At 43.5% G+C, this 57,671-nt stretch carries 53 protein-coding genes and 2 tRNA genes; 21 read left to right on the top strand and 34 right to left on the bottom strand.

Features of this window, described 5'->3' with window-relative positions; all coding sequences use genetic code 11:
* The first annotated feature begins 21 nt into the window (after positions 1–21).
* A complete protein-coding gene (locus IQ209_RS08885) occupies positions 22–855 on the top strand; it encodes a hypothetical protein (RefSeq protein WP_193850962.1) in 834 nt (277 codons plus the stop codon).
* Between the two features lie 54 nt (positions 856–909).
* Here the strand turns inward: IQ209_RS08885 and IQ209_RS08880 are convergent, their stop codons facing one another.
* Positions 910–1,755 carry a DMT family transporter gene (locus IQ209_RS08880; RefSeq protein ID WP_193850961.1) on the bottom strand — a complete coding sequence of 282 codons (846 nt, stop codon included), beginning with the start codon at positions 1,753–1,755 and terminating at the stop codon, positions 910–912.
* A gap of 206 nt (positions 1,756–1,961) precedes the next feature.
* Between IQ209_RS08880 and nhaA the strand changes: the two genes are divergently transcribed.
* On the top strand, positions 1,962–3,131 hold the full coding sequence (gene nhaA, locus IQ209_RS08875; protein WP_193850960.1) for a Na+/H+ antiporter NhaA: 1,170 nt from the start codon (positions 1,962–1,964) through the stop codon (positions 3,129–3,131).
* Between the two features lie 227 nt (positions 3,132–3,358).
* On the top strand, positions 3,359–4,279 hold the full coding sequence (nhaR, locus tag IQ209_RS08870) for a transcriptional activator NhaR (RefSeq protein ID WP_193850959.1): 921 nt from the start codon (positions 3,359–3,361) through the stop codon (positions 4,277–4,279).
* A gap of 81 nt (positions 4,280–4,360) precedes the next feature.
* Here nhaR and rpsT read toward each other — a convergent pair whose 3' ends face one another.
* Entirely contained in the window at positions 4,361–4,621 is a 261-nt protein-coding gene (rpsT, locus tag IQ209_RS08865) for a 30S ribosomal protein S20 (protein WP_038240544.1), read from the bottom strand.
* 348 nt (positions 4,622–4,969) lie between these two features.
* On the opposite strand from rpsT, the gene ribF reads away from it, so the two are divergent.
* From ribF to ispH, 5 genes are all read left to right on the top strand, one after another.
* Positions 4,970–5,914: a bifunctional riboflavin kinase/FAD synthetase gene (gene ribF / locus IQ209_RS08860; protein WP_193850958.1), complete on the top strand. Its 945-nt coding sequence runs from the start codon at positions 4,970–4,972 to the stop codon at positions 5,912–5,914.
* A gap of 26 nt (positions 5,915–5,940) precedes the next feature.
* The gene (gene ileS / locus IQ209_RS08855) at positions 5,941–8,754 is read left to right on the top strand and encodes an isoleucine--tRNA ligase (RefSeq protein WP_193850957.1); all 2,814 of its coding nucleotides are present in this window, start codon (positions 5,941–5,943) and stop codon (positions 8,752–8,754) included.
* On the top strand, positions 8,754–9,266 hold the full coding sequence (gene lspA, locus IQ209_RS08850; protein WP_193850956.1) for a signal peptidase II: 513 nt from the start codon (positions 8,754–8,756) through the stop codon (positions 9,264–9,266). Before ileS ends, lspA begins: the two co-directional genes overlap by 1 nt.
* Before the next feature lie 116 nt (positions 9,267–9,382).
* Positions 9,383–9,853, top strand: coding sequence for an FKBP-type peptidyl-prolyl cis-trans isomerase (gene fkpB / locus IQ209_RS08845; protein ID WP_193850954.1), 471 nt, complete (start codon positions 9,383–9,385; stop codon positions 9,851–9,853).
* Positions 9,834–10,787 carry a 4-hydroxy-3-methylbut-2-enyl diphosphate reductase gene (gene ispH, locus IQ209_RS08840; protein ID WP_193850952.1) on the top strand — a complete coding sequence of 318 codons (954 nt, stop codon included), beginning with the start codon at positions 9,834–9,836 and terminating at the stop codon, positions 10,785–10,787. The genes fkpB and ispH overlap by 20 nt, the downstream gene beginning before the upstream one ends.
* 118 nt (positions 10,788–10,905) lie before the next feature.
* Here ispH and IQ209_RS08835 read toward each other — a convergent pair whose 3' ends face one another.
* The 3 genes from IQ209_RS08835 to IQ209_RS08825 form a co-directional block, all read right to left on the bottom strand.
* Positions 10,906–11,568 (bottom strand): GNAT family N-acetyltransferase, encoded by a 663-nt coding sequence (locus tag IQ209_RS08835; RefSeq protein WP_228005793.1) that lies wholly within the window; start codon positions 11,566–11,568, stop codon positions 10,906–10,908.
* 232 nt (positions 11,569–11,800) lie between these two features.
* Positions 11,801–12,256, bottom strand: a complete 456-nt coding sequence (locus IQ209_RS08830; RefSeq protein WP_228005792.1) for a hypothetical protein — start codon at positions 12,254–12,256, stop codon at positions 11,801–11,803.
* Between the two features lie 28 nt (positions 12,257–12,284).
* On the bottom strand, positions 12,285–12,965 hold the full coding sequence (locus tag IQ209_RS08825; RefSeq protein ID WP_193850946.1) for a GNAT family N-acetyltransferase: 681 nt from the start codon (positions 12,963–12,965) through the stop codon (positions 12,285–12,287).
* A 556-nt stretch (positions 12,966–13,521) separates the two neighbouring features.
* On the opposite strand from IQ209_RS08825, the gene dapB reads away from it, so the two are divergent.
* The 3 genes from dapB to carB all read left to right on the top strand — a co-directional run bounded on the left by dapB (position 13,522) and on the right by carB (position 19,184).
* A complete protein-coding gene (gene dapB, locus IQ209_RS08820) occupies positions 13,522–14,343 on the top strand; it encodes a 4-hydroxy-tetrahydrodipicolinate reductase (protein ID WP_193850944.1) in 822 nt (273 codons plus the stop codon).
* A 438-nt stretch (positions 14,344–14,781) separates the two neighbouring features.
* Entirely contained in the window at positions 14,782–15,942 is a 1,161-nt protein-coding gene (gene carA, locus IQ209_RS08815) for a glutamine-hydrolyzing carbamoyl-phosphate synthase small subunit (RefSeq protein WP_193850942.1), read from the top strand.
* Between the two features lie 17 nt (positions 15,943–15,959).
* Positions 15,960–19,184 (top strand): carbamoyl-phosphate synthase large subunit, encoded by a 3,225-nt coding sequence (gene carB / locus IQ209_RS08810; RefSeq protein ID WP_193850940.1) that lies wholly within the window; start codon positions 15,960–15,962, stop codon positions 19,182–19,184.
* 87 nt (positions 19,185–19,271) lie between these two features.
* Here carB and IQ209_RS08805 read toward each other — a convergent pair whose 3' ends face one another.
* The 17 genes from IQ209_RS08805 to IQ209_RS08725 form a co-directional block, all read right to left on the bottom strand.
* Positions 19,272–19,535: a helix-turn-helix transcriptional regulator gene (locus IQ209_RS08805; protein ID WP_339378864.1), complete on the bottom strand. Its 264-nt coding sequence runs from the start codon at positions 19,533–19,535 to the stop codon at positions 19,272–19,274.
* A 30-nt stretch (positions 19,536–19,565) separates the two neighbouring features.
* Positions 19,566–20,405, bottom strand: coding sequence for a pilus assembly protein (locus IQ209_RS08800; protein ID WP_193850936.1), 840 nt, complete (start codon positions 20,403–20,405; stop codon positions 19,566–19,568).
* Between the two features lie 64 nt (positions 20,406–20,469).
* Positions 20,470–21,033, bottom strand: a complete 564-nt coding sequence (locus tag IQ209_RS08795) for a fimbrial protein (protein ID WP_193850934.1) — start codon at positions 21,031–21,033, stop codon at positions 20,470–20,472.
* Between the two features lie 118 nt (positions 21,034–21,151).
* A complete protein-coding gene (locus IQ209_RS08790; protein WP_193850932.1) occupies positions 21,152–21,910 on the bottom strand; it encodes a fimbria/pilus periplasmic chaperone in 759 nt (252 codons plus the stop codon).
* A gap of 130 nt (positions 21,911–22,040) precedes the next feature.
* A complete protein-coding gene (locus tag IQ209_RS08785; RefSeq protein ID WP_228005799.1) occupies positions 22,041–24,701 on the bottom strand; it encodes an outer membrane usher protein in 2,661 nt (886 codons plus the stop codon).
* 430 nt (positions 24,702–25,131) lie between these two features.
* Positions 25,132–25,680, bottom strand: a complete 549-nt coding sequence (locus IQ209_RS08780) for a fimbrial protein (protein ID WP_193850929.1) — start codon at positions 25,678–25,680, stop codon at positions 25,132–25,134.
* 723 nt (positions 25,681–26,403) lie between these two features.
* Positions 26,404–27,120, bottom strand: a complete 717-nt coding sequence (gene deoD / locus IQ209_RS08775; RefSeq protein WP_193850927.1) for a purine-nucleoside phosphorylase — start codon at positions 27,118–27,120, stop codon at positions 26,404–26,406.
* A 73-nt stretch (positions 27,121–27,193) separates the two neighbouring features.
* Positions 27,194–28,417, bottom strand: coding sequence for a phosphopentomutase (gene deoB, locus IQ209_RS08770; RefSeq protein ID WP_193850924.1), 1,224 nt, complete (start codon positions 28,415–28,417; stop codon positions 27,194–27,196).
* Positions 28,418–28,494: 77 nt separating this feature from the next.
* Positions 28,495–29,865 carry a thymidine phosphorylase gene (gene deoA, locus IQ209_RS08765; protein WP_193850922.1) on the bottom strand — a complete coding sequence of 457 codons (1,371 nt, stop codon included), beginning with the start codon at positions 29,863–29,865 and terminating at the stop codon, positions 28,495–28,497.
* 84 nt (positions 29,866–29,949) lie between these two features.
* Complete coding sequence (gene deoC / locus IQ209_RS08760; RefSeq protein ID WP_193850919.1) at positions 29,950–30,729, bottom strand: deoxyribose-phosphate aldolase; 780 nt, start codon at positions 30,727–30,729, stop codon at positions 29,950–29,952.
* A 108-nt stretch (positions 30,730–30,837) separates the two neighbouring features.
* The gene (locus tag IQ209_RS08755) at positions 30,838–32,103 is read right to left on the bottom strand and encodes a NupC/NupG family nucleoside CNT transporter (RefSeq protein WP_193850997.1); all 1,266 of its coding nucleotides are present in this window, start codon (positions 32,101–32,103) and stop codon (positions 30,838–30,840) included.
* 296 nt (positions 32,104–32,399) lie between these two features.
* The gene (locus tag IQ209_RS08750; RefSeq protein WP_193850916.1) at positions 32,400–33,170 is read right to left on the bottom strand and encodes a TatD family hydrolase; all 771 of its coding nucleotides are present in this window, start codon (positions 33,168–33,170) and stop codon (positions 32,400–32,402) included.
* Positions 33,171–34,277: a DUF6363 domain-containing protein gene (locus IQ209_RS08745; protein WP_193850913.1), complete on the bottom strand. Its 1,107-nt coding sequence runs from the start codon at positions 34,275–34,277 to the stop codon at positions 33,171–33,173. It abuts the gene before it with no gap.
* A 251-nt stretch (positions 34,278–34,528) separates the two neighbouring features.
* Complete coding sequence (locus IQ209_RS08740) at positions 34,529–34,933, bottom strand: BON domain-containing protein (RefSeq protein ID WP_193850911.1); 405 nt, start codon at positions 34,931–34,933, stop codon at positions 34,529–34,531.
* 198 nt (positions 34,934–35,131) lie between these two features.
* A complete protein-coding gene (gene prfC / locus IQ209_RS08735) occupies positions 35,132–36,721 on the bottom strand; it encodes a peptide chain release factor 3 (protein ID WP_193850908.1) in 1,590 nt (529 codons plus the stop codon).
* Between the two features lie 133 nt (positions 36,722–36,854).
* Positions 36,855–37,331, bottom strand: a complete 477-nt coding sequence (rimI, locus tag IQ209_RS08730; RefSeq protein WP_193850906.1) for a ribosomal protein S18-alanine N-acetyltransferase — start codon at positions 37,329–37,331, stop codon at positions 36,855–36,857.
* Entirely contained in the window at positions 37,300–37,710 is a 411-nt protein-coding gene (locus IQ209_RS08725; protein WP_099133173.1) for a DNA polymerase III subunit psi, read from the bottom strand. The genes rimI and IQ209_RS08725 overlap by 32 nt, the downstream gene beginning before the upstream one ends.
* A gap of 136 nt (positions 37,711–37,846) precedes the next feature.
* Between IQ209_RS08725 and rsmC the strand changes: the two genes are divergently transcribed.
* The 3 genes from rsmC to IQ209_RS08710 all read left to right on the top strand — a co-directional run bounded on the left by rsmC (position 37,847) and on the right by IQ209_RS08710 (position 39,296).
* Positions 37,847–38,860 carry a 16S rRNA (guanine(1207)-N(2))-methyltransferase RsmC gene (gene rsmC / locus IQ209_RS08720; RefSeq protein WP_193850904.1) on the top strand — a complete coding sequence of 338 codons (1,014 nt, stop codon included), beginning with the start codon at positions 37,847–37,849 and terminating at the stop codon, positions 38,858–38,860.
* 216 nt (positions 38,861–39,076) lie between these two features.
* Positions 39,077–39,163, top strand: a tRNA-Leu gene (locus IQ209_RS08715).
* A 46-nt stretch (positions 39,164–39,209) separates the two neighbouring features.
* Positions 39,210–39,296: transfer RNA gene (locus IQ209_RS08710), tRNA-Leu, on the top strand.
* 33 nt (positions 39,297–39,329) lie between these two features.
* Here IQ209_RS08710 and IQ209_RS08705 read toward each other — a convergent pair.
* The 4 genes from IQ209_RS08705 to IQ209_RS08690 all read right to left on the bottom strand — a co-directional run bounded on the left by IQ209_RS08705 (position 39,330) and on the right by IQ209_RS08690 (position 43,083).
* On the bottom strand, positions 39,330–39,608 hold the full coding sequence (locus IQ209_RS08705; RefSeq protein WP_193850901.1) for a DUF1435 family protein: 279 nt from the start codon (positions 39,606–39,608) through the stop codon (positions 39,330–39,332).
* A 236-nt stretch (positions 39,609–39,844) separates the two neighbouring features.
* On the bottom strand, positions 39,845–41,338 hold the full coding sequence (locus tag IQ209_RS08700) for an aldehyde dehydrogenase family protein (protein WP_193850899.1): 1,494 nt from the start codon (positions 41,336–41,338) through the stop codon (positions 39,845–39,847).
* A gap of 15 nt (positions 41,339–41,353) precedes the next feature.
* Positions 41,354–41,734 (bottom strand): cupin domain-containing protein, encoded by a 381-nt coding sequence (locus tag IQ209_RS08695; protein ID WP_193850897.1) that lies wholly within the window; start codon positions 41,732–41,734, stop codon positions 41,354–41,356.
* Positions 41,735–41,781: 47 nt separating this feature from the next.
* A complete protein-coding gene (locus tag IQ209_RS08690) occupies positions 41,782–43,083 on the bottom strand; it encodes an FAD-binding oxidoreductase (protein ID WP_193850894.1) in 1,302 nt (433 codons plus the stop codon).
* A 441-nt stretch (positions 43,084–43,524) separates the two neighbouring features.
* On the opposite strand from IQ209_RS08690, the gene IQ209_RS08685 reads away from it, so the two are divergent.
* The gene (locus tag IQ209_RS08685; protein WP_193850892.1) at positions 43,525–44,475 is read left to right on the top strand and encodes a nucleoside hydrolase; all 951 of its coding nucleotides are present in this window, start codon (positions 43,525–43,527) and stop codon (positions 44,473–44,475) included.
* A gap of 74 nt (positions 44,476–44,549) precedes the next feature.
* Here IQ209_RS08685 and IQ209_RS08680 read toward each other — a convergent pair whose 3' ends face one another.
* Both IQ209_RS08680 and IQ209_RS08675 read right to left on the bottom strand, forming a co-directional pair.
* Entirely contained in the window at positions 44,550–45,332 is a 783-nt protein-coding gene (locus tag IQ209_RS08680; protein WP_193850996.1) for a sulfite exporter TauE/SafE family protein, read from the bottom strand.
* 268 nt (positions 45,333–45,600) lie between these two features.
* Positions 45,601–45,840: a helix-turn-helix domain-containing protein gene (locus tag IQ209_RS08675; RefSeq protein WP_193850890.1), complete on the bottom strand. Its 240-nt coding sequence runs from the start codon at positions 45,838–45,840 to the stop codon at positions 45,601–45,603.
* Between the two features lie 149 nt (positions 45,841–45,989).
* Between IQ209_RS08675 and IQ209_RS08670 the strand changes: the two genes are divergently transcribed.
* Positions 45,990–46,202 carry a helix-turn-helix transcriptional regulator gene (locus IQ209_RS08670; protein WP_193850888.1) on the top strand — a complete coding sequence of 71 codons (213 nt, stop codon included), beginning with the start codon at positions 45,990–45,992 and terminating at the stop codon, positions 46,200–46,202.
* A gap of 39 nt (positions 46,203–46,241) precedes the next feature.
* Here the strand turns inward: IQ209_RS08670 and sugE are convergent, their stop codons facing one another.
* On the bottom strand, positions 46,242–46,556 hold the full coding sequence (gene sugE, locus IQ209_RS08665; RefSeq protein ID WP_193850886.1) for a quaternary ammonium compound efflux SMR transporter SugE: 315 nt from the start codon (positions 46,554–46,556) through the stop codon (positions 46,242–46,244).
* Positions 46,557–46,760: 204 nt separating this feature from the next.
* Entirely contained in the window at positions 46,761–47,327 is a 567-nt protein-coding gene (gene efp / locus IQ209_RS08660) for an elongation factor P (protein ID WP_099133149.1), read from the bottom strand.
* Between the two features lie 40 nt (positions 47,328–47,367).
* Between efp and epmB the strand changes: the two genes are divergently transcribed.
* Positions 47,368–48,396 (top strand): EF-P beta-lysylation protein EpmB, encoded by a 1,029-nt coding sequence (epmB, locus tag IQ209_RS08655; protein ID WP_193850883.1) that lies wholly within the window; start codon positions 47,368–47,370, stop codon positions 48,394–48,396.
* 169 nt (positions 48,397–48,565) lie between these two features.
* On the opposite strand, the gene IQ209_RS08650 is transcribed toward epmB, so the two are convergent.
* The 4 genes from IQ209_RS08650 to IQ209_RS08635 form a co-directional block, all read right to left on the bottom strand.
* Positions 48,566–48,907 carry a DUF4156 domain-containing protein gene (locus IQ209_RS08650; RefSeq protein WP_193850881.1) on the bottom strand — a complete coding sequence of 114 codons (342 nt, stop codon included), beginning with the start codon at positions 48,905–48,907 and terminating at the stop codon, positions 48,566–48,568.
* Positions 48,908–49,017: 110 nt separating this feature from the next.
* Positions 49,018–50,664 (bottom strand): chaperonin GroEL, encoded by a 1,647-nt coding sequence (groL, locus tag IQ209_RS08645; RefSeq protein WP_193850879.1) that lies wholly within the window; start codon positions 50,662–50,664, stop codon positions 49,018–49,020.
* 58 nt (positions 50,665–50,722) lie between these two features.
* The gene (locus IQ209_RS08640; protein WP_193850876.1) at positions 50,723–51,016 is read right to left on the bottom strand and encodes a co-chaperone GroES; all 294 of its coding nucleotides are present in this window, start codon (positions 51,014–51,016) and stop codon (positions 50,723–50,725) included.
* 175 nt (positions 51,017–51,191) lie between these two features.
* On the bottom strand, positions 51,192–51,734 hold the full coding sequence (locus IQ209_RS08635; protein WP_193850874.1) for an FxsA family protein: 543 nt from the start codon (positions 51,732–51,734) through the stop codon (positions 51,192–51,194).
* Between the two features lie 379 nt (positions 51,735–52,113).
* On the opposite strand from IQ209_RS08635, the gene aspA reads away from it, so the two are divergent.
* The 4 genes from aspA to IQ209_RS08615 all read left to right on the top strand — a co-directional run bounded on the left by aspA (position 52,114) and on the right by IQ209_RS08615 (position 57,482).
* Positions 52,114–53,538 (top strand): aspartate ammonia-lyase, encoded by a 1,425-nt coding sequence (gene aspA, locus IQ209_RS08630; RefSeq protein WP_193850871.1) that lies wholly within the window; start codon positions 52,114–52,116, stop codon positions 53,536–53,538.
* Positions 53,539–53,678: 140 nt separating this feature from the next.
* Positions 53,679–54,980 carry an anaerobic C4-dicarboxylate transporter gene (locus IQ209_RS08625; RefSeq protein WP_193850869.1) on the top strand — a complete coding sequence of 434 codons (1,302 nt, stop codon included), beginning with the start codon at positions 53,679–53,681 and terminating at the stop codon, positions 54,978–54,980.
* A gap of 135 nt (positions 54,981–55,115) precedes the next feature.
* Complete coding sequence (locus IQ209_RS08620; protein ID WP_193850867.1) at positions 55,116–56,891, top strand: protein-disulfide reductase DsbD; 1,776 nt, start codon at positions 55,116–55,118, stop codon at positions 56,889–56,891.
* An 18-nt stretch (positions 56,892–56,909) separates the two neighbouring features.
* Complete coding sequence (locus IQ209_RS08615) at positions 56,910–57,482, top strand: transcriptional regulator (protein WP_193850865.1); 573 nt, start codon at positions 56,910–56,912, stop codon at positions 57,480–57,482.
* Positions 57,483–57,671: the final 189 nt, after the last annotated feature.

The following is a 57,671-nucleotide window of genomic DNA, read 5'->3' as shown; positions in this document are numbered from 1 at the left end:
AATAACAATGAGGATATCAAAATGATTCATTTTATATTAAAGCAAGCCATCGAATATTCTCACAGTGTTTTTCGGGGGAAAACTACAAATATCTCTTATTTTAATGTTGAGTTCCAATCAGAAGATCGGAAAAACAGATATTCTAGAGAAAATATTCTTCAAAGAGAGCAAGAGCTCATGGAATTGCAAAATAAATTATATAAGTTTGGGAAGCCAGAAGAAAAATATGATTGTATAATGAAAGAAAAAGAACTTAAGAAATCATTGGTCGGAAATTGCAATGAATTATCTATTACTGCACTTATGTATTTAGCAAGAAACAGGGCGAAAGATATATATTATTTATATAAAGATTCTTTTACTACAGATACATCAGGAGAAATACAACCTATTTACATTGAGGTTATTTCTCCCATCCCTATATCACGCTATAATCACTGTTTTATCATGTTTTATTACCCTCCACATGCTTCTGATTATCAATCTCAAAATAAAGAAATAAACCAATTGTACAAAACGTATAATAAGCTTCCGAGTGAAGCATGGATATGCGATCCATGGGCAAATATAGTTTGTTTATCTCAAAATTATAATGCCAATTGGCAAAATAAAATGATTAGCTGGGCAATCGATGGAAAATATTTGGCTTTAGGAAATACCCCTCTCTCCTCAGTATATAAAAATCAATCACAATATCTATTATGGGAATTACAGGGAAATCCGGGTTATCCTTTATATGAAAATACATTTAATATGATGCGTAATACTGCAATGCAGGTGAACCATCAGGCTATTATTAAACCTGATGGTTCGGTTGTAATCAATCATGCAATATTTGAATACGCCAACCAATGAAATTACTCAAAACGAATTGGAGTCTCCAAGTTCCTATTTATACTTGGAGATCCATTACCCTAATTTAGTACTAATAATCCCAATAATAATCACAACACAAGCCAATAATCGCATTTTGCTAAACGGTTCCCGCAAGATAAAAACCGACAATAACATAGCAAACAGCACACTGGTTTCACGCAATGCAGCAACCAGCACGATGGGAGCATGACTCATTGCCCAAATAACAATGCCATAACTCAATAATTGCATCAGCCCTCCCATCAAACCCTGCTTCCAGTATTGACGAATATTTTTTCCAGCCGTATTCCAATACTTGAAATACATAATCACACCCATTACCCAACCATTAATAGCAAATAGCCACAAAATATAGGTTAAGGCATTATCGTTGGTACGAGAGCCGACACCATCAGACAAGGTATAACAGGCAGTAAATGCTGATGTAATAACTGCTGCAACCAATGTCTTGCGATCTAAGCGAAAAGATTTTTTCCCTTGTGGAAATGCAATCAAAATGATCCCTGCAATAATTAACCCTACTCCCAGTATAGCTAAGGGGGGTAACGCCTCCCGCAAAATTAACCAACTCAATAAGGCAGTAATGAGTGGTGCACACCCTCTGGCAATCGGATATACCTGACTTAAATCTCCCGTGGCATAAGAGCGGCTTAAAAACAGGCAATAACCGGTATGCAGAATGGCGGATAATATCAACCATGGTAGAGATGACAATGCCGGCAACCCTACCCAGAATAATCCTGATGTTGAAATCAACCCGGCAAAAAAGACGATAATTGAAATACCCAAAAATCGATCAGCGCTAATCTTTACTAACGCATTCCAACTAGCATGCAATAGGGCTGCGCAGAGAACAAACAAGAAAAGTAAAGTCGTCATGAAATATTTTGTTCAATTATTGACATAATAGGTGATAAAAACATCATCTACTATCTAATGCAATTTATCAATATTGAAAAGTATGTTACTTTCATAAAGTTATAATTCGTATTTATCGATTTACTTAGCACAAATAATCTGCTTTTTCCGATGTCATGACTGACATAACATTAGCGCTTTGATCAATCTCTATAGGTTATCTATTCATGACTGCAATCATTCGCCAATTCTTGAAGTTAGAGGCAGCAGGAGGAATTATCCTCATCATAGCGGCCATTATTGCGCTGGTTATGGCGAATACGCCATTGCAGGGTATTTATCATCAATTTCTCAATCTTCCTGTTGCAGTGCGATTCGCAGCGCTGGAAATCAACAAGCCATTATTACTATGGATAAATGATGGATTAATGGCAGTTTTTTTTCTCATTGTCGGACTGGAAGTGAAACGGGAACTCATGGAAGGCTCACTTGCGGGTCGTGATAAAGCCATTTTCCCAGCCATTGCGGCGCTTGGAGGGATGCTGGCACCGGCATTTATCTATATGCTGTTTAATGGCAGTGACGAGATCACCCAACAAGGTTGGGCAATTCCCTGCGCAACAGATATCGCTTTTGCATTAGGGGTCATGGCGTTGCTGGGGAAACGGGTTCCCACCGCATTAAAAGTCTTTTTGCTTGCGCTGGCGATTATTGATGATTTAGGGGTCATCATCATTATCGCTTTGTTCTATACCAAAACAGTGTCCCTGGCTGCATTAGGCTTGGCTACCGCCATGATTGGGCTATTGGTTTGGATGAATTGGAAAGGAATGACTAAAACATCCGCTTATCTGATGGTTGGTGCTGTTTTATGGGTGTGTATCTTGAAATCAGGTGTTCATGCCACACTGGCTGGTGTTATTGTCGGGTTCCTGATCCCCCTTCGAGATAAAAAAGGTGAGTCACCTTCTGAAACTTTGGAACATGAACTGCATTCATGGGTTGCTTATTTAATTCTGCCACTGTTTGCTTTTGCCAATGCCGGTGTTTCATTACAGGGCGTCACATTAGATGGCTTAACCAGTATATTGCCTATCGGCATTGCCCTTGGCCTGTTTATTGGCAAGCCATTGGGTATTTTCCTGTTTAGCTGGATTTCGGTAAAATTGGGAATTGCTAAATTGCCGGAAAAAATTGGCATGAGGCAAATCTTCGCTGTTTCCGTACTGTGTGGGATCGGTTTTACCATGTCTATTTTTATTTCTGGTTTGGCATTTGAAGGTCTCGATGATGCCTTCAGTACTTACTCCCGCTTAGGCATATTGATGAGTTCTACCATCGCGGCAGTTGCTGGTTATGGACTGCTAACCATATTGTTACCGAAGAAAAAAACGTAGTCAAAAACCGATGAATAGACTAATTTAAGCACAGATATAGAAAGAATTTCCGAGGTAACTCATTCTCTTAATATTCGCGGCAAAACGTTTATAACTGCGATGCCGCTAATATTTTCATCGTCATAGAAAATAACAATAGAAAAATAGGAAAACGCCATAATCTGGCGACCTGAAATGTATGGTCACGACTGTTATACAGATGTGAGGCGATACACAAGGATAAATATATGCGGGTTTCACATTTAAATTTTAACCACCTCTATTATTTTTGGCATGTTTGCAAGGAAGGCTCGGTTGTAGGGGCGGCAGAAGCGCTATACCTGACACCACAAACCATTACAGGGCAGATAAAAGCGTTGGAAGAGCGTCTGGGTGGGAAGTTATTCAAGCGCCAGGGAAGAGGATTAGTGCCCTCAGAACTAGGGCAATTAATTTTTCGCTATGCGGATAAGATGTTTACACTCAGCCAGGAGATGATGGACATCGTGACTTACAGCCGCGAATCAAATCTGCTGTTTGATGTGGGTGTCGCTGATGCACTGTCCAAACGTTTAGTGAGTAAGGTGTTGGAAACGACCGTTGTCGAGCACGAAAAAATCCACTTGCGTTGTTTTGAATCGACACATGAAATGCTGCTTGAACAGCTTAGCCAGCATAAGCTGGATATGATCCTATCCGATTGTCCCGTAGATTCTTCTCAACAGGAAGGATTGTTTTCAGTGAAATTGGGAGAATGCAATATCAGTTTTTACTGCCGCCAGCCGATCCCAGAAAAGCCCTTCCCAGCCTGTTTGGAAGAGCGCCGTTTATTAATCCCAGGCCGCCGTTCTATGCTAGGCAGAAAGCTCCTGACATGGATACGCAATAAAAATCTTGAAGTTGAAGTGCTGGGCGAATTTGATGATGCCGCTTTGATGAAAGCGTTTGGTCTGTATCACAATGCCATTTTTATTGCGCCTTCTTTCTACGCCAATGATATTTTCGCTGATAGTGATATTGTTGAGATAGGCCGATTGGATACAGTACAGGAAGAATATTACGTCATCTTTGCCGAGCGTATGATTCAGCACCCGGCAGTTCAGCGCGTGTGTAACAAAGATTTTTCTGCTTTGTTTAGCTCGCCGCCAAAAAGTCGCCCTGAAAAATGATATTAAGGTTCTGATCTAAAACCAGCAGATACAAAAAAACCGGCTTAAGGCCGGTTTTTTTAGCATCATCAAAACCAATGATTACATTGCTTTGATTTGTGCTGCCAGAGCAGATTTATGACGTGCTGCTTTGTTTTTGTGGATCAGACCTTTGCAGGCGTGACGATCAACAATTGGTTGCATGTCATTGAATGCTTTCTGTGCAGCTTCTTTGTCGCCAGCAGCGATAGCCGCGTAGACTTTCTTGATAAAAGTGCGCACCATAGAACGACGGCTCGCATTGTGCTGACGGCGTTTCTCAGACTGTACGGCGCGTTTCTTAGCTGATTTGATATTAGCCAAGGTCCAACTCCCAAATATATTCTATCGAGGACAATTCAAAGGCCGAGGAATATGCCTGTTCAGCCTTCTTTTGTCAATGGATTTGTGCAAATAAGCGTCGCTGTACAACGACGCTGGTTACGTTGTGATGGGGCGGGATTTTATCAGCTTCCTCAGAGGGAATACAGTCTTTCGCAATAAAAAACTGAATGAAGCACAGAGAAATGCGATAAATTAAATATTTTTCGAGCATCTAGCCTATTTTTATTGTATGAATCAGGTTATTAATTAAAACCCTTTGTGATCGTGGGTTAACCTTGCGCTTTGTACAAGGTATAATCCGGCAATTTCCACGGTATTGAGCCAGCTATGGAGCTAATTCGCGGTATACACAATATCCGGGCGCGTCACCATGGTTGCGTGCTGACGATTGGTAATTTTGATGGTGTCCATCGCGGGCATCAGGCTTTATTAAAACACTTGAAGCAAGAAGGGCAGCGTCTCGGATTACCGACGATGGTCATGATTTTCGAGCCGCAGCCTCTGGAAGTTTTTGTGGCAGATAAAGCGCCCGCTCGCCTGACCAGGCTGAGAGATAAAATAAAATATCTAGCCCAAAATGGCGTTGATTATCTGTTATGTGTGAAATTTGACAAACATTTTGCAGCCAACTCACCTGAAGCTTTTGTTTCACAGTTGCTCGTTGAAAAACTGGGTGTTAAGTTTTTGGCAATAGGAGATGATTTCCGTTTTGGCAAAAATCGCCGCGGAGATTTCCACTATTTGCAGCAAGCAGGTAAACAATACCGTTTTGATGTCGCCAGCACGGACAGTTTTTGTGACAGCGGTCTTAGGATCAGCAGTACAGCCATTCGTCAGGCACTGCAAAGTGATGATTTGGCCTTGGCCGAAATATTACTGGGGCATCCTTACAGTATAAGTGGCCGAGTTGTTCACGGTAAGCAATTGGGACGCACCATCGGTTTTCCCACTGCCAATTTACCGTTGAAACGTCTCGTGGCACCTGTTAAGGGCGTTTATGCTGTAGAAGTCCATGGATTAGGTGATAACCCTCTACTGGGTGTTGCAAACATAGGCAATCGCCCCACGGTTGCTGGCCAAGGCCAGCAACTTGAAGTGCATTTGATTGATGCCCAAATGGATCTGTATGGGCGTCATATCAATGTAGTATTACGTAAAAAATTGCGTAATGAGCAGCGATTTGCTTCGCTTGATGCGCTTAAACAGCAAATCGCAAATGATGTGGTTGCAGCGAGGGATTATCTCTTGCAGCGATCCAAGTCATGTATCTAGCGGAAAATTGGAACTGAGAATCTATAATGAGTGACTATAAAGACACCCTGAATTTACCAGAAACAGGGTTCCCTATGCGCGGGGATTTAGCTAAGCGCGAACCAGATATGTTGAAACGTTGGTACAAAGAAGGTTTGTATCAGGCCATTAGAAAAGCAAAATCTGGCAAGAAAACGTTTATTTTGCATGATGGCCCTCCTTATGCAAACGGCGATATTCATATTGGTCACTCAGTTAATAAAATTCTCAAAGATATTGTTATTAAGTCCAAGGGGTTGTCAGGCTTCGACTCGCCTTATATTCCAGGTTGGGACTGCCACGGTTTGCCTATTGAGCTCAAGGTTGAGCAAATTATCGGCAAGCCTGGGGAGAAATTTTCCGCCGCTGAATTCCGTGCTGAGTGCCGTAAATATGCCATGACTCAGGTCGAAGCACAGAAAGCGGGCTTCAAACGTCTGGGTATCTTGGGCGATTGGGATAAACCTTACCTGACCATGGACTTCAAAACTGAAGCTGACATCATTCGTGCCCTAGGCCGTATTATCAAAAATGGGCACTTGCTGAAAGGCGTAAAGCCCGTTCACTGGTGTACTGACTGTGGTTCCTCCCTCGCCGAAGCGGAAGTGGAATACTACGATAAGACCTCCCCTTCCATCGACGTGCGCTTCGCGGCTGTTGATGCTGATGCCGTGTACGCCAAATTTGATGTACAACCACAAGGGCTACCTGTTTCTTTAATCATCTGGACCACCACCCCGTGGACATTGCCAGCAAACCGTGCGATTGCCTTGAGTGCGGAAATTACCTACCAATTGGTCAAAATCAATGACGAATGCATCATTCTGGCGGCTGAACTTGTCGAAAGCGTTATGCAGCGCGCGGGTATCACTGCATGGGAAGTTTTAGACGATTGCACGGGCGCCGCTCTGGAACTGTTGCGCTTCAACCACCCATTCATGAGCCACGATGTTCCCGCCATCCTCGGTGATCACGTCACGCTTGAAGCAGGTACAGGTGCAGTACATACTGCGGGTGGTCACGGTCCAGATGATTACGCTATCAGCTTAAAATATGGCCTTGAAATCGCTAACCCGGTTGGCCCGAATGGCTGCTATCTCTCTGGCATTTATCCTTCACTGGATGGACAATTTGTCTTTAAAGCCAACGACATCATTGTTGAATTGCTGAAAGAGAAAGGCGCATTGCTGAGCCTGACAAAAATCCAACACAGCTACCCGTGCTGCTGGCGCCACAAAAAACCCATCATCTTCCGTGCAACACCACAATGGTTCATCAGCATGGACAAAAATGGTTTGCGTGAACAATCGCTGAAAGAGATCAAAGACGTCCAGTGGATCCCAGGTTGGGGACAAGCACGTATCGAATCAATGGTAGAAAACCGCCCAGACTGGTGTATCTCTCGCCAGCGTACATGGGGCGTGCCAATGTCTCTGTTCATTCACAAAGAGACACAAGAACCACATCCTCGTACCGTTGAATTAATCGAAGAAGTCGCCAAGCGCGTTGAAGTCGATGGCATTCAAGCATGGTGGGATCTGGATGCAGCAGACCTGCTGGGTGATGAGGCCGCAGATTACACCAAAGCGCCAGACACACTGGATGTTTGGTTTGATTCAGGCAGTACCCATTCTTCGGTTGTGGATGCCCGTCCAGAATTCAACGGTCATTCAGCCGATCTCTATCTGGAAGGTTCTGACCAGCACCGTGGCTGGTTCATGTCTTCACTGATGCTGTCCACTGCGATCAAAGGCAAAGCCCCTTATCGCCAGGTTCTGACTCATGGTTTCACCGTTGATGAACAAGGGCGTAAAATGTCCAAATCCATCGGCAATACCATCAGCCCGCAAGATGTGATGAACAAACTGGGCGCAGATATCCTGCGTTTATGGGTGGCAGCCACTGATTATACTGGCGAAATCGCTGTTTCTGACGAGATCTTGAAACGTTCGGCTGATGCTTACCGCCGTATCCGCAACACCGCTCGCTTCCTGCTGGCAAACCTGAATGGTTTTAACCCAGAAGAGCACAGGGTAAAAGCAGAAGATATGGTGGTTCTGGATCGCTGGGCTGTCGGTCGCGCTCAAGCAGCACAAACCGATATCCTTAAATACTATGAAGAGTATGATTTCCACTCGGTGGTTCAACGCTTGATGCAATTCTGTTCCGTGGAAATGGGATCGTTCTACCTGGATATCATCAAAGATCGCCAATATACCGCGAAAAGTGACGGCCTTGCTCGTCGTAGCTGCCAGACTGCCTTGTTCCATATCGCAGAAGCCCTGGTTCGCTGGATGATGCCAATTCTGTCGTTTACTGCTGATGAAATTTGGCATGAATTGCCAGGCAAGCGTATTCAATACGTCTTTACCGAAGAGTGGTATGACGGATTGTTTGGTCTGGCAGACGGTGAAGATATGAACGATACTTTCTGGGCTGATCTGTTGGCAGTACGTAGCGAAGTGAACAAAGTTCTGGAACAAGCACGTAGTGACAAACATATCCGCAGTTCACTGGAAGCGGCTGTTACACTCTATGCAGATGAAGCACTGGCAGAAAAACTCAACAAACTGTCTGACGAACTGCGCTTTGTCCTGCTGACCTCTCAGGTTGAAGTTGCTGCTTATGCAGCCGCCGGTGAGGATGCGCAGCAAAGCGAAATTGCAGGCTTGAAAGTCGCCTTGCGCAAAGCAGACGGAGAAAAATGTCCACGTTGCTGGCATTATGCTAAAAACGTGGGCCAGGTGGCGGAACATGCAGAACTTTGCGACCGCTGTGTGACTAACGTTGCCGGTAACGGTGAAGAGCGTAAATTTGCCTGATGAGTAAACCCATTTGTTCCACCGGACTTCGCTGGCTTTGGCTGGTTGTTATGGTATTAATACTGGATCTGGGAAGCAAACACTTAGTGTTGCAGCATTTTACGCTGTATGAATCCATGCCATTGATACCTTATTTCAACCTGACTTATGCCCAGAATTTAGGGGCGGCCTTTAGTTTTCTGGCCGATAAGGGCGGCTGGCAGCGTTGGTTTTTTGCATTGGTGGCCGTTGCCATCACGGTTGTACTGCTGGTCATGATGTATCGTTCCCATGCCAGGCAAAAACTGAGCAATATTGCCTACGCCTTAGTGATTGGTGGGGCTTTGGGAAATTTGTTCGATAGGCTGGTACATGGCTTTGTTATCGATTTTATCGACTTTTATGTCGGAGAATGGCACTGGCCTACCTTTAATATTGCCGATTCTGCGATTTGCATCGGGGCTGCTCTCATTATCATAGAGAGTTTTATCAGCCCGGATGACAAAGACAAGCAAGCAGTCTCGAAAACTTAGTCATTGAAAGAATGATAATAAAATCAGCCCCGGCTTAGTTAACCGGGGCTGGTAACTTCGTCTATACCCAATAGCGGTATACTTGCAATCATTTTTAAGTAAAAGGCTTGAGCAACATGTCAACGCAGGTGCAAGCGCACAGTGCAGTTTTATTACATTTCACATTAAAGCTGGATGATGGCTCTACGGCGGATTCGACTTACAGTCAAGGTAAACCCGCATTATTCCACCTCGGTGATGGTAGTCTCTCTGCCCCACTGGAAGAACAGCTTCTTGGTTTGAAAGTCGGTGATAAACATCAATTTACTCTGGCCGGAGAAACCATTTTTGGCAAACACAACCCTGATTTAATCCAATATTTCACTCCTCGTGATTTTTCCGATGCCGGCGTTCCAGAAGTGGGAACCATCATGTTATTTACAGCCATGAACGGCAGTGAAATGCCCGGCTTTGTCAAAGAAGTGACTGAAGGCTCCATTACTGTTGATTTTAACCATCCACTGGCTGAACAAAACATCACTTTTGAGATCGAAGTGTTGGAAATTGACCCTCAGTTGGAGGAAACCCATGCAAATATTGCTGGCTAACCCTCGCGGTTTCTGTGCGGGTGTTGATCGTGCTATCAGCATCGTAGAGCGTGCACTGGAATTGTACGGCGCTCCCATCTATGTTCGCCATGAAGTGGTACATAACCGTTATGTGGTTGATAACCTTAGAAAGCGTGGCGCCATTTTTATTGAAGAAATTTCAGAAGTGCCTGATGGCGCTATTTTGATCTTCTCTGCCCATGGTGTTTCCCAGGCCATTCGTGCAGAAGCTCGCTCCCGTCATTTAACCATGCTGTTTGACGCGACCTGCCCGCTGGTTACCAAAGTCCATATGGAAGTCGCCAGGGCAAGTCGCAAAGGCAAAGAGGCGATTTTAATCGGACATGCCGGCCATCCCGAAGTAGAAGGCACCATGGGGCAATACAATAACCCCAACGGTGGCATGTATCTGGTGGAATCACCGGAAGATGTGTGGAAACTGCAAGTTAAGGATGAAAATAACCTCAGCTTTATGACCCAAACAACACTTTCTGTTGATGACACCTCAGAAGTGATTGATGCACTTAATGCAAGGTTCCCCAATATTGTCGGCCCACGCAAAGATGATATCTGCTATGCCACAACTAACCGTCAGGAAGCGGTACGTGATTTAGCATTAGGGGCTGATGTGGTTTTAGTGGTGGGTTCTAAAAACTCATCAAACTCAAATCGCCTGGCCGAACTTGCACAACGCGTAGGCAAGCCTGCCTATTTGATTGATTCCGCTAAGGATATCCAGGAAGAATGGATCACAGGTGTGAACGCAGTGGGTGTCACAGCGGGAGCATCTGCACCTGATATTTTGGTACAACAGGTGATTGAACGCCTGAAAACTTTCGGGGCAGAAACGGTTAACGAGCTGCATGGTAGAGAAGAAAATATTGTTTTTGAAGTACCAAAAGAGTTACGGGTTGAAGTGAAAGAGGTTAATTAACTCAGGCAAACTTTTTCAGGTTGGAAGATGGGTCGGGAAGGATAAAAAATAAATCCCGACCCGATCTCCCACAAAAAATCCGAATACATGACGATGCCTTGAATGCTCTGATTGAAATTTAGATAAACTTATATCTATAAGTATTAGTTATCCCATCATATTTCCATTCGTCATTTTTCTCAATCGGACGTAATTCCATGTAAGATTCTGTCGTAACAAATCCCATCTTCACATATGCCGGTACAGCGTCAATTACTGCTTGAAGTTTTAGATTACCGTTCTTCCCCAATTGTTGCGATTTATTTACTGCCTGTTCAATCAGTAAAACCCCACAATCTCGAATACCGCAATGAGTGGCTAAATAATTAACTTTAGGAAAATCAGTGGGGGTATTATCACTTGAAGACAGCTGTAATCCCCCTATGGGAGTCCCCCTAAAATAAGCAACAAAAAATGATGAGTTCTCTCTTGGTACAGCTTGTCTTGCATTTATTCTTATGCTACCCAATATACTATGTGCTTTAGCAAACCGACTATTCCATTTTTTTTGCTCACTATCATCATTACCTGCATGTGAAGAACATCCCCAACCATTACTCATCATTTCTTCTCTTATCTCACGCATTGCAGCTAACGCTTCTTGTGGATTAACCTCTTTAATAACGATGGATGCTCTTACATTGACTGAGCTTGGCCATTTCTCTGAAAAGGATTGTGCTCGGGTTAAAGAGCCAGATGCTAAAGGTTGATCAATATTAAAAGATTTTGATCTAAACATCATTCTCCTCCTAATAATTCAATCTATTAAATCAACATGTTATATATCTATAGCTATTATTGCTAAGGTTAAAACGCCATTTATGACTGTTAGCTGGGTCTAACACCAAGTATCCTAAATCGGTAGAAGAATAAAATCCCATATTAATATATGCCTGCCTGAATTCCTCTAGCGGGGCAAGTCCTATCTTGCCATCTCTTTCCTAATTGTAGTGATTTATTCACTGCATGTTCTATTAGTAAAACACCACAATTTCTAATACCACAATGTGTAGCCAAACGCTCGATATCAGGTATTCATAAGTACCGTTATCTCCAGAATAAAATTGTAAAATTCCGACAGGAATGCCTTTGAAATAGGCAGCAAAAAATAATGCATTTATTTCTGATATTTTGGCGTTCTTATGCATAAGTGTAAAAGCCTTATATGCAGAAAAATATCTCATATTCCATTTTTCTTGTTCATTATCAAGCGAGTGTACAAATTCATCACATTTCCATTCAGAGTTCATGGTAGTTGTCATTAATCTATTAGTTACATTTACTGCCTCACTTGCACTAACCTCTTTGATCGTTATAAAAATTCTGGCATCAATCACTGCTGTACCGATGTCTGAAACAGACTTAGCATGAGTTAAAGAACCCAATGTTGCAGGTCGAGGAATATTAAAAGATTTTGATCTAAACATCATTCTCCTCCTAATAATTCAGTCTATTAAATCACCATGTTATATATTTATAGCTATTATTGCTAGGGCTAAAACGCCATTTATGACTGTTAGCAGGATCTAACACCAAGTATCCCAAATTACCAGAAGAAAATCCCATTTTAATGTATGCCAACTTTGTTTCTTCTAGTGGAAAAAGTTTTATCTTACCATTGTTTCCTAATTGCAGTGATTTATTCACTGCATGTTCCATTAGTAAAACACCACAATTTCTAATACCACAATGTGTTGCCAAATACTCAACTGTAGGCAGATTATAAGAATCTATGTTGTTTTCAGGACTAAATTCTAAAATTCCAACAGGAACGCCTTTGAAATAGGCAGCAAAATATAATAAATTTATTTCTGATATTTTTTTTCTCCTAATAGAACGCTCGACTTTATTATGTACAAGTTCAAAAATGGTATATGCAGCATCATATCTCGAATTCCATTTTTCTTGTTCACTATCACCAAGCAAGTATTCGGAACTACCGCATTTCCATTCAGTGCTCATGGTGGTTGTCATTATTCTATTGGTTATATTTAATGCCTCACTTGCACTCACCTCCCTGATAGTCATAAAAATCCTGGCATCAATCGCTGCTGAGCTGATGTCTGAAACAGACTTGGCATGAGTTAAGGAACCCAATGTTGCAGGCCGATGAACATTAAAAGATTTTGATCTAAACATTATTCTACCTCATGCAATAGTTTAATTAACTGGATTTTCATTATCCCAATATCATGATATACAACCCACTCCATTTTATGGCGATAATTCATAATTTATATTGATATAAAAATAAATCATCTTTGTCAGATAAAGGTATAAAATAGAGTAGATTGCTGTTTTATAATATACCATCAAGATATTTTTATTATAAGAAAATATAGAAACCTGTCAGAACATTAATTAAATTTAAGCGTAAAATAAAAAAGAATAAAGCGTTTATTATAATAAGTGAATCACAATAGAAATACTACATTATATTGCACTAACAATTTGCTTTTATTTTCTTTTTACCACAAAAATTTAATATATTCATAGGGTTTCTGGCTAAAAGTCGTTCAAGCTATCATGGTGAATTACCAAAGGAACTGGAATAGATAAATTTTATAATTTCCAACATGATCGCTGTTTTTCTTATGACCAAGCTATAAATCTGGCGCTGCCAGTCCTTGCCAGTTAAGCTGTAGAACAGTTTCCTTTGTCACCTCAATTAAAAACGATTTACAGAGAGGGCCTTATGGCTGATACAGATATTCGCGTTGCTATCGTAGGCGCTGGCGGACGTATGGGACGCAATCTTATTCAGGCCGTCCAGTTATTGGATGGTGTTACACTTGGTGCAGCATTAGAGCGTTCTGGCTCTTCATTGGTGGGAACCGATGCGGGAGAGCTGGCGGGGATCGGTAAAAATGGTGTGATGATTAATGATGATCTGCACCAGGTTATTGAACACTTTGATGTCCTGGTCGATTTTACGCGTCCTGAAGGCACATTAGCCTACCTCTCCATTTGTCAGCAACATCAAAAATCAATGGTCATCGGCACCACCGGTTTTGATGATGCCGGTAAACTCGCGATTACAGAAGCTTCCCGTGAAATCCCTATTGTTTTTGCCGCGAATTTTAGTGTTGGCGTCAATTTGGTACTAAAACTGCTGGAAAAAGCTGCCACAGTGATGGGGGAATATACCGACATCGAGATTATTGAAGCCCACCATCGCCATAAAGTAGATGCGCCATCAGGAACAGCATTAGCAATGGGTGAGTCCATCGCCAATGCATTAGGCCGTGATCTCAAAACCAGCGCTGTTTATGCCCGCGAAGGCTATACCGGAGAACGCGATCCTAAAAGTATTGGATTTGCCACCATACGGGCAGGTGATATCGTTGGAGAGCATACCGCTATTTTTGCCGATATCGGTGAACGTGTAGAGATAAGTCACAAGGCTTCAAGCCGCATGACCTTTGCTAATGGGGCAATTAAGGCAGCAACGTGGTTAATAGGAAAAAACAGTGGGCTTTATACTATGAAAGATGTATTAAATCTTGACAAAATTTAATATTAAAAAATTGTAACTTTATGTAATTACGCAATTATTTTTTAAATGGTTGCGTAATAATGAAGTATATTAATTTTTTTATAAAATATCTAAATTAATCACGGTTTTTATAAGAATAGTTAGCCTTTTTGTTGCCTTTTCCCTATAAACACGAAAAAAGCCCTATATTTTTTCTGTTCTTAAGTTTTCTCTCGCCATAATCGTTTATCTCCACCCACTTTCCTTATTTTTTTCAGCTACATTTATTCAATATAAGACTGAGAGTTGTAAAAAAGCCAATAAAAATGCCATTTTTTGTAGACAACCCCCACTCTCATCATTAGAATGCGCGCAATTTGCCAAAATTTTGACAAAAATCCTGATTGGCATTGATTTTAAGGACTAATTCTGAATTAATATGCATTGGATGCGACTTATTATTCATTTTTGGAGGGCGTTTTGATTAAGTCAGCTATATTGGTTCTGGAAGATGGAACCCAATTTCACGGTCGCGCCATTGGTGCAGAAGGTGTGGCTGTTGGAGAAGTGGTCTTCAATACCTCAATGACCGGATATCAAGAAATACTTACCGACCCTTCCTATTCCCGCCAAATTGTTACTCTTACTTATCCCCATATTGGTAATGTCGGCATCAATGCCGCTGATGAAGAATCCCCCGCCATTCAAGCCCAAGGCTTAGTTATTCGTGATTTACCCTTAGTGACCAGTAACTTCCGCAGTGAAGAAAACCTGTCTGATTACCTGAAACGTCATAATATCGTCGCCATCGCGGATATCGATACACGCAAACTGACCCGCCTGTTAAGAGAAAAAGGGGCGCAAAACGGCTGTATCATTGCCGGTAATGCGGCCGATGCCCAAGTTGCACTGGCAAAAGCAAAAACATTCCCTGGCTTGAAAGGTATGGATTTAGCAAAAGAAGTTACGACAGCACAATCTTACCAATGGGTACAAGGAAGTTGGACATTAGCAGATGGGCTACCCGAAGCTCGCGAAGCGCAAGAATTGCCTTACCACATTGTAGCCTATGACTTTGGGGTGAAGCGCAACATCCTGCGTATGCTGGTCGATCGCGGCTGCCGCGTTACCGTTGTACCGGCAAAAACTCCCGCCGATGCAGTGCTGAAAATGGCACCGGATGGCATTTTTCTGTCCAATGGACCTGGTGATCCAGAACCGTGTGACTATGCTATCGAAGCGATTAAAACCTTCCTGGAGACTGAAATCCCTGTATTCGGCATCTGCTTAGGACACCAGTTGCTGGCACTGGCCAGTGGTGCAAAAACCATAAAAATGAAGTTTGGTCACCATGGCGGCAATCATCCCGTCAAAGATCTGGATCGCAATGTTGTCATGATCACGGCACAGAACCACGGTTTTGCTGTTGATGAAAGCTCACTGCCAGCCAATTTGCGTGTAACGCATAAGTCACTTTTTGATGGCACCTTGCAAGGCATTCATCGTACTGACAAGCCAGCATTCAGTTTTCAGGGGCACCCTGAAGCCAGCCCTGGTCCACATGAAGCCGCTTCACTATTCGATCATTTTATCGAGTTAATTGAGCAATATCGCCAGGCAAACGTTCAGAACACCAAATAATCAGGAGAAGAAGAAAAATGGCAAAACGTACTGATATTAAAAGTATCCTGATCTTAGGTGCTGGCCCCATTGTTATCGGCCAGGCTTGTGAATTTGACTACTCTGGCGCACAGGCTTGTAAGGCGCTACGAGAAGAAGGTTATCGTGTCATTCTGGTAAACTCAAACCCAGCAACGATAATGACCGATCCTGAAATGGCTGACGCGACTTATATCGAGCCGATCCATTGGGAAGTGGTACGCAAACTCATTGAAAAAGAACGCCCGGATGCCATCCTGCCAACAATGGGTGGGCAAACAGCATTAAACTGTGCATTGGAGCTGGAGCGCCAAGGTGTACTGACAGAATTTGGCGTCACCATGATTGGTGCGACCGCTGATGCCATTGATAAAGCAGAAGATCGCCAGCGTTTTGACAAGGCGATGAAAAAAATCGGCCTGGACACCGCGCGTTCTGGCATTGCCCACACGATGGAAGAAGCGCTGGCGGTAGCCGAAGAAGTCGGTTTCCCTTGTATTATCCGCCCCTCTTTTACCATGGGTGGAAGCGGTGGCGGTATCGCCTACAACCGTGAAGAGTTCGAAGAAATCTGCGAACGCGGCTTAGACCTCTCTCCAACCAATGAATTGCTGATCGATGAATCCCTGATTGGCTGGAAAGAGTATGAGATGGAAGTCGTGCGGGATAAAAACGATAACTGCATTATCATCTGCTCCATTGAAAACTTCGATCCAATGGGTATCCATACCGGTGACTCCATCACCGTAGCGCCAGCACAGACACTGACCGACAAAGAATACCAAATCATGCGTAACGCTTCGATGGCGGTATTGCGTGAAATTGGCGTAGAAACCGGTGGTTCAAACGTTCAGTTTGCAGTGAACCCGAAAAATGGCCGCCTGATCGTTATTGAAATGAACCCACGTGTCTCTCGTTCATCAGCATTGGCTTCCAAGGCAACAGGTTTCCCGATCGCAAAAATCGCCGCAAAACTGGCGGTCGGTTATACCCTTGATGAATTGATGAACGACATCACAGGCGGACGCACTCCTGCGTCTTTCGAACCTTCCATCGATTATGTTGTGACGAAAATTCCTCGCTTCAACTTTGAGAAATTTGCCGGCTGCAATGACCGCCTAACCACCCAGATGAAATCTGTGGGTGAAGTGATGGCGATTGGCCGTACTTTCCAGGAGTCCATGCAGAAAGCTCTGCGCGGTCTGGAAGTCGGTGCGACCGGATTTGATCCTAAAGTTAATCTGGATGATCCACAATCCCTGACCAAAATCCGTAGTGAATTGAAAGACGCTGGCGCTGAGCGCATTTGGTATATCGCCGATGCTTTCCGCGCTGGCATGTCTGTTGATGGACTTTTCAACCTGACCAATATCGACCGCTGGTTCCTGGTGCAAATTGAAGAGTTGATTCGTCTGGAAGAACAAGTTGCAGAACAAGGTATTAACGGCCTGACTCCTGATTTCTTGCGTCATCTGAAACGCAAAGGTTTTGCTGATGAGCGCCTGGCGAAACTGGTAGGCGTCTCTGGTAAAGAGATCCGTAAGCTACGTCATGACTACAACTTATATCCAGTTTATAAGCGTGTTGACACCTGTGCGGCAGAATTTTCTACCGATACTGCGTACATGTACTCCACATACGAAGACGAATGTGAAGCCAATCCGAACAATGATAAACCGAAAATCATGGTATTGGGTGGTGGTCCTAACCGCATCGGGCAAGGCATTGAATTCGATTACTGCTGCGTACATGCTGCACTGGCTCTACGTGAAGACGGTTTTGAAACCATCATGGTGAACTGTAACCCAGAAACGGTTTCTACTGATTACGACACGTCCGATCGTCTTTACTTTGAACCCGTCACACTGGAAGACGTACTGGAAATCGTGCGTGTTGAACAACCCAAAGGTGTTATCGTCCAGTATGGCGGCCAGACGCCATTGAAACTGGCCCGTGAACTGGAAGCCGCCGGTGTCCCTGTTATCGGCACCAGCCCTGATGCCATTGATCGTGCAGAAGACCGTGAACGTTTCCAGCAAGCGGTTAACCGTCTTGGCCTGAAACAACCCGCCAATGCCACAGTATCCACTATCGAGCAAGCGGTTGAAAAAGGTAATGAGATTGGTTACCCGCTGGTCGTTCGCCCGTCGTATGTACTGGGTGGGCGTGCAATGGAAATCGTATACGACGAGTCAGACTTGCGCCGTTACTTCCAGACTGCGGTTAGCGTATCCAACGATGCGCCAGTCCTGCTGGATCGCTTCCTTGATGATGCTGTTGAAGTTGATGTGGATGCTATCTGTGATGGTGAACGTGTCCTGATTGGCGGCATTATGGAACATATCGAGCAAGCGGGCGTTCATTCCGGTGACTCCGCCTGTTCTTTGCCAGCTTATACCTTGAGCAAAGAAATTCAGGATGTTATGCGCCAGCAAGTTGAAAAACTGGCCTTTGAACTGCGTGTTCGCGGTCTGATGAATGTCCAGTTTGCGGTGAAAGACAATGAAGTCTACCTGATTGAAGTGAACCCACGCGCAGCACGTACCGTACCGTTTGTTTCCAAGGCAACGGGTATGCCGCTGGCAAAAATAGCGGCACGTGTGATGGCAGGCCAGTCCCTGCTTGAGCAAGGTACAATTGAAGAGATCATTCCACCTTACTATTCCGTAAAAGAAGTGGTACTGCCATTCAATAAATTCCCTGGCGTTGACCCCATTCTGGGGCCTGAAATGCGTTCTACCGGTGAAGTAATGGGAGTTGGCCGGACCTTTGCCGAAGCTTTTTCAAAAGCCATGTTGGGCAGTAATTCCACCCTGCGTAAGAAAGGCCGGGCACTACTGTCTGTACGCGAAGGTGATAAAGAGCGGGTTGTTGATTTGGCCGCTAAATTACTTAAACATGGCTTTGAACTGGATGCGACACACGGTACAGCGGTTGTATTGGGTGAAGCAGGGATCAACCCGCGTTTGGTGAATAAAGTTCATGAAGGACGTCCGCATATTCAGGACAGAATCAAAAATGGTGAATATGACTATATTGTTAATACCACCGCAGGTCGCCAAGCGATTGAGGATTCAAAACTGCTGCGTCGCAGCGCACTACAATATAAAGTGCACTATGACACAACCCTGAATGGCGGCTTTGCAACCACGATGGCACTTAGCGCTGATCCTACTGAGCAGGTTATTTCTGTACAAGAAATGCATGCTAAGATTGCTAAATAACCCTGCCAAATAAGATACCGCCATTTTGGGCGGTAAAAAACAAAGCCATTCCTGAATTGGAATGGCTACTATCAATATAAGCGCGTGTTACAAACCCAATATGGTTTCTGCTACACACGTATATTGATTATTCATATGAACCTTAGGGGGGGCAAAACAATCCTCTAAAAACCAGTTTACGGGCGTTTCCAGGGCAATAGAAATAGCGACCAAATGCTCCAGACTGATTTTATTGGTTCCGCGTTCATAACGTGACAATTGCTGATGACTCACTCCAATTTTGTCTGCCAGCTCTGCTGCTGTCACTCCAATTTCTTTTCTTTTCATTTGGATTCTTTTTCCTACCAGCATACTGACTTGCATAATCTCTTTACTCTCAATTTATAAATAAGTTAAATAAACTATTGCGGTACCTTCATATTTTCCGGCTTTCGGTGGTGTTAGTGTGTGCAATACTGACGTCAGTGTGAAAGGCGTGGCAACATTCTTCCCATCAGTAGTGACATTCACTCCATTTGCTGCATTTTTTTGATTAATCTGTAACGTCGAATATATTTGCTTATCAGAATCGAGATAAACTTTTTCTTCATTATGCGCTGATCTGGCATGCAACATAATTTTGTTACTGCTAACAGCACATTTCAATGTACCGTCAATTGTGCGGGTCGCATTATTCACTTCTGTAGCGGTTAATTCCCCATAAGCAATTTCAGAAGGTAAATGGATTTCACAACGTTGATTTAGAGGAGGCATTTTGTTGCAAGTAGAATTGGGAAATTGTTGAGCCTGACCGTATCCTGGATCTATCTTTGTTGTATAAAACAAACCGATACAATCCGCCTCTGTGGTCATGATGGTAAATGTAACCTGTTTAGGAATGCCAAATTTATGTTTATAGGCTCGCATAACATCGGCAGTTGTCGGGTATTTATTGGCATCATTCAAGCATACTCTTGCCCCTTCACAGGAACCCTGCATTCCTGGCCAATGCCCATTTTTATACTTCACATCTGGGCCAACATAGCAGTTGGCATTTCCATAGCAAGGATTCGGTATCCCTTCTTCCTCTGTCCATGCAGCGATTTCCATAGTTGTGATAGCCTGGTTACCTGACGGAAATGTATTCACCGGCATAACAAAAGCCCCGCCATAAACATGCGTGGTACTGACCAAAAACAACAAGGCTGCTAGCTTCAACAACGATTTCTTAATATGGCGCATAACTTATTTTCCAATAACATCAAACTCTAACTAAAGATCGTGGATGAAAAACCAGTCAGCATGACTAGTCGTAATTAACTTCAAAAGTCGCGACAGCAGTAAATGGACCAAAACCAATATTTTTCTCTTGAATAGCACGGGGGGCTGCTTGTATGTATGCCCGGAATGGAATCACATTCTCTTTTTTATTCGCTAATAACGGGAATTCATGGGATTTATTAAACGGCATCGGCGTACCATCAATTTTTTCCATACCAATGGCAACACCGTGAAGACGGCTGTTAGATCTCATTGCCAACAGCCCCGGTAACTCTTCGCTTGGCTCGCCCAAGAATTTGATTTTTAGGCGCTTTATCATTTGAGGATCACAGTCTTCTAAATACAGATAAAATAGTTCGCCCTTTGTACGATGTTTCAGATAAAGATCACTGTTAAGAATATTTCCAAAATCCACTTCTATATTTTGATCTTCTGTCTTAATCGAACAAGTAGGAGCAAGTACAGTTAGCGTAATTCTGACATCCTGACGCAGATTATCTTGTGCATAGGCACTTTGATGACTACCCATGCCGAAAAGAAACAGCATTGGCAATACATATTTGGATAATCTGATACTTAACGGATTCATTATTATTTACCCTACATTTATCCAACTAATTACCGAAAAAACGCATCGTATTTCGGCTAATTTAGTATTGATGCCCCGCCAATGCCTTGATTGATGGAACATCATCTATGCAATTTAATCAGTTTCCATCAGTAACAACTTTTGTCACTGCGCAGGGATTGCCACTACAGTTGAATGTTAACTGTGGACGTCCACCATAATCATTGACATAGGTCAGTACTGGCGTATTACCTAATGAGTTAGCGCTTCCTCCAAGTTTTTCATTGCTTCTGGGAGCCAACATCAGAGGCTTAAACCCCTCTACACTTTTACCGTTCACCTTATTTGATGCTTCTGAAATAGTGATGTAATAAGGTGTTGGGTTATTCACCACATATTGATTGCCTTCGCGGGTTAAGGTGAGTTTTTCCTGCCAGGGATTATCAAGATCAATACGGCGTGCAATCACAGCCTCCGGGCGATAGAACAGCTTGACGCGTGTCTGCAAGGCAATTTGCAGCACGTTGGATTTTTCACTGCGTGGTGGAATTTCGCGTAAGTTGAAATAGAACAAACTTTCCCGATCTTGTGGCAATTGGGCTATCGCTGGCAGTGTTTGAATTTTGACTTGGCTCTTCGCTCCAGCTTCAACACGCTGTACTGGCGGGACAACGACAATCGGGCCATTGATCTTATTTCCCTTGTCATCTTCAATCCATGCCTGTGCCAGATAAGGCAAATCAAGATGCTGATTTTCAATGTTCAAGCTGACGGATTTCATATTTCCATTAAAAATCACGCGAGTGCGATCTAGCGCTATCGCTGCTGTTGCCTGATGAATTGGCATCAAACAACTTACCGTCATAGCGGTTATCATTAGAATATTTTTCAGTTTCATAGTGTTATTTACTCAAGCTCAAAAGAGATTCATGTTTATATTTACTGCACTAGCTCATCGCCACATTTTTCAAGTCAAATAAACATAATACTCTATTAAATAACGATTTTTCAGATCGTTTCATTACAATTTACTTATCATCACTTGTTAAAAACTGGCAAGGTAGCAAAAGTGAAGTTAATGGCTCGGACGTCATTTCATCTGGCACTGTACTCTCGCACTGAGCTTGTCCATCCCAATGCACTTGCAGTTTTTCACCCTGATTTATTCCGCTCAGATAAGCATATCCATCATCACTGACAATCCCGATTTCACGCTGGGCAGAATTCAAGACAGATGCACCAAAAGGTGGGAATGAACCGTCAGGTAACCGGATAATGGTCATCGCCTTAGTTCCCGATATCACTTGGAATTTACGATAACCAATTGCGCCTTCCGTTAATGTTGCTTGCTGAACAGAACGCAGTGCTTCTACATCATCAGGTAAGTTATCTAAGTCAATATTTGCCCTGTTGCGATAGTAGTTATTCACATCGGCCAACACAGCCTTACCAAAGTAGTTGGTATACACTGCTGAACCAAATCCCCGAATAGGCACATTGCTAACCCCTTCTGTATCTACCATCAAGCGCGTCGCGCCAGGCATATTAGTACGGTGCAGTGCAGCTCCTTTTGCCGTTATAGTCACCCCACCTTGCAGGCCAAGGGCTGCCGTAGTATTACCACCATCCCGATAACTGGCACTGGCAGTAAGCAACGTCTGGTCACCATAATGGTTGTAATAACCGTCAACGGATGCCCTGCCATCGATACTCGTCCCCATTGAAACACGATAGTTATTGCGATCATCAATACGGTCAAAATAACCCACTGTATGAGCATTGCCCTGACGATTAACCAACCCGTTGTAACTGACAGTGCCACTTTCTCCCCACGGGATAGAAAGATTCAGATACATGCCGTCATCTTTTTTATTGTCAAAATTGTTACGATAGGCTGACAGATTGACGCTGATATTTTTATAACGCCCAATATCAAAATACTTGGATAAAGAAATGTTATAGCGATCGTTTGTTGGCCGATTCCAGTAAGTTTGATGGCTATAGTTAAGATAGGCACTTAAACCAATATCTATAAATTGTTTGTTGAAGGTAATGGTATACATCTCCTTACCGCTATTAGAAGAAATGTTGCGATAGCGGCGATCGATATACTGCCCCATATTCATGAAATTGCGCTCAGAGAAACGATATCCAGCAAACGTCACCTGACTGTTATATTGATCAAAACGTTTCGAATAACTGAAACGATAAGATCCACCAGTAAGGGTTTTGTTTTCTCCCGGTAATCTTGCCCTTGATTCCGTCACATCAAACGACAGTGCACCAAACATCATCAAGTCGCGGCCGATCCCCAGTGACAAGGCGTTATAATCTCCCGCGGCTAAGAGACCGCCATACAGCGACCAACCGTTGTTAATTCCCCACGAGAATTCACCCAGGCCGAACGCAGGCCCTTCACGACGGTGCTTATCATTCGTGGATTGACCACCAACAAATTTGTACTGAACTCGTCCGGGGCGGGTCAGATAAGGGATCGTCGCAGTATTAACCTGAAACTCTTGCACACCACCGTCTTGCTCTTCGACTCTGACATCCAGCGTTCCTACCACCGCATCACTCAGATCCTGAATACGGAATGGGCCAGAAGCGACCTGAGTTTCATACAGCACTCTCCCCTGTTGTCTAACCGTTACCTTGGCATTAGTCCGTGCAACACCTGTGACTTCAGGCGCATATCCACGTAAATTCGGGGGCAACATATTTTCATCAGTCACCAAACTGACACCCGTATAGCGGAAGCTATCGAAAATACTGGAATTGAGGTAATCCTCACCTAATGTCAATTTCGCTTCCAGACGAGGGATCGCACGATACATGTAGTAACGGCTCCAATCCCAATCACGTTCTCTTCCACCAGAAGAGTCTAATTTATCAATACCCTGGTTTTTGAAACGGTTATACCTGGCCTGCCAATCAGCCCGAAAACGCCACTCCCCTACATTCATGCCCGCTGTTCCGATAGCGCTTATTTGTTGGCTACGACTCCCGTGAGCAGGTTTAGAGGTTTGTGCGTTAACGTTATAATCAAACAGTAACCCGGATATCCCATTATCCCAGCGAGCAGGAGGGTCCCAGTCTGGTAAGTCATATTCCAGGTAAACTTTAGGTATGATTAAATAAAGCGTATAAGTAGCGAGATCACCTCTGGCTGACGTACCTGGCAACGTATTGAGATCAAGACATTGACCTTCATTCTGCCAACCTAATTTTTCTACCCACTGTTGTTTCAGTGCGATTTGTTTCACCAATTCAGGGGATATACAAGCTTCACTACCTGTTGGTTCATCAGGCGGTGCAATGAAATCGATAGAATAGGTATCCGAAAGTTCATGCTGATTCATCCGAACACCCATCATATAGTTACCCGGCATGATGTAACCTGCACGGGCAAATTTATCCAAATCAATATTGGCACGTTCATTGACATCCAGTGCACCAATATTGAATTCAATTGATGGCCTGGAATGAGTAACTTGAATGCCAGACAATGCAAACAGTATAAGAGCAAAAAGAGGATTAATTCCAAATAGTAAGTGCTCTGTTTTTATTTTATTCGCTATTCTTTTTTGATTAATCACTTTATTTCTAGTAAAGGTATTTTTTCTATTACTGTTTGTCTTTTTATTACTGATTATTTTTCTATTATCAGATAAAAAATCATGATTCATAGAATATGCAAACAAAGCCATAGCATCCTCTGAACAATGAATCGTTAATCATCCAATTTGAAATTAGCCGCTGTCTGGCATGACCAAGTCTGTAAGCGCACAGGGGTTCTTACCTCATACATGGCGTCATTAAAGTTCATCGATCTCAATTGAGGGCCCTGACCGATACCGGGGATAGTTAAATAAAAAGGGTATTTCAATTTACCGCTATAGGGATCATTTTGTTTATAACTCAATCTGCTTACTCAATCGTTAGTCATATTGATTTACATCAATAAAATAGATCTTGTTACAGAATATTGTAGTTATAGCTTACTTACACGTTATATCCCAGAAATACCCTAGATATATTATCAGGAAAGTCAAAGTTAACAGGTAAAATGAATTTCCTGACATTCAAGCACTAAAAAATATCAAATTGCTTGCAATATTACAGGTAGTTTAAAGTAAAGTTTGCGATCGCAGTGAAATCACCTGGTACAACTTTAACTTTCACAGGAGTTGCACCTTCTTCTCCAGCCTGACCTGTCAGACCTTTCAGATGTGCTGCGAAATTCAGGTCGTTGTTGCCATCATGCAGAGACATTGCGTCTGATTCTGTCCCCAAAGGAATCACTTTGTTACCGTGGTTAGTGATTGCGATTGCTGCACCTTGTGCTGTACCTTCGATAGCTAACAAACCTTTCTCACTCGCTTCTGGGCCAGTAAAGGTAGTTTTCACGCTCTTTTTAGTTTCAGTATTACAACCTTCTAATTCAATTTTGAAAGCCTTAGACGCTGAACGGCCGTCCTTGTCCAGAACCTGACTAGAAACGGCACCCAGATCAACTTCAACATTGGTGTTTTTGATTGAGCAAGGCGCATCAATGATAGAACCTCTGAATTTAACTGTACCACTACCTTGGTTAGTCGCACTTGCGGCGCCAGCAGCTAAAGCCACACCAAAACCTAAAACCATTGCCAATTTGTTAAGTTTCATAATTTAACTTATTCCTTAAATCAAAAAATAGATATTCATAACCAAAGGGAAGCCGAAGCCCAGAAATTAATTTCTGACACTTAGGCAAATGATTATTTAGTTTTTTGACAGAAATCATACCCAGTCAAAATAAACCAAACCGGCAATATCATTGTACATAATAAATCTTAAGTCAAATTTCAGCCGATAAATCTACTTATGATCCTTAACATCATATGAAATATGAATTTTTGCCAAAAAGTACGGATAATGAGTAGTATATTTTACTAATTATTTTTCAATTTTAGGTTATTCCCCTGAGTTATATCGAACAATGTTTAGTAATTTAGTATCTTAATTGGCGTTGTTTTATTGCTCTGTTTTATCTTCCTGAAAGACATGTGCATTTTATTATCCCGTTATCACCATAACATTTGGTTTTTATTGTCATGATTATCGGGAACGTCAATATAAAATCATGATATTTATCTAAGCAACATAATTATCAAGCTAATTGTTAATTGAAAATATCACTTAAAAAAACCGTTCAAATATTGTTAAGGCAATTAATTTTCATTCGCTTTTCAGAAAAATTAAAACAAAGGAAATACCTATTAAATAAATCGCTAAAAACTATTCTCAATAATAGGTATCAATTGGCCTGTAATTTATAAAAAAAACCCTTTCCAATAATGGAAAGGGCCTGTAATTCTTTAATGAAAGACTAAAACTATTTACGCTTTTTTAATTGTCACCCATCAGGATGGATTCAAGCGCAATCTCAATCATGTCATTAAATGTATTTTGGCGCTCTTCAGCAGTGGTTTTTTCACCAGTACGAATATGGTCAGACACAGTACAAATCGTCAACGCTTTTGCCCCAAATTCAGCAGCCACACCGTAAATACCCGCGGCTTCCATTTCAACACCCAGAATGCCGTATTTTTCCATTACGTCGAACATTTGAGGATCTGGCGAATAAAACAGATCCACAGAGAAGATATTACCAACACGCACATTGACATCCTTTGCCTTCGCCGCATCCACTGCATTACGCACCAGATCAAAGTCAGCAATAGCGGCGAAGTCGTGATCTTTAAAACGCATGCGGTTTACTTTGGAATCAGTACATGCACCCATACCGATCACAACATCACGGATTTTAACGTCTTTGCTGACTGCGCCACAGGAACCGATACGGATGATTTTTTTAACACCAAATTCAGTGATCAGCTCTTTGGCATAAATAGAGCAGGATGGGATACCCATTCCATGCCCCATAACAGAGATGCGGCGGCCTTTATAAGTACCGGTGAAACCCAGCATACCGCGAACATTGTTAACCTGACGAGCATCTTCCAGAAAAGTTTCCGCAATGTATTTTGCGCGCAGTGGATCACCAGGCATCAAAACAACATCAGCAAAATCGCCCATCTCAGCATTAATATGTGGGGTGGCCATAAATTTATTTCCTTGTTTTTATTGCGTATCAAAATAGATAAAAATGGGAAGACCTATAGGTCTCCGTCAAAACTTAAAACATCGCTTTACCGTAATCCATTGGAGTCAGATCGAAGTATTTTGCTACTGTCTGACCCATATCAGCGAACGTTTCACGATGGCCTAATGAACCTGGTTTAACTTTAGGTCCGTAAACCAGAACCGGGACATGTTCACGGGTATGATCGGTTCCCGCCCAAGTTGGGTCACAACCATGGTCAGCGGTGAAGATCAGAATGTCGTCTTCTTTAACTAATTTCAGCATTTCTGGCAAACGACGGTCAAACAGCTCTAGTGCTGCCGCGTAACCGGCGACATCACGGCGGTGACCGTAGGAAGAGTCAAAATCAACAAAGTTGGTAAATACGATGGTGTTATCTCCCGCCTGCTCCATTTCAATTAGCGAAGCATCAAACAGAGCATCAATACCTGTCGCCTTGACCTTTTTGGTGATCCCGACATTCGCGTAAATATCTGCAATTTTGCCAATGGAAACCACTTCACCTTGCTTTTCATCAAGGAGTTTTTTCAAGACGGTTGGCGCTGGTGGCTCAACGGCCAAATCATGACGGTTGCCAGTACGTTGGAAACTTCCGGCTTTATCCCCTACAAATGGACGGGCAATAACGCGACCAATGTTATAATCGCCAATATTCAACTCTTCACGCGCGATTTCACACAGCTCATACAGACGATCCAGGCCAAATGTCTCTTCATGGCACGCAATCTGGAAAACAGAATCCGCAGAGGTATAAAAAATCGGTTTACCGGTTTTCATGTGCTCTTCACCCAACTTGTCCAGAATCACGGTACCGGAAGAGTGACAGTTACCCAGATAACCAGGCAGATTTGCACGTTCGACCAGTTTATCCAGCAATGCCTGTGGGAAGCTGTTTTCTTCGTCACGGAAATAACCCCAGTCAAACAGAACCGGAACGCCTGCAATTTCCCAATGTCCTGATGGCGTGTCTTTACCAGAAGAAAGCTCACTCGCGTAACCATAAGCGCCAATAATTTCGGCATCTTTATCCAGGCCAATCGGGAACGTGCCGCAAGACTCTTCTGCTGCCTTACCCAATCCCAGACGGCTCAGGTTTGGCAAATGTAGCGGTCCCTTACGGCCAATATCAGCCTCACCACGGGCACAGCGTTCTGCTATATGACCCAAGGTGTTAGATCCCTTGTCACCAAACTTTTCAGCATCAGCAGTTGCACCGATACCAAAGGAATCTAATACCATGATGAATATACGTTTCATAATTTTCTCCTGCGTCAATTCACGCTATCAATGCGGAAACTGCCAGCTATTAAAATCAATTTAAATGCTTGTACGGTTTATCCACGGATATAACGATAAACCATCGGTGTAGTGGCTTGTGTCTCGCTTTCCTTAAAAACTGTTTCTTTAAAAACAAACGCCTTACGTACTGCTTCTGCGGCTTCATGCCAGTCATGCTCACTGTTAGCATGAATCATTGCCAAGGGAGTATCCGCATTCACATTTGTGCCTAGCGCACTGATATCGCTCAGCCCCACACTGTAATTAATCGGATCTGTTGCCTTACGACGTCCTCCACCCAATGCAACAACAGACATTCCTAAGACACGGGTATCCATTTCTGCAACAATGCAATTTTTTCCCGCTAACATCTGTTCAGCTAACACCTCTCCAGCCAATACTGGCTTGACAAATTCCGCAGTCGGGAGATAGCGGGTGTAATTTTCAACAAAATCAGTCGGCCCTTTCTGTGCGGCCACCATGCGACCAAATGTTTCCGCCGCCTTGCCACTGTCCAGTGCTGCTTGTAATTTATGGTATGCATCGTCACGATCAATAGCTAAATTACCTGACACTAGCATTTCAGCAGATAATGCCATGGTGACTTCAAGTAACCGCGGGTTACGGTATTCCCCCGTCAGGAATTGGACAGCTTCACGCACTTCCAAAGCATTACCCGCGCTGGATGCCAAAACTTGATTCATATCCGTCAATAGTGCCGTAGTCTTACATCCCGCACCATTGGCGACTTCAACGATGGCTTCGGCCAGCTGTTCCGATTGTTCGTAGGTCGGCATAAATGCCCCAGAACCCACTTTCACATCCATGACTAAAGCATCCAGCCCTTCGGCTAATTTTTTGCCCAAGATAGAGGCGGTAATCAAAGGGATAGAATCAACGGTCGCCGTGATATCGCGCGTCGCATAAAAGCGTTTATCCGCAGGTGCCAGCGAATTTGTCTGGCCGATAATGGCAATACCTACATCTCGAATAATATCGCGGAAACGGTACTCATCAGGGAAAATGTCAAAATTGGGAATGGATTCTAATTTATCCAGCGTTCCCCCGGTATGCCCCAAGCCACGTCCCGATATCATCGGCACATATCCCCCGCAAGCTGCCACCATTGGGCCAAGCATCAGGGAAGTGACATCCCCCACACCGCCCGTCGAGTGTTTATCGACAATCGGGCCGGGTAAATTCAATTTTTTCCAGTCTAAAACCGTACCAGAATCACGCATCGCTAATGTCAATGCGACACGTTCATCCATCGTCATGTCATGGAAATAGATAGTCATTGCCAGTGCAGCAATCTGCCCTTCGGAAACCGTATTATCGCGGACGCCGTTAATAAAGAAGCGGATCTCTTCTTCATTCAATGGATGACCATCACGTTTTTTGCGGATAATTTCCTGTGCCAGAAACAAAGCTACCTCCCAATCATTATTATCTGAAAAGAATGGCAGTCATGCACACTATCTTAGCGTGTGTGCAATTAATCATTATTGATCTCAATAACCACTACTCTGTTTTTGACTCTGGTAGCCAAGAGTCGTCAGCAAACTGCCCAACAAACTGGAAGCACCGAAACGGAAGTGACGGGAATCAACCCATTTGTTTCCCATAATACGTTCTGCCAACGCCAAATATTGTGCCGCTTCTTCGGCAGTACGCACACCACCTGCCGGTTTAAAACCAACGTTATCACCTACCCCCATATCACGGATCACGCTCAGCATAATTTCGGCACTTTCCAGCGTCGCATTAACCGGAACCTTACCGGTTGACGTTTTGATGAAATCCGCTCCAGCCTGAATGGAAATTTCAGATGCCTTGCGAATCAAAGCGGCTTCTTTTAATTCACCCGTTTCAATGATGACTTTTAGCCAGACGCCTGCTTCAACACAGGCCGTTTTGCAGGCTGTTACCAAATCAAAACCAATCTGCTCATTACCGGCCATCAATGCACGATAAGGAAAAACAACATCCACTTCATCAGCACCATAAGCTATGGCAGCACAAGTTTCAGCCAGTGCAATGTCGATATCATCATTGCCATGCGGGAAATTAGTCACCGTGGCAATGCGAATATCAGGGGTTCCCTGTTCGCGTAATACCTTACGTGCCATAGGGATAAAACGTGGGTAGATACAGATAGCGGCCGTCTGTCCGGCAGGACTGTTTGCCTGACGACAAAGTGCTGCCACTTTCTCATCGGTATCATCATCATTAAGTGTAGTTAAATCCATCAAACTCAGCGCCTGCTGAGCGGCGGCAGTTAAATCGGTCATAAAACTCTCCAACGGTATTATTATCGTCACTGAATCAGACAACAGACTTAAAACAAATGCAGGTGAGAAATCTCACCTGCATTCAATGTGATATAGACTTCCTGCTTCTTACAACGAGAGGAAGAATCCGGCAATTGTTGCACTCATCAAGTTAGAGAGTGAACCCGCCAATACGGCTTTCAAACCGAAACGAGCAATGTCACCGCGACGATTTGGTGCCATACCACCTAAGCCGCCCAGAAGGATCGCAACAGAAGACAAGTTAGCGAAACCACACAGAGCAAAAGAGATAATGGCTTTAGTATGGTCAGAAAGCACTTGCAGACCTGCCGCCTTAACAACATCATCTGCTGGCAGGTATTCACTAAAGTTCATGAATGCCACGAATTCATTGACAACTAATTTCTGCCCGATGAAAGAACCCGCAATGGTTGCCTCATTCCACGGAATACCGATCAGGTAGGCGATTGGTGCAAAAACCCAACCCAAAACCAATTCCATCGATAATTGAGGATAATCAAACCAGCCGCCGATACCGCTTAAGATACCGTTCAGCAAAGCAATCAATGCGGTGAATGCCAACAGCATGGCGCCGACATTCAGGGCTAACTGCATACCGGATGCAGCACCCGATGCCGCAGCATCAATAATATTTGCAGGACGATCTTCCGCCGCAATCAGCGACATCGCATCAGTCGTATCGTGAGTCTTTTCTGTTTCCGGCACCAGCAATTTTGCAAACAGCAAACCACCTGGTGCAGCCATAAATGAAGCCGCAATCAGGTATTCCAATGGAACACCCATAGATGCATAGCCCGCCAGTACAGAACCGGCAACAGAAGCCAGGCCACCACACATCACAGCGAACAACTCAGACTGGGTCATGGTCGAAATGTACGGACGTACAACCAAAGGCGCCTCAGTTTGACCTACGAAAATATTCGCAGTCGCAGACAAAGATTCAGTCCGTGAAGTTCCCAATATCTTCTGCAATCCGCCACCCAATATTTTGATGACGATCTGCATAATGCCCATGTAATACAACACTGCAATGAGTGATGAGAAGAAAACAATGACTGGCAGGACACGCAGGGCAAAAACAAAACCGCCGCCGCCGAACAATTCAAACATTTTGTCGGACACCAGGCCGCCAAAAATAAAATCTGTTCCTTTTTGCCCGTATCCAATTACGTTGGAAACGCCTTTTGACATTCCCCCCAGAATGTCTTTACCGGCAGGTACGTAAAGTACAAATGCCCCAACGGCAACCTGCATCAGAAAGGCGCCCAGGACAGTACGGATTTTAATGGCTCGATAATTACTGGAGAAGAGTACTGCGATAAAAACCAGCACTGCCATCCCGACCAGGCTCATAAGGAGTTGCATTGGAAGGATCCCTGTTCACTAAAAAATAATAAGAAAATATGTCAGTTATTCCATAAGATTCTACTGACATTGTGTGTGGGGCGATTATACCTAGGACTAAAAAAGAACAAGCAACTAACATCACAAATTAATGTCGCAAAAAGTAATATAAAAATGAAAAATGAGATATACATCACATAAATCCATCTAATTTCGGTGGGATTAGATAATTTAACGGAGGAAAAGGTAAAAAACAGGATAAACAAGCAAGAAATACAAGTTAAGCATTATTAATATATAATAAGTCAACTCAGTGCAAATAGGATCATACTATTTTGGTAAATTTGATTGGCAATTTCATCTGACGGCTCTCGACGCAACTCACACAATGTGGAAAAAATTTGTGCAACTCTTTCTGGCCGATTTGGTTGCCCCTGAAATCCCGATAACGGCATATCAGGTGCATCCGTTTCCAATACCAAAGATGACAGAGGTAATTGTGCAATAGTGTTACGTGTTTTTTGTGCCCTGTCGTAGGTAATTGTCCCTCCGACACCAATGTAAAACCCCTGGCGAATAAAGGCTTGAGCCTGGGATAAACTCCCTGCAAAACCATGAATAACCCCTGTGCGCGGTAACTTATGTTTTCTCAAGATTGCCGACAATTGATCATGGCTTTTTCTGGAATGGAGGATCACAGGTAGATCATATTGTTTCGCTAGTTTTAGCTGTACTTCTAACATGCTCTTCTGCTTTTCAAACTGAGGATCTGGCATATAAAGGTCAAGACCGATTTCACCTACCGCCACGTATTTGGCCCCTTTTTCCTCTAGTTTTTGCTCCAACTCATTCAAATGAACCTCTTGGTGTTCAGCAATATAGAGGGGATGCAAACCAAATGCGGCATAAATCGGAGAGTAAGCCTCAGCCAACGCAGAAACTCTCTGGAAGTTTGTTTGACTTATTGTGGGAACGATAATTTTTTCTACACCCATTTGTCTGGCTTGTTGCAGGCTCGCTATTTCATCACCAGCAAAAGGAGGGAAATCAAAATGGCAATGTGTATCAATAAGCATCTAGTCCAACTTATTTATCATGAGAGTTCTTGACGGCTCCACCACCTCTGGCGCAGGAGGCTCCGCTGGCGGGCAATGATTGCCGCTGTTCAGGAAATGGTTTCGCCGAAAACAGTTGCGATCAGAACTTAACCCTGTACGGCATACCCCATAACTTTTACGTTCTGTATGCCCAAATTTTCCTTCAACAAAAGTATGCCCAATCGTTGCCAGAAAATATCGTCCACAACGCCGCCCTAAATGATAATCCTGATTTAGCGCACTGAGCCGACTGCCTAAAGCCATTGTTGCCAATGGTGCTGGTGGGTAAATTTCGAAGATTTGCACATCACCCGGTGGATTTTCGATAAATTTCTGGGTTCGACGGTAACTGTGTGCATGAAGGTTAAGCATCTTGACCATTTTTTGCAAACTACTCACCTCTAACCAGCGCTCCATACGCTTGAACCACTGAGGCGTATAGTAAAGCTGTGAAGGCACTGTGCGAATCACAACGATAGTATCCGCTCCTCGGCGATAGGCCTCCTGCACGGGGATCGCATCACAAATACCACCATCTTGATAAACCACATCACCAAGCGTCACTCCGTTACGATAAAATCCCGGAATGGCGCTTGAGGCCTTGACAATATCCATCCAATTTTTGTCATCTGGATGCAAGTAACTCGGCTCAAAATTATCCGAGCGGCAAGCACACATGTAAAATTCACGTCCAACATCAAACTGGCGCATTGCGACAGAAATATTGAGGGGCAATTGCTCAGATAGGGTATCAATATACCAATCTAAATCGATCAAATGTCCACCGCGCACAAAGCGCAATGGATTAAAAAAAGCGGGGTCGGTTGTATAACGGTTGATTACCTTGCGTGCATACCCCCTCTGACCACAAATATAGGCAGAAAGGTTTTGCGCTCCCGCAGATGTCCCAAGGAACAGTTCAAACGGATTAAAACCAAGACGGAGAAATTCATCCAAAACACCGGCAGTAAAAATACCTCGCTGACCACCACCTTCACAAACAAGAGCAATTTTCCCAGGTTTAATCTGTGACTTATAAGCTAAAGGCTCGATATTACCCAATGTTATTGAAATATGTTTCCCCACTCTTCTCTCCCTCTGAAAGCCGCCGAATATCTATCAGTATATCGTTGCTCAAACAACTTGCTTGTAACATTTTTATAAAAAGTGAAGAAATAAAGCATCAATCGTTAAATTGATATGAGAATAGCAAGTTATCAGAATGCCGCCAGCGAATGAGTAATCTCGTCACTTAACAAGATATTATTTGAGGAAAAGAAACAGAAAGAGTGGCTGATAATAGCCACTCTATTCTCAATGTTTGTTATTTTTTCAGATTAAGATTGCTTTTTAATCTCTATCGTGCTTTTTACTGATTTGACGCCTTTTATTCCATGAACAATCTTAACTATCTTTGCCGCCTGATGTTTGTTTTTGACAAAACCGGAAAGATAGACAACGCCTTTTTCCGTTTTCACTGAAATGTCATGACTATTTAAGCCCTTATGTTCCAGCAATTTTTCTTTCACTTTTGCTGTAATGGCACTATCGTCTAAAAAATCATCTGCTTTTTGCAAGGAGTTATCAATTTTGCCCCCTGCACTGTCGAGAGATTTATCGATTTTTTGCCCTGTACTCTCCAATGTTTTTCCCACAGAAAGATCCGCAGCCAGAGCACTACTGGTCAATACTGAGCCTAGAACAACAGCCAGTAGTGAATGTGTAAACTTAATATTTTTCATCCTACCACCTTTTTAATTTCAGCCAGAGTTGTCACCGCGGTAGTATGTCAATTAGCCAGTAGCGATAAAATGAGATTTACAAAAAACAACGTATATTTTCATTAACACAGAGAATTATTCTTTTATTGGCACGAAATACAGAATATACAGGTAGAATAAATCATAAGGGCCAACAGAATAGCTGGCCCAAAAAGGGAATTAATGTTCCCGCGTCTTGCGGAAAGACACATCAGGATAGCGCTCACTGGTCAAGTTTAAATTAACCATGGTTGGTGCAATGTAAGTTAAGTTATCACCACCATCGAGAGCCAAGTTCTGCTCATTTTTGCGCTTGAAATCTTCCAATTTCTTCGCATCGTTGCACTCTACCCAGCGAGCCGTAGAAACATTAACCGGCTCATACAGCGCTTCAACGTTGTATTCACTTTTCAAACGGGCAACAACTACGTCGAACTGAAGCACACCTACCGCACCGACGATCAGATCGTTATTGGACAGCGGGCGGAATACCTGTACAGCACCTTCTTCTGATAATTGCACCAGACCTTTCAGCAACTGTTTCTGCTTCAACGGATCACGCAGACGAATACGGCGGAACAATTCAGGGGCAAAGTTAGGGATGCCAGTAAACTTCAACTCTTCACCTTGAGTGAAGGTATCGCCAATCTGAATAGTGCCATGATTGTGCAGACCGATAATGTCCCCTGGATAGGCATGCTCGACATGAGAACGATCCCCTGCCATAAAGGTCAGTGCATCAGAAATGACAACATCTTTCTTAATGCGAACTTGGCGCAGTTTCATACCTTTTTCATATTTACCAGAAACAACCCGCAAAAATGCCACACGGTCACGGTGTTTCGGGTCCATATTCGCCTGAATTTTGAAAACAAAACCGGTGAATTTTTCTTCACTGGCAGGCACTTCACGTGCGTTAGCCTGACGCGGCATTGGGGTTGGAGCCCATTTAACCAGGCCATCCAACATATGATCAACACCAAAGTTACCTAATGCAGTACCGAAGAAGACGGGTGTTAATTCTCCCTGTAAAAAGGCTTCCTGATCAAATTCATGGGATGCGCCTTTGACAAGTTCCAGCTCTTCGCGCAATTGATTCGCCAGCTCTTCACCCACTGCCGTATCCAATTCAGGGTTGTCCAATCCTTTGATAGCGCGAACGTCCTGAATGGTGTGTCCCTGACCTGATTGGTACAGGTAAGTTTCATCAAAGTAGAGGTGATAGACGCCTTTAAAGGATTTACCACAGCCGATTGGCCATGTAATCGGGCTACAGGCAATGTTCAGCTCATTTTCCACTTCATCCATGAGCTCCATTGGATCACGAATATCACGGTCGAGCTTGTTCATGAATGTCAGGATCGGCGTATCACGCAGGCGAGTCACTTCCATCAACTTACGGGTACGATCCTCAACCCCTTTCGCCGCGTCAATGACCATCAAACAGCAGTCAACGGCTGTTAAAGTGCGGTAAGTATCTTCCGAGAAGTCTTCGTGCCCTGGGGTATCCAGTAAGTTAACCAAACAGTCAGAATAGGGAAACTGCATTACGGAGGTGGTGATAGAGATACCACGCTGTTTTTCCATCTCCATCCAGTCTGATTTAGCGTGTTGGTTGGAGCCTCGACCTTTTACCGTCCCCGCTTTCTGAATCGCCTGTCCGAACAGTAATACTTTTTCGGTAATGGTTGTTTTACCCGCATCCGGGTGGGAAATGATTGCAAAAGTGCGCCGTTTCGCGACTTCCTGCTGAAATGAAGAGTTTGACATCAATTAGAATCTTCTAGTCCGTAGGCGGATTGATATCACTTGGAAAGCGCCTCCTGATTGGCGCCCCACTTGCAAATCCGTCGTGTTAATCGTGATTGGCGTTTATTTTGGCTGAACTTGGCGTTATAAACAATCAGTGATTTTTGGGCTTATTGCCCAAATCGACTGCAAACAACGGCAACGCCATAATAATGGCATCTTCCTTACCTGCCGTAGTTGGGTAATAATTCTTGCGGATGGAAACTTCATTAAAACCCATCTCTTCGTATAAACGAATGGCTGCCTGGTTAGAGCGTCTGACTTCAAGCCACAATGTATTGATCTGTTTTTCAGGTAATAGGTTGATGAGATGCGCCAACAATGCCCTGCCATAGCCCCGTGATTGATATTCAGGGTGAATAGCGATATTAAATAGTGTTGCTTCATCCATGACATACTGTGTTATCGCAAAACCGATAATCTGGTCATTCTGCGTTATCTTATAGTTGAGATAACGTTCCCCCTGATTGGCGTAAAAGGTTTTTTCACTCCACGGGAACGCATGGCTGACCTGTTCTATTTGAAATGCTGCGGGAAGATCAGCGGGAGTTAATAGAGAAATATTCTTCATAATGGTAAATTTGTTGCCAAAGAGCACGTTTTGCATTCCCATCAAGAGATAAATCATTTAATGCCGGGCTTCTCAAAGAAATCCCTTGTACTGGTAAGGTAATATCAACCCCCAGCAGCCAGCTTGGGCAGTGGATTGATTCCGAAAGTAGCTCAACATCTTTTGTCGTGATGCAATATACCGATGAGGCATCGATCCCCATGGCTGTGAAAATATCAGCAAACAATGAATGACTTAAATCTATGTGATCATGACTGATGATCAGTAGACGGGTTGAATCAGGGATGAGGACAGATAATTCACCTTGCAAAGCCATTGGGCTACGCAAAACCCATTGGGTGATCCCCAACCGGGAGAGTAATCTGTCACGCTTTGTCATCGTGTTTTATTCCATCTGCCATAAAAAAATAACAGGTAATATATTATCAGAGGGCTTAGCTCTGCGCCAACCAGCCTGTCAGTCTTGCCCGCTGATATTGATATTCAGATAAAGATTTATAAGGAGCTATACATAGATGTCAGTATTAACCCCGGCCAGCGAAGTTATCCTGCGCCATCATGAGCAATTTCGCTCTCGCAATCTGCTCTTTGCCGGTGATCTTCAGGATAACCTGGCAACGGAAATCGAAGCTGCAAGTGTGCGTGTGCATACTAACCAATATCATCACTGGCAATCCCTGATCCGCCAGCTTGGTGATAATGCCTGCTTTGGCCTGGTAGCGGACAGCGCATTTATCAAAGGATGTGATACGCTGATTTATTACTGGTCAAAAAGCAAACAAGAAGCACGTTTTCAACTACGCAACCTGTTTTCCATCTTGCCACCCGGTACGGATATTTTTATTGTGGGTGAAAACCGTAGTGGTGTACGCAGTGTTGATAAGTTAATGGAAGGCATCGCTACTTTCCGCAAAATTGACACGGCACGCCGTTGCAGCCTGTTTTATGGTCAATTGAAAAACCAGGTTCAATTTGATCAAAACAATTGGTGGAACAGCTATCAAGTGGAAGATATCGCCGTCAATACGCTGCCCGGCGTATTTAGCCAAGATGATTTGGATATCGGCAGTCGTCTGCTGCTTTCTACTTTCGATGCCCCTATCTCTGGCAGTCTGTTGGATATGGCTTGTGGTGCTGGGGTATTGGCAGCTGTGCTGGGTAAAAAGAACCCGGATTTGTCCCTGACATTAAGTGATGTCAATGCTGCCGCCATCGTATCCAGTAAGGCAACTCTGCAAGCTAATAAACTGAAAGGCAATGTCGTCACAAGTAATGTATATTCTGCCATTGAAGAAAAATTCGACTGGATTATTTCTAATCCCCCTTTCCATGATGGCTTAAAAACTAACCTGGCGGTGGCGGAAGATATGATCCGCATGGCACCCAATTATCTGAAATCCGGCGGTAAATTGCGGATCGTTGCAAACGCTTTCTTACCTTATCCTAATCTGCTGGATAATGCCTTTGGCAGCCATCAAGTTATTGCGCAAACAGGTAAATTCAAAGTATATCAAGCAACTAAGAAATAATTCGGGTAGCAAACGCAATCCCTGTGTTGCCTGCCCCAATTTAACGGGCAGGCAATTTCTATTTTCCGGCATGTCATTTTGCCCTTGCCAAACATATCGACATGCTGATTTTTACACCAATCATACGTTTTCTCCCTAAATAATGATTGACGCCAGCCATAAAATCTCTAGAATGCGCCTCCATGCTATTCGTTTAAGTAATAGTATCTGATTAACGCGAGGGTGGCGGAATTGGTAGACGCGCTAGCTTCAGGTGTTAGTGTTCTTACGGACGTGGGGGTTCAAGTCCCCCCCTTCGCACCAAATCAGATGGCTATCGATTAAACAAACTAGATAAATGACAGTACCTGCGAGGGTGGCGGAATTGGTAGACGCGCTAGCTTCAGGTGTTAGTGTCCTTACGGACGTGGGGGTTCAAGTCCCCCCCTTCGCACCACTGTTACATTTTTCTTCTCTTCCCCAATCTTCCTTAATGTCCCAAATAGCGCAAGCAGGCGAACAAGCTGCATATCACTGCAATGCCGGCAGGTATCAATAGAAAATGACGGGCATTACGATGCAGTAACAGAACAAGTGTCAGCAGTAAGGCGCCTTGAATGATAAATTTAAATTGTTCTATTCCTGCACCGACTATTTCCAGCACTGATACAACCAGTGCTGATGTGACCAGACTGGATAACAGCAATCCCCAAAACCCCATCATGCTTTGGCAAAAAAACGGCTTTAACTTCCACTTTTCGCTAAACATAGTCAGCCACCCACTACAACAATAATGATTCTCAATACCAAATATGATAGCGAATTAATCACAAGTTGAAAGTAAATCACCGAGATGATAAGCAACATGATAGAGAAAAGAGGCGGGAGAACATTTCCCGCACAGTATTAAGTATCGATGGTATAAACCAGATGAATATCGTCAGGCTCCCGTTGATAAAGTTCAATATCAGGCTGATTAATCAGCACACATTATTAACGCATCCATTAATAACGCATCATGACCGATTTCAGCTCCGTATAATGTTCTATGAATGCACTGCCAAACTCACGGCCAACTCCTGAAGATTTAATCCCTCCAAATGGAACCGCAGGATCCAGAAACGTATGCATATTAATCCATAGCATGCCCGCTTTAATGCAAGGGGTCATACGCATCGCTTTGCTCATATCATTCGTCCATAAGCTGGCAGACAACCCAAATGGGGTCGCATTCATCATAGTAATAAGCTCTTCCTCATCATCATAACTGAGGAAAGTACCAATCGGCCCGAACGTCTCTTCGTTCATTAATGTATCTTTAACACTATTGGCTTTAATCACTGTTGGTGCGACAAAAAATCCCGGCCCCTCCAAAGCATAGCCTCCGTAGACAATTTCATTGCCCTCTTTACGCGCAGTTTCAAACATGGACAGAATTTTTTTGTAATGTTTTTCGTTTGCCAGAGGCCCCACTTCTGTTGATTCATCAAGGGGAGAACCAATTTTCATCGCAGCTAAGCGTTCAGAAAGTAATGCCAAAACAGCATCCATGTGAACGGATGGAATATAAAAGCGCTCCGCGGCTGCACAAATTTGCCCTTGATACGCATATCCCGCTTCCAGTATGCCATCAACGATCTTTTCAACTGTCATATCAGCCAGAAAAGCCGCGGCGTTTTTGCCGCCAAGTTCCAGTGTTGTGCGCTTCATCCCCTGCTCCAAGGCCAATTTCCCCACGCTTATTCCTGTTGGGACGGAGCCTGTAAAAGTGACTTTGGCACATTGAGGGTGATTAATGAGAGAAGTACCCACGCGAGCACCTAACCCATTGACGATATTGATCACACCATCTGGAATTCCCGCTTCTTTTGCCAGTTCAGCCACACGAAGTAGGGTTAAGGGCGTATATTCACTGGGTTTAAGCACAATCGTACAGCCACAGGCCAGTGCCGCCCCCAATTTCCAGATCGCAATCATGATGGAAAAATTCCACGGAATAATGCCAACTACGACGCCGATAGGCTCACGGCGCGTGAATGCAGAATATTTTTCCCCTTTAAACGATGGCAATGAAACATTCAGTGTTTCACCCGTAATTTTAGTTGACCATCCGGCAAAATAGCGTAAATAATCGGCTGATGCGCCTACATCCAGCATACGGGATAATTGAATCGGTTTACCGGAGCATAAACTTTCCAGTTGTGCTAACTCCTCACTATTTTTTTGTAATAGATCAGCCAACCGATTCAGGCAATTCCCCCGTTCCATAGGAGAAGTCTGTGCCCATGCACCGTGAAAAGCATCTGATGCCGCCTGCATTGCCTGATTAACTTCGTGCTCCCCTCCTTGATTGACCGCAGCTATCACTTCACCAGAAGCCGGGTTAACAACAGAGAAAGCTTCATTTTCCTGACCAAGAACAGGGACTCCATTAATATAATGACCATGAGAGTGCTGCAAAAAAGTTGTCACTGACTCCAGCAAATGAATGTCACTCATCACCTTTTCCTCTGTCTAGTCAGACAATTGCCCATTTATACAAGCCATATAATGTTTGACGAAACGCTCGCTGGTGATTTCCCACAATACATCACTTCCTTTTGCCGCAAACCACGAATCACCTTTATGATATTCAACCATCACCCCTGTTTTGACATCAGTCAGTTTCACTGAACCTTCATGCACTGTTGCCATTTCATCAAAGGGATAGATCATTTTAAATTTACCCTTGGTACAGGCAAAAATACCACATGTCAGATTATCCGATGGTTCCCCGTGGATCATGGCTACGCTTGCCTGCGGATCACCTTCCACCACAACAGAACCAAGATTAGTGACACTGCCAATTGGCATTAATTCAGGAAGCGCTTTATCTAACAATAATGGCTTTATCATGACTTTTACCTTTAACTGTGACCGTTCCAAAAATGTAAAAAGAAAAACTAACGACGCCCTTTCCAGTAACCTGAAGTTTGGTGCCAGGTCTTACCGACAGAGAGCAATACATTTCTCAGTTTTTCTTTCCCGATAATATCGAGGTGTGGAATCGAACTGAGTAGCGAATAACGCTCTGAGCCTTCGCTCATTCCCTCAGCCAGAATTTTGCAGATGATGTGGCTTGGCGTTACACCAAACCCCGAATAGCCTTGAACATAAAACACATTGTTATGATTAGGCAGAGAACCCATTTGCGGAAACAGGTTAGCGCTGCAACATAATGGCCCGCCCCATGCCAATTCTATCTCCACATCTTTCAAGTAAGGGAAAGTCTTGAGCATAAGATTGCGGTTCCATGCTTTTAAATCGGAAGGTATATATTCAATAAAGTGTGTCGCGCTGCCATATAATAGGCGATTTTCTTTGGTAACACGGTAGTAATCAATGACCGGACTAATATCACTGTATGCCCCACGAATTGGGCTGATCTTTTCAATCAAATCGTCCGACAATTCTTCTGTCATCAATTGAAAAGCATAAGTATTGATCGTCTTTCTATAAATAGTCGGTTCGAGCCCATCCAAAAAGGCATTACATGCCCACAGCATCTTACTGGCGCGAACTGATCCCGTTACTGTACGTACTGTAACCCTGGGACCATACTCTACGCTCACAACCTGACTGTTTTCGAAAATTTTGACGCCATATTCAGTGACAGCTTTGGCTTCTCCCAGCAGTAAGTTGAGTGAATGCACATGCCCGCCCCCCATATGTTTTAATGCACTGGTATAACGGTCTGAGCCAATGATTTTTTTAACATCTGCACCGGTATAAAGCTCAATTTCTTCATCAGGGGAAGCCGAACGAAATTCCTGTAACCAACTATGCAGGGTTTTATCATGTCGAGAATTCCAGCCAAGATAGGCATAGCCTTGGCAAAAGTCAGCCTGAATATCATATTTGGCAATTCGATCACGGATAATCCCAGCACCCAAGTTACTGATTTTAAATATAGTTTCCAGGCCTTTTTTACCCACATGGCGTTTAATCTTATCCAAATCATGACCAATACCCGTCATCACCTGTCCACCATTACGACCTGTACCGCCATATCCCAAAGTTCGGCTTTCCAAAATAGCGATATTGGTAATGCCTTTTTCTGCCAGTTCTAATGCCGTATTGATACCGGAAAAACCTCCACCAATGATAACGACATCAACATCCAAATCTTCTGTCAGCATTGGAAAACGAAGATCATATTTTTTCGTCGCCGTATAATATGTTAATGAATCAAGTTTATTATTCATGTTATACCCCATGAGCATCTGCTTATCCCCTGATGGTGTAACCTTGCTATTCCTTTTATCAGGGGTGCTTATCACATTTTTTGAACATTAGTTGTTCATGTGTATTAACAAAACAATAAAGAACAAAATATTAATAAGTTAATAAACTAATAAAAATAGACATCCATGCATTTCATGTCTGATATATATATGAATCATATGTGCTTGAAATGCTCAAATCATTTGTTGTTTTCATGTTAATCAAATCACAATTATTAAAACATTTATTAACAAATTGTAATTTTTACATTTTCATTTTGTGATGTAGTCGGAAGGAATTTTTTCTGTTAGTAAATTATCCTGAATGTAAATATTTACATATGTACTTAATCGGTTTCGAGTTGTGGCCGACAAAACAGCAACTTGAGAAATGAAGGTCATAATCACTGGAAAGGAATAAATATGCTACCCAAGAAAATTATTCTTGACTGCGATCCTGGGCATGATGATGCCATTGCTCTCCTGCTTGCCCACGGGAGCCCCAATATTGAATTGTTGGCTGTAACGACAGTTGTTGGTAATCAAACCCTGAATAAAGTCACCCGCAATGCGCTTTGCGTTGCACGCATCGCTAATATTCATAACGTTCCTTTCGCAGCAGGTTGCCACCGTCCACTGGTTCGGGAGATCAATACCGCCCCAGACATTCATGGCGAAACGGGTCTGGATGGCCCTATTCTTCCTGAACCTAATATGAAACTGGATGAACGCCACGCTGTTGATCTCATTATTGATGTGATTATGGAAAATCCACCCAAAAGTGTGACTTTGGTGCCAACTGCGGGTTTGACGAATATCGCTATGGCTGCACGCAAAGCACCACAACTTGTTGAGCGTGTAAAAGAAATTGTATTAATGGGAGGGGGTTATCATAAAGGAAACAGAAGCGCAGTTGCAGAATTCAATATTGTGATCGATCCAGAAGCTGCCCACATTGTTTTTAATGAAAAATGGCCGCTGACGATGGTTGGTTTAGATCTTACTCACCAAGCGCAAGCAACCCCTGAAATTATCGAAGCAATTGCCCAGATTAAAACACGTTCCGCCCAGTTCGTTCTGGATGCACTGAAATTTTATGGTGACAGATATCGTGAGCATCAAGGGTTTGGCTATCCTCCTGTGCATGATCCCTGTGCTGTCGCCTATGTGATCGATCCTGATGTTATGACGACGCAAAAAGTCCCCGTTGATATTGAACTCACGGGCGCCTTAACCACTGGAATGACCGTTGCGGATTTCCGTTTCCCCCCTCCCGAAGATTGCCATACGCAAGTTGCTGTCAAATTGGATCACGCCAAATTCTGGCAATTAGTGATTGATGCTTTGAAAAATATTGGTGAAACCACTTACTGATAGATATTATTATTTTTTGTTCTTCTTTGGCTATTGAGGCTGTCTTTCTGCCTCAATAGCCAGGGAAATTTCTGTCAAATTAACCGGATACCCATCAACACGGCACTACATAAGATCAAGAATAATGTGGCATATTGCAGCACCTTGTCAGACAAATGCTTTATCAAATATCTGGCAAAAGGTATAGCCAGCAAAGAACCAACAAATAGCTCCAACGCCAGTTTCCAATCCGTATGTCCTCCATAAGCAAAAGCAGATGAACCCGACAACATCATCGTAATAAAGAGAGAAACACCAATCGCTTGTTTAATACTCATTTGCCCATAGCGTAGTAGCAGTGGCAATACTACGACACCACCACCAACCCCTGTCGCACCAAGCACTAATCCCGCCCCCGTACCAGGCAGTAAGAGAGGCTTAATCAACCTAACCTGGCGTTGTGGTTGTGTTGGGTTCATGTGTAACTGTGGATGACGTATTCGGTGGTAAAAAAGATAAAGAGAAAACAAAATAGCCAATAAAACCAGTAAATTAATTCCCCATTCAAGCTGTACCCGATTATGGCTGAAATCACCCAATATTGTGACGCCATAACTGGCGAATACCGTACCGGGTATCATGATCAGCAGAATAATCAAAGATTGGCGTAAGGGAATATTTCCCATGCGAAAGTGCATATAAGAAGATGATATCTTCATCAACATTGAAAGAAGATTAGCCGTTGCGACAGAAGCTAATGCATCTAATCCAAAAAAATAGGTCAGGATCGGCAAAACGATCACGCCACCACCAACACCGGTAGTACTGATAACCACACCAACAATCGCCCCAATCACAAGTTCAGAGATCGCTAATATCATCTCGTTTCCAGCGAATATCTAATTAAAGCGCATTTTCTTACCGAATCTCAGCAAGCACCGCCTATAATATGACAAAAATAAATATCATATCCAAAAATAGTCTATAACGTTCAGTCTGAATGACCAGAGAACGTGATCCTTTCACTCCGCAGCCTTATTGGCTGCGGCTTTGCAATTAAAAGAAAGAAGATGAAGAAATTAGAAGCTTGATTGCTGAATTTATATTTATAGAAAAATATTTATATCATTCCCTTGATGGTTAGTTTTAACGAGGAGGGTGTATTGCTCCAAAATCGAACAATTCATTAAGTTCAATCTGTAGTCCATTTGCTATTACATAAATAATTTCCAAGGTAGGGTTCCTGACACCTCGCTCAATGCCACTGACATAAGTGCGATCTAGTCCACACTTATCGGCAAAAGCCTCTTGTGACATCCCAGCTTCTCTCCTGAGATACCTAATTCTTTGACCAAACAGCGATCTGATGTTGTTCGATTTTTTCATCCGATAAGTATCGATTCATGTTACTTATCCGACCACGGACTATAAGTCACGTTTCAGCGTGACTTATGCTATGATGTGTGACTTATAGTCTACTGAATACTCACTTACTTTTTAATCGAAAAGATTATTGATAACTGGAGAGTTTAAGGATGGAAAAAAAAGACTGGCATCCTGCTGACATCATTGCTGAATTGAAGAAACGCGGAACAACACTGTCAGAAGTATCGCGAGCAGCGGGGCTGGCGTCATCAACTCTTGCCAATGCATTGCAACGACACTGGCCAAAAGGCGAGCGTCTTATTGCAGCAGCGCTGGGACGCACGCCAGAAGAAATATGGCCTTCGCGTTATGAAAAGAAATAATTATAAACCCAGCACTATGCTGGGTTTATTTATAAGTAATCAGCTCGCTAACTTTAAGCCAATAATGCCAATCACAATCAGGCAAAGGCTCAATATCCGAGCGAAACTTGCAGATTCCCCCAGCACCATGATGCCGAAAACCGCCGTACCTACCGCGCCAATACCTGTCCACACTGCATAGGCAGTTCCTGCCGGTAGATTTTTCATGGCATAGGCCAGTAACCCCATACTGACCACCATCGCGCTGATCGTAATTAAACTCGGTCCCCAGCGTGAAAAACCGTGGGTATATTTTAGGCCTACCGCCCACACGACTTCCAACAAACCAGCAATAAGAAGGATCAACCAAGACATGTCTTTTCCTTTATATGATGACAAGTGGGGCCGTCCCCGATGAGATGACGTTTATCCAGGTCGTCCAGGATAACGAGAAGAAATGAAATTGGATTATAGCTATCCGATTTAATAGCCGCAATGAGACTACCCAAGGAGTTATAACAAAAAAAACCGCAACCTCTGGACGAAGAGACTGCGGTTTTTTTAGAATAGCAAACGCGATTATTTCACGCGAGAAACGTATTCGCCAGAACGAGTGTCAACTTTGATCACTTCGCCGATCTGGACAAACAGAGGGACTTTAACGACAGCGCCGGTGCTCAAGGTTGCAGGTTTACCACCCGTACCCGCAGTATCACCTTTCAGACCTGGATCAGTATCAACGATTTCCAGTTCAACAAAGTTTGGTGGAGTTACAGCGATAGGACGGCCATCCCACAGAGTCAGAATACATTCTGCCTGATCGATCAGCCATTTTGCATTATCACCAACGGCTTTCTCATCCGCAGCCAACTGCTCGAAAGTTTCGTTGTTCATGAAATGCCAGAATTCACCGTCGTTGTACAAATAAGTCAGGTTGACATCCATGACATCTGCACTTTCAACAGAATCTGTTGATTTAAAAGTTTTTTCTAGCAGTTTACCAGAGATCAGTTTACGAATACGAACACGAGCAAATGCTTGTCCTTTACCTGGTTTAACAAATTCACTGTCAAGAATAGCGCACGGCTCGCCATCTAACATGATTTTAAGACCTGAACGGAATTCATTGGTACTATAAGTAGCCATGGAGATCCTCTAATTTTTAACAAAATGGCTTAGCCAAAAAATGGCACACATTATAACCCATATTCACCCCATCAGAGAAGTCTGGCTACAACAACTCGCGGATGTTATTACTGATCCCAATGAGTTGTTGCAACTATTATCCTTAAACACACATACGAAGCTGCAAGAAGGCAATGAAGCAAAGCGCCTATTTCCTCTGCGTGTGCCAAGAGCATTTGTAACACGAATGAAAAAGGGCGATCCCCGTGATCCTCTTCTATTACAAGTCCTGACCGCACGGGAAGAGTTTGCTATATCCCCTGGTTTCACCACTGATCCGTTGGATGAACAACGCAATGTTGTTCCAGGTCTATTGCATAAATATCACAATCGAGCCCTGCTATTGGTTAAAGGGGGCTGTGCGGTTAATTGTCGCTATTGTTTTCGTCGCCATTTCCCTTATGGGGACAATAAAGGGAATAAAAACAATTGGCTGCTTGCTCTGGATTATATTGAACAACACCCTGAGCTCGACGAAATTATCTTCTCTGGTGGTGATCCATTAATGGCTAAGGATCATGAACTGGACTGGTTAATCAGCCGCCTTGAATCTATTCCACACATTAAACGGTTACGTATCCATACGCGTTTGCCGGTTGTGATCCCTGATCGAATCACACTTTCACTGTGTCATCGTTTAGCACAAACTCGTTTGCAGGTGATCATGGTGACCCATATCAACCATGCAAATGAAATTGATAATGCATTCCGCACCAGTATGATGCGACTAAAACAAGCTGGAGTGACACTGCTGAATCAAAGTGTGATGTTACGTGATGTCAATAATAATGCAGAGACTTTGGCTAACTTAAGTAATGCGCTCTTTGATGCAGGCATATTACCTTACTACATTCACGTTCTGGATAAAGTTCAAGGTGCTGCACATTTTCTCGTGGACGATGAAGAGGCAAAAGCTATCATGCGAGAATTATTGACTAAAGTATCCGGTTATCTGGTTCCTAGCCTGACCAGAGAAATTGGTGGAGAACCAAGTAAAACCCCACTGGATTTAGGGCTAGTACAAAACTAGTGATAACGCCTATGCCAATCGATAACTGATTAGGTTAATTCCATCATTATTGAGTTCTTCTAAATGGGCAGCGCACAGAAACTGAATGTATACGCAAATCTTGATGTTTCGATACATTCTTTCTGGGCATTGCCCAAACCACTTTCTCACTAACCTCATCTATTAATACCTAGGGACACTTATAGACCTGGCCAACCATTTTACTGTCGAGAGGGACAAAGCTTGCCAATAATCCCTCTGATGGACTATTTATCCCATAAATAACATTGCCGCCCATTTCAGCCGCTTTATTACGTAAGTCATTGGCTGCGCTACGCATAGAACTGCTCTCATTGCTAACGCCATTGAGCCAGTTGCTTTGAGTGCCAGTCACTTCGCCTAACCTTTGGCATTCATTACCTGGTTGAGTGTCCACAAAACGCACATTAGCACCCGCGGAGGTTAATTGATGAGTTGTTGTGCACCCTGCCAGCAGTAGTACTGACACACCAAACAAAATTTTAATTCGCATAACTTCCCTCATTAGTTATAGGAACAATAAAAAGGCGAGCAAGTTTTCCCTGCTCGCCTTTAAAGGCTTATCCTAGCGGATGGGCAATGCCATCATCAGGATGAACAGCATTACATCATGCCGCCCATTCCACCCATGCCGCCCATTCCACCAGCAGCACCTAAGTCAGCTTTATCATCTTTAGGCAGTTCAGTCACCATTGCTTCGGTAGTGATCATCAAACCAGCGATAGAAGCTGCGAATTGCAGTGCAGAACGGGTTACTTTAGTTGGATCCAGGATACCCATTTCGATCATATCGCCGTACTGCTCAGTTGCAGCGTTATAACCGTAGTTGCCTTCACCTGCTTTCACGTTGTTCACAACAACAGAAGGTTCTTCACCTGCGTTGTCTACGATCTGACGCATTGCCGCTTCCATTGCACGCAGTGCAACACGGATACCAACGTTCTGATCTTCGTTGTCACCAGTCAGGTTAGAGATTGCGCTAGCAACACGAACCAGAGCAACACCACCACCAGCAACAACACCTTCTTCTACAGCTGCACGAGTTGCGTGCAGTGCATCGTCAACGCGAGCGCGTTTTTCTTTCATTTCAACTTCAGTTGCTGCACCTACTTTGATTACAGCAACACCGCCTGCCAGTTTAGCAACACGCTCTTGCAGTTTTTCACGGTCATAATCAGAAGTAGATTCTTCGATTTGCTGACGGATCTGAGTAACACGTGCAGCGATTGCGCTTTCTTCACCTACCCCATCAATGATAGTTGTGGTGTCTTTGTTAATAACAACACGTTTTGCCTGGCCCAGATCTTCCAGAGTCGCTTTTTCCAGCTCCAGACCAATCTCTTCAGAGATAACAGTACCGTTGGTCAGGATAGCGATATCTTGCAGCATGGCTTTACGGCGATCACCGAAGCCAGGTGCTTTAACCGCAGCAACTTTCACGATACCACGCATGTTGTTAACAACCAGCGTTGCCAGTGCTTCACCTTCAACATCTTCGGCGATGATCATCAAAGGTTTGCTTGCCTTAGCGACACCTTCTAGAACGGGCAGCAGTTCACGGATGTTGGAGATTTTCTTGTCAACCAGCAGGATATATGGGTTTTCCAGTTCAACAGAACCCGCTTCTGGTTTGTTGATGAAATAAGGAGACAGGTAACCACGGTCAAACTGCATACCTTCAACAACATCCAGTTCGTCTTCCAGGCCAGTACCTTCTTCAACGGTGATTACACCTTCTTTACCGACTTTGTCCATCGCTTCTGCGATCAGTTTACCTACGGTTTCGTCGGAGTTTGCAGAGATAGTACCAACCTGTGCAATAGCAGTGGAATCAGAGCAAGGTACGGACAGTTTTTTCAGCTCATCAACAGCAGAAATAACGGCTTTATCGATACCGCGTTTCAGATCCATTGGGTTCATGCCAGCAGCAACAGCTTTCAGACCTTCGGTGACGATAGCTTGGGCCAATACGGTTGCTGTGGTGGTACCATCACCTGCCGCATCATTAGCTTTAGAAGCGACTTCTTTAACCATCTGAGCACCCATGTTCTCGAATTTGTCTTCCAATTCGATTTCACGTGCTACAGATACACCGTCTTTAGTGATGACAGGCGCACCGAAAGATTTATCCAAAACTACATTACGGCCTTTAGGACCCAGAGTCACTTTAACTGCATCAGCCAGTACATTCACACCGCGTAGCATTTTGCTGCGAGCGTCATTACCAAATTTTACGTCTTTAGCTGCCATTGTGTCTTTCCTTTAAATTCGTTCAATTAAGAAGATCTAAGCGTAATAAGATTCTCAATTACGCTTCAACAATTGCCAGAATGTCGCTTTCAGACATGATCAATACTTCTTCATTATCGATCTTTTCTGTTTTAACGCCGTAACCTTCATTAAAAATAACGGTATCACCCACTTTTACGTCCAGCGCCTTCACTTCCCCATTTTCGAGGATGCGACCATTGCCGACTGCCAAAATTTTTCCACGGGTAGATTTGCCCGCAGCAGAGCCCGTCAAAACAATACCGCCAGCAGATTTTGATTCAACTTCTGTACGCTTGATGATAACACGGTCATGTAATGGACGAATTTTCATTGATAGATCTCCTATAAATAAAGTCCATATCAGGTAAGAGGATTGATACTAGAACCCAGTAGAACCAGTATCATGAAGCTACAAATTGGGGCTTGAGATCATGACTTCAAGGGTGAGTAACAAAAATATTTTACTTTTTTCTTACTCTCTGAAATCTCAGCCAGCGTAACGGCAATCATTTCTTATTGCGCTCACTGTCAGACTCACCATAATGCTTTTGCTCTGCGGATTTTTGGTCATCCGAGATACGGGAAGCGCCATCTTGCCTGCGCTCATATTCTCCCTCAAAAGTCTGCCCGCTCTGACCATAACCGCCATGATGATTACCGTTATTACCAGAACCATAAAAAGTATTCGGGCGGTAAAACTGAATATGAGGCAATAACTTCGCTGTCAGCACTTTCTGTACAGGAGACAATAACAACAGTAATCCAAGAAAATCGGTGAAGAAACCGGGCAATATCAGTAAAAATCCAGCGATGACCAGAGAAACACTTTTAACTGCTTCTTCCGCAGGACTCTCACCGACGGTAATCTTTTGCTGCATAGAGATAAAATTCTTGATGCCTTGATTACGCACAAGGGATACACCAAGACAAGACGTCAGGATAACCAATAGCAGAGTCAACAAGACCCCAATTTCAGAGGCAATCCGAACAAACAGGACGGACTCGATGTAAACCAGAAGGCATATAAGGATAAGTGGGAGCCAACGCACGTGGTTCTCCTTTCATTATTATTGAGGGTTCACACTATTCGATCATTCACACTCTGTGTGACACCTAATATCGGGTTAGATCACATAATATGGTGTTAGATAACACATGTGGGGATAATCGTGACCGTTTTCAATACTTCAAACTCTCAACTTTCTCCCTCCGTAATCGTGACCTTAGTCACACATATGTTATTTCATCAATAAAATAGCACCATAAAGTGATCCAGGTTCAAGGCATTTCCTACAAATCCACATATGATCGCGCCAGCAATTTCATGATAAGTGTCTAATATCAGGGAATTTGTTATCGGCAACATTATTTATCAACAAACACGTAATAGAACAGTCAAAAAACGTATCCAATTTTAAGAAGGTTCTCATGTCAAACAACATTCGTATCGAAGAAGACCTGTTAGGTAAACGAGAAGTTCCTGCTGAAGCCTACTACGGTATTCACACTCTACGTGCGATTGAAAACTTTTATATCAGTGACCGTACTATCAACAGTGTGCCTGAATTCATCCGTGGCATGGTGATGGTGAAGAAAGCCGCGGCACTGGCAAATAAAGAACTCCATACTATTTCTGGAAAAGTGGCAGATATCATTGTCAAAGCATGTGATGAAGTTCTCATTAAAGGCAACTGTATGGATCAATTCCCTGTTGATGTCTTTCAGGGCGGCGCCGGTACTTCACTGAACATGAACACGAATGAGGTGCTGGCAAATATCGGCCTTGAGTTGATGGGACATCAAAAAGGTGAATATGAGTACCTGAACCCAAATGATCACCTGAACAGAAGCCAGTCAACCAATGATGCTTATCCTACCGGCTTCCGAATTGCTGTTTATAACTCTCTGATGCACTTAATTGATTCCATTGAATTGCTGAAAGAGGGCTTTGACAAAAAAGGCGTTGAATTCGATGACATCCTGAAAATGGGTCGTACTCAGCTGCAAGACGCGGTTCCCATGACTCTGGGCCAAGAATTCCGTGCTTTTTCTGTACTGTTGAAAGAAGAGATCAAAAACATTACTCGCACGGCAGAGCTACTGTTAGAAGTGAACCTTGGCGCTACCGCTATCGGTACTGGCTTGAATACTGCACCAGGTTACCAAAAGCTAGTCGTTGAAAAATTGGCCGAAGTCACAGGATTGCCTTGCCAACCAGCAGAAGATTTGATAGAAGCCACTTCTGACTGTGGCGCTTACGTCATGGTTCACAGCGCGTTGAAGCGTCTGGCCGTTAAGCTGTCCAAGATTTGCAACGACTTGCGTCTGCTCTCTTCCGGCCCTCGTGCTGGCCTGAATGAGATTAATCTGCCAGAATTGCAGGCGGGTTCTTCCATCATGCCAGCGAAAGTTAACCCTGTGGTGCCCGAAGTGGTTAACCAGGTTTGCTTCAAAGTCATCGGTAACGATATCTGTGTCACTATGGCAGCAGAAGCAGGCCAGTTACAGCTTAACGTCATGGAACCAGCGATTGGTCAGGCTATGTTTGAATCTATGTCTATCCTGAACAACGCATGCCGTAATTTAGTTGAAAAATGTGTCAGCGGCATTACTGCCAATAAAGAAGTTTGTGAAAACTTCGTATTCAACTCCATCGGGATCGTGACTTATCTGAACCCATTTATTGGTCACCACAATGGTGATATCGTGGGTAAGATCTGTGCTGAAACAGGCAAAAGTGTCCGTGAAGTCGTGCTTGAGCGCGGTTTACTGACCGAAGCTGAATTAGATGATATTTTCTCCGTTGAGAACCTAAAACATCCAACTTATAAAGCAAAACGTTTTGATGACTAATTAAATGATTATAATAACGAGTTCGTCTTAATTATTAAGGCACGCTATTCCAACCGGAAGCGTGCCTTTTTAATTTTCTGCAAACACAAACTATTAACCATAGATTTTCATAATACTAAATAAATGAAGGAGTATTTAACATGTTAGCCGTAGAATTGGTTATTGTTCTGCTGGCCATTTTTTTGGGGGCACGACTAGGGGGAATAGGTATTGGTTTTGCTGGTGGGATTGGTGTTCTCGTCCTCGCCGCCATCGGTGTTAAACCAGGCAGTATTCCATTTGACGTGATTTCAATTATCATGGCCGTCATTGCTGCGATATCCGCCATGCAAGTGGCTGGGGGACTAGATTATCTCGTTCAACAAACTGAAAAATTACTGCGCAAGAACCCCAAATACATCACAGTTCTTGCACCTATCGTCACTTATTTTCTGACGCTATTTGCAGGTACGGGGAATATCTCACTGGCAACATTGCCTGTTATTACAGAAGTGGCCAAAGAGCAAGGCATAAAACCCTGTCGTCCACTTTCTACTGCCGTTGTCGCTGCCCAGATCGGGATCACTGCTTCACCTATTTCTGCGGCGGTTGTTTATATGGCATCGATTATGGAAGGACAAGGCATCAGCTATATCCATCTGTTAATGGTATTACTGCCTTCAACATTTTGTGCCATCATCCTCATGTCATTCATTATTTCATGGCTTTTTGATGCCAAACTGTCAAATGATCCTGTTTACCAAAAACGCCTTGAAGAAGGCTTGATAGAAATGCGTGGTGCCAGCCAGATTCAAATCAAACCCAAAGCAAAATGCTCTGTTCTGTTGTTCCTGCTCGGTGTTGTTGGTGTTGTCATTTATGCGATTATTAATAGCCCAAGTGTCGGGCTGGTTGAAAAACCTCTGATGAACACCACCAATGCGATTTTGATCATCATGCTCAGTGTCGCTACGCTCACCACCATCATTTGCTCCGTCGATACCGATGCCATCCTGAACTCAAGCACTTTCAAAGCAGGTATGAGCGCATGTATCTGTATCTTAGGGGTTGCATGGTTGGGGGATACTTTTGTACAAGCTAATCTCGACTGGATCAAAGAAACCGCGGGTAGTTTGATTCATGCCCAACCCTGGCTGCTGGCAGTTATCTTCTTCTTCTGTTCAGCCTTGCTCTATTCACAAGCAGCAACAGCTAAGGCATTGATGCCAATGGCTCTGGCTCTGAGTGTCACGCCATTAACGGCGATCGCGTCTTTCTCCGCAGTGTCTGGCCTGTTTATCCTGCCAACTTATCCGACACTGGTTGCAGCCGTACAGATGGATGATACCGGAACCACCCGTATTGGGCGTTTTGTCTTCAACCATCCATTCTTTATTCCGGGTACTCTTGCCGTTGTATTGGCGGTCACATTCGGTTTTCTGTTTGGTGGTATTATCCTGTAACTTCACAATTTCGATTTATTCCAGGGGCGTGCCAGCCCCTGAAATCTTCCTGACACATCTTTTCCTGTAAAAAACTCTGCATTGTCTTAATATTAGGAATCAAACCCACGATACAGGCAGGCTAAAGATTATCTTATGATGAAACGTATTCTTATGTTGCTTCTACTGTTCAGTAGTATCGCTCTGTCGCCTAACAAAGCTAGCGCACTGTTTGAGCAACCAGGGAGAAGTCTCTACCTTCCTGCTGATCAGGCATTCATGTTTGATTTTCAGCAACAAGGAAATAAACTCACGCTAAGCTGGGATATCAAACCCGGTTATTACCTTTACCGAAAACAGTTCAATATCATTCCCAATCAAGAAGTATCATTGGGTGAAATTTCATACGCCAAAGGCGTCGATCATGAAGATGAGTTTTTTGGTAAGACAGAAGTCTATTTTCAATCGGCACGGATTGATATTCCCATTCTGTCTGCCACCAACAACGGTGCTCTCCAGGTCACATATCAAGGATGTGCAGAAGCGGGTTATTGTTATCCACCTGAAACCTTAAGCGTACCTTTGCAAGCCGTTGCTGCTTCCACCCTATCAGGCAATAAAACCGCGGCATCCACCAACATAACTGCAAATAAAGAAGACGCCTTACAAACACCTCTGCAACAGGGAGATATACCATCCGAATCCCATGATGTACCATTTTCGCCACTCTGGGCGTTATTAATTGGCATTGGTATTGCTTTTACTCCCTGCATACTGCCTATGTATCCGCTGATTTCCAGCATTATTTTGGGTCAAAAACGTCCTGAAAGCCTGAAACGGATCTTTTGGCTCGCCATGAGTTACGTTCAGGGAATGGCGCTCACTTACACAATACTTGGTTTAGTCGTCGCAGCGGCTGGCTTGCAATTTCAGGCTGCCCTGCAAAATCCTTACATCCTCGTAGGGCTGTCAGTGCTGTTTATTTTGCTCGCCTTATCCATGTTTGGGCTATATACATTACAACTTCCTTCTTCGCTCCAAACTCGCCTCGTGGATTGGAGCAACCAACAGCAAAGCGGCTCTTACATTGGCGTATTCTTGATGGGAGCCTTAGCCGGGTTAATCGCCTCTCCCTGCACTACCGCACCACTCAGTGCTATTTTGCTTTATATCGCCCAAAGTGGTAATACATTGGTCGGCGGCTTGACCTTGTACCTCTACGCCTTGGGAATGGGCTTACCGCTTATTGCAGTCACGCTATTTGGTCACAAACTCCTGCCACGCAGTGGCCCGTGGATGCAATACGTCAAGGAAGCTTTCGGATTTATCATATTGGCTCTGCCAGTTTTCCTGCTGGAACGCGTACTGGGTGACACGTGGGGTATAAGATTATGGAGTCTACTGGCAGTTTCTTTCCTTGGTTGGGCATTCGCATTAACCTTAAACAGCAAAAACGGCTGGGTGCGGACCTTACAAGTTATCTCGCTGGCTTTGGCACTTATTGCTTCACGTCCTTTACAAGATTGGGTATGGGGAAGCCCTGCGGCAGAACAACAAAAAGCCACTTTACAGTTTAAACAAGTTTCTGATTGGCAAGAGTTAAGTCAAATTCTGGCTGAAAATCATCATCGCCCGATTATGTTGGATCTCTATGCTGACTGGTGTGTCGCCTGCAAGGAGTTTGAAAAATATACTTTCAGTGATCCAAAAGTACAGGCACAATTAAGTCAATTCCTCTTGTTACAGGCAGATGTCACGGATAACACCCCAAAACAAAAAGAATTGTTGCAAAAACTGCAAGTGCTGGGACTCCCCACTATCTTATTTTTCGATAAGGGAAAAGAGCTAACCGATGAGCGAGTCAATGGATTCATGGATGCTCAGCGTTTTAACCAGCATGTACAGCAATTACAACATCGACAACAAAAATAATCTGGAAGGAGAGCCACCGTGCAACGTGAATATGTGCTTAGCCATGCCCTGAACTTATTAGAGCAACATGGCCTGTCAGCGACACTGGAGACGCTTTTAACCCCTCTCGATATTGATATCAGTCATATAAAACATTTTTGGCCTGATCGTGAAGCCTTACTCTACGATTGCCTGCGCCACCACAGCCAACAAATTGAAGTCTGGCAGCGTCAAACCCTGTTGGATGAAGCCCTAAGCCCTGAGCAAAAATTACTGGCACGCTACGACGCTCTCAAAGAAAAAGTACAAGAACAACGTTACCCAGGCTGCCTGTTTATTGCGGCTTGCGGCGCATTTCCTGACGCTAACCATCCAATCCACCAATTAGCAGAATTACAAAAACAGAACTCTTTCCATTACACGGAAGAATTATTACAACAACTTGATATTGACGACAGCAAGCAAGTCGCTCAACAGATGGAACTTATCCTTGAGGGGTGCCTTAGTAAGCTATTAGTGAAAAGAAACCTTGAAGATGTGATCACTGCGAAAATTCTGGCTCAAGATATTCTAACCATCGCAAAATGCCGAAAAAATGGGGCGTTAAGTTAATAAAAAACGGTATTAGCTGAATAACCACACTGAATTGGTATAAAAACACAGCAAACAATCAGTTTTCGTGGTTTTTTCGCAGAAAGTGTTTGACGGATTGGGCTGAATACGGTTTAATGCGCCCCGTTAGCCCGGATAGCTCAGTCGGTAGAGCAGGGGATTGAAAATCCCCGTGTCGGTGGTTCGATT

It is taken from the genome of Xenorhabdus sp. BG5, assembly GCF_015163665.1.
Taxonomy (GTDB): Bacteria; Pseudomonadota; Gammaproteobacteria; order Enterobacterales; family Enterobacteriaceae; genus Xenorhabdus.
This window is presented reverse-complemented; position numbering and strand designations above follow the sequence as displayed.

Excerpts from the sequence above, each read along its gene's own strand:
- IQ209_RS08795 (WP_193850934.1), bottom strand. The coding sequence starts at position 21,033 with ATGAATCCGTTAAGTATCAGATTATCCAAATATGTATTGCCAATGCTG.
- IQ209_RS08785 (WP_228005799.1), bottom strand. The coding sequence starts at position 24,701 with ATGAATCATGATTTTTTATCTGATAATAGAAAAATAATCAGTAATAAA.
- IQ209_RS08805 (WP_339378864.1), bottom strand. The coding sequence starts at position 19,535 with ATGCTGGTAGGAAAAAGAATCCAAATGAAAAGAAAAGAAATTGGAGTG.
- fkpB (WP_193850954.1), top strand. The coding sequence starts at position 9,383 with ATGTCAACGCAGGTGCAAGCGCACAGTGCAGTTTTATTACATTTCACA.
- IQ209_RS08825 (WP_193850946.1), bottom strand. The coding sequence starts at position 12,965 with ATGTTTAGATCAAAATCTTTTAATGTTCATCGGCCTGCAACATTGGGT.
- IQ209_RS08705 (WP_193850901.1), bottom strand. The coding sequence starts at position 39,608 with ATGTTTAGCGAAAAGTGGAAGTTAAAGCCGTTTTTTTGCCAAAGCATG.
- IQ209_RS08625 (WP_193850869.1), top strand. The coding sequence starts at position 53,679 with ATGTTAGCCGTAGAATTGGTTATTGTTCTGCTGGCCATTTTTTTGGGG.
- IQ209_RS08685 (WP_193850892.1), top strand. The coding sequence starts at position 43,525 with ATGCTACCCAAGAAAATTATTCTTGACTGCGATCCTGGGCATGATGAT.
- IQ209_RS08725 (WP_099133173.1), bottom strand. The coding sequence starts at position 37,710 with ATGACAAAGCGTGACAGATTACTCTCCCGGTTGGGGATCACCCAATGG.
- sugE (WP_193850886.1), bottom strand. The coding sequence starts at position 46,556 with ATGTCTTGGTTGATCCTTCTTATTGCTGGTTTGTTGGAAGTCGTGTGG.
- IQ209_RS08880 (WP_193850961.1), bottom strand. The coding sequence starts at position 1,755 with ATGACGACTTTACTTTTCTTGTTTGTTCTCTGCGCAGCCCTATTGCAT.
- IQ209_RS08800 (WP_193850936.1), bottom strand. The coding sequence starts at position 20,405 with ATGCGCCATATTAAGAAATCGTTGTTGAAGCTAGCAGCCTTGTTGTTT.
- aspA (WP_193850871.1), top strand. The coding sequence starts at position 52,114 with ATGTCAAACAACATTCGTATCGAAGAAGACCTGTTAGGTAAACGAGAA.
- prfC (WP_193850908.1), bottom strand. The coding sequence starts at position 36,721 with ATGTCAAACTCTTCATTTCAGCAGGAAGTCGCGAAACGGCGCACTTTT.
- nhaA (WP_193850960.1), top strand. The coding sequence starts at position 1,962 with ATGACTGCAATCATTCGCCAATTCTTGAAGTTAGAGGCAGCAGGAGGA.
- dapB (WP_193850944.1), top strand. The coding sequence starts at position 13,522 with ATGGCTGATACAGATATTCGCGTTGCTATCGTAGGCGCTGGCGGACGT.
- epmB (WP_193850883.1), top strand. The coding sequence starts at position 47,368 with ATGGCACACATTATAACCCATATTCACCCCATCAGAGAAGTCTGGCTA.
- IQ209_RS08670 (WP_193850888.1), top strand. The coding sequence starts at position 45,990 with ATGGAAAAAAAAGACTGGCATCCTGCTGACATCATTGCTGAATTGAAG.
- groL (WP_193850879.1), bottom strand. The coding sequence starts at position 50,664 with ATGGCAGCTAAAGACGTAAAATTTGGTAATGACGCTCGCAGCAAAATG.
- IQ209_RS08755 (WP_193850997.1), bottom strand. The coding sequence starts at position 32,103 with ATGAGCCTGGTCGGGATGGCAGTGCTGGTTTTTATCGCAGTACTCTTC.
- IQ209_RS08835 (WP_228005793.1), bottom strand. The coding sequence starts at position 11,568 with ATGATGTTTAGATCAAAATCTTTTAATATTGATCAACCTTTAGCATCT.
- deoD (WP_193850927.1), bottom strand. The coding sequence starts at position 27,120 with ATGGCCACCCCACATATTAATGCTGAGATGGGCGATTTTGCTGATGTT.
- IQ209_RS08750 (WP_193850916.1), bottom strand. The coding sequence starts at position 33,170 with ATGCTTATTGATACACATTGCCATTTTGATTTCCCTCCTTTTGCTGGT.
- carB (WP_193850940.1), top strand. The coding sequence starts at position 15,960 with ATGGCAAAACGTACTGATATTAAAAGTATCCTGATCTTAGGTGCTGGC.
- deoC (WP_193850919.1), bottom strand. The coding sequence starts at position 30,729 with ATGACCGATTTAACTGCCGCCGCTCAGCAGGCGCTGAGTTTGATGGAT.
- efp (WP_099133149.1), bottom strand. The coding sequence starts at position 47,327 with ATGGCTACTTATAGTACCAATGAATTCCGTTCAGGTCTTAAAATCATG.
- IQ209_RS08650 (WP_193850881.1), bottom strand. The coding sequence starts at position 48,907 with ATGCGAATTAAAATTTTGTTTGGTGTGTCAGTACTACTGCTGGCAGGG.
- nhaR (WP_193850959.1), top strand. The coding sequence starts at position 3,359 with ATGCGGGTTTCACATTTAAATTTTAACCACCTCTATTATTTTTGGCAT.
- IQ209_RS08885 (WP_193850962.1), top strand. The coding sequence starts at position 22 with ATGATTCATTTTATATTAAAGCAAGCCATCGAATATTCTCACAGTGTT.
- lspA (WP_193850956.1), top strand. The coding sequence starts at position 8,754 with ATGAGTAAACCCATTTGTTCCACCGGACTTCGCTGGCTTTGGCTGGTT.
- rimI (WP_193850906.1), bottom strand. The coding sequence starts at position 37,331 with ATGAAGAATATTTCTCTATTAACTCCCGCTGATCTTCCCGCAGCATTT.
- IQ209_RS08640 (WP_193850876.1), bottom strand. The coding sequence starts at position 51,016 with ATGAAAATTCGTCCATTACATGACCGTGTTATCATCAAGCGTACAGAA.
- ileS (WP_193850957.1), top strand. The coding sequence starts at position 5,941 with ATGAGTGACTATAAAGACACCCTGAATTTACCAGAAACAGGGTTCCCT.
- IQ209_RS08695 (WP_193850897.1), bottom strand. The coding sequence starts at position 41,734 with ATGATAAAGCCATTATTGTTAGATAAAGCGCTTCCTGAATTAATGCCA.
- IQ209_RS08830 (WP_228005792.1), bottom strand. The coding sequence starts at position 12,256 with ATGATGTTTAGATCAAAATCTTTTAATATTCCTCGACCTGCAACATTG.
- ispH (WP_193850952.1), top strand. The coding sequence starts at position 9,834 with ATGCAAATATTGCTGGCTAACCCTCGCGGTTTCTGTGCGGGTGTTGAT.
- IQ209_RS08620 (WP_193850867.1), top strand. The coding sequence starts at position 55,116 with ATGATGAAACGTATTCTTATGTTGCTTCTACTGTTCAGTAGTATCGCT.
- IQ209_RS08675 (WP_193850890.1), bottom strand. The coding sequence starts at position 45,840 with ATGAAAAAATCGAACAACATCAGATCGCTGTTTGGTCAAAGAATTAGG.
- IQ209_RS08690 (WP_193850894.1), bottom strand. The coding sequence starts at position 43,083 with ATGAATAATAAACTTGATTCATTAACATATTATACGGCGACGAAAAAA.
- IQ209_RS08780 (WP_193850929.1), bottom strand. The coding sequence starts at position 25,680 with ATGAAACTTAACAAATTGGCAATGGTTTTAGGTTTTGGTGTGGCTTTA.
- IQ209_RS08790 (WP_193850932.1), bottom strand. The coding sequence starts at position 21,910 with ATGAAACTGAAAAATATTCTAATGATAACCGCTATGACGGTAAGTTGT.
- ribF (WP_193850958.1), top strand. The coding sequence starts at position 4,970 with ATGGAGCTAATTCGCGGTATACACAATATCCGGGCGCGTCACCATGGT.
- IQ209_RS08740 (WP_193850911.1), bottom strand. The coding sequence starts at position 34,933 with ATGAAAAATATTAAGTTTACACATTCACTACTGGCTGTTGTTCTAGGC.
- rsmC (WP_193850904.1), top strand. The coding sequence starts at position 37,847 with ATGTCAGTATTAACCCCGGCCAGCGAAGTTATCCTGCGCCATCATGAG.
- IQ209_RS08700 (WP_193850899.1), bottom strand. The coding sequence starts at position 41,338 with ATGAGTGACATTCATTTGCTGGAGTCAGTGACAACTTTTTTGCAGCAC.
- deoB (WP_193850924.1), bottom strand. The coding sequence starts at position 28,417 with ATGAAACGTATATTCATCATGGTATTAGATTCCTTTGGTATCGGTGCA.